The following is a 57,671-nucleotide window of genomic DNA, read 5'->3' as shown; positions in this document are numbered from 1 at the left end:
AGTATTTGGCTGTTCAACAGCTGGTCTCCAAGATGAAGGGACCTATTCTCTGTCTGGTTGGTCCTCCGGGCGTCGGCAAGACGTCACTCGCTCGTTCCATTGCCAAATCGCTTGGGCGCAATTTCGTCCGTATTTCGCTTGGCGGCGTACGTGATGAGGCAGAAATTCGCGGTCATAGACGGACCTATGTTGGCGCTATGCCAGGGCGAGTTATTCAAGGAATGAAGACGGCGGGCTCGTTCAATCCGGTATTCCTGCTTGATGAGATTGACAAGATGGCAATGGATTTCCGTGGAGATCCGGCATCAGCGCTTCTTGAGGTTCTTGATCCGGAACAAAATAATACGTTCAGTGATCATTTCATTGAGGTTCCGTTCGACTTGTCTAATGTTATGTTTATTACCACTGCGAACGCCATGCATAACATTCCTCGCCCGCTTCTGGACCGGATGGAGGTTCTCTATATACCGGGCTACACGGAGCTTGAGAAGCAGCAAATTGCCGAGCGCTACTTGTTGCCTAAGCAAAAGAAGGATCATGGGTTGACAGATGAACAGCTAATTGTAGACAATGAAGTCCTTATGCAGCTTATTCGAGAATATACCCGCGAATCCGGCGTGCGTAATCTGGAGCAGCAGATTGCGGCAATATGCAGAAAAGCAGCCAAGCATATCGTAGCTGCGGGCGTTAACCGCAAGCAGGGAGACAGCGAGGATGGCGGCGCAGTTGAGCCGCTGAAGGTAGATTCAGAGCTGTTGAAGGAATGGCTAGGACCATCCAGGTTCCGTCATGGCATGGCAGAGGTTGAAGACCAGATTGGAGCGGTCACGGGGCTTGCTTGGACAGAGGTCGGCGGTGATACACTGGTCATCGAAGTGACGATTATGCCAGGCAGCGGCAAGCTGACGCTGACAGGCAAGCTTGGCGATGTCATGAAGGAATCGGCTCAAGCTGCATTCAGCTATACGCGTTCCAAAGCGCTGGAGCTTGGCATTGATGCAAGCTTCCATGAGAAGAATGATATTCATATCCATATTCCAGAAGGCGCTATTCCTAAGGATGGGCCATCTGCAGGCATTACAATTGCAACCGCCCTTATCTCGGCGCTCACGAACCGTTACGTCTCGAAGGAAGTTGCGATGACCGGAGAGATTACCCTCCGCGGACGAGTGCTGCCTATTGGCGGATTGAAAGAGAAGTCTTTGGCTGCACATCGGGCGGGCATCAAAAAGGTGCTGCTGCCAAAAGACAATGAGCGAGATCTTCGCGATATACCGGACAGCGTGAGAAGCGAGCTTACATTCATTCCAGTTGCTCACATGGACGAGGTGCTTGAGCATGCGCTGCTTCCGGTCAACAAGGATGAGAAAGCAGGATCACCACAATTATGAAAATTATACAAGCAGACTTTATTATCAGTGCCGTACAACCTCATCAATACCCTGTTGATGCCTTGCCGGAGATTGCTCTGGCAGGGCGTTCCAATGTCGGCAAATCTTCATTGATCAACAAAATGATTATGCGTAAAAACTTGGCGAGAACGAGCGGCCAGCCTGGCAAAACCCAGCAGCTCAATTATTATCGAATTAATGATTTTGTTTATTTTGTTGATTTTCCAGGCTACGGCTATGCAAAGGTATCCAAAACCCAGCGCGAGCAGTTTGGAAAAATGATTGAGACTTATATTCGGGATCGGGAGCAGCTTAAGCTGCAGCTGATACTGGTAGATATTCGTCATGCCCCATCCAAGGATGACCAGCTCATGTATCATTGGCTGAAGCATTATAATATTCCTACTTGCATCGTTGCGACGAAGGCAGACAAGATTCCCAAAGGCAAATGGGACAAGCATGTTAAGATTATTAAGGAAACGCTGGAGGCAGACCCCCGTGATCGGGTCGTTATGTTCTCCTCCGAAACAGGGCTTGGACGGGATGAACTATGGGGAGTTATAACCGACGCGATCGGCGTATAGGGTAGAAAGTACAGCAACTTCTTGCATAATGGCGAGGATTCAGTTAAAAAGGTGGAACTCTTCGTGAAATTTTCCGATTTTTTCAGAAATATGCGTGAATTTCGAGGCTGAGAGGCAGGAATAAAAAGCTTCGATCACGTATAATATATTTAGGAATTAAGATCACAATTGTAAGTTCAAAGAATTGAGGAGATTTTTATGGCTCAGCGGCTAGCCACAGAGTATGTAAATGCCAAACTGCAATTAACGAATGATGAGATGACGCAATTTATCCGTTTCTTCGATGATCAGCAAATTCGCCTTCAGGTGATGGTGCTCGACAACGGAAATCAGGAGCTGGTTCTCGAAGACGTAGCAGGGAGGGAAGAGGTCAGGTTGACCTTCGAACGTCAACAAGACCGTTACGTATGCGAGCTTTCTTGCCGCCTCGTTCACCCTAAGCTGACCAACGCCATGCGCAAAGCTGTATCTGCTTTCCATGGGGACGCTGTCGTCAATCGCATTTATAGTCATTATACGATGACCTACCACTATACGAATGGAACTGTTCGCACAATTGTAGAGAGCAATTCATCAGGAACACGTGTTGTATTCGAATATAAGGATACAGCTGGACAGCTCGAGAGAGTATTCCGTAGTCGATTGATCGAACGCGAGATCGAGATGGTTAACAATGCCATTAACGAGCTGTTGGACCTGCGCAATCAAACGAAGGATCAGCTGCAAGTTGCTGAGATCGACGAGCGATTGACCGTTCAAACCAAGAAACTGTTTATGCTTGAAGCATAAACCACACGTCAAGAAGAAGCCGCTGAGCCGGCTTCTTCTTTTTTTATATCTGCATAGAAATTAGCTTTTCCGCAACTTATTCGGATTAAAACAGTCTATATAAGAGTAGATTCCTTTTACACAGACGGCAAACATCAGAGAAAAGGAGTGGAGTTAGGATGAAGAAGCGCCATAAACAATGGATGGTCATTGTGATGGGAGCAGCCATGCTTGCGTTATCTGCGTGCAGCGGAGGAGCGGCAGACAGTAGTCCTTCCAGCACACCAGCAGCAACCCCTCAGACGAGCCCAGAAGGAACCTCAGAGCCTGAACCAGATGTGGCCGCAAGTCCAAGTCCGCAGGCTAGCTCAAGCCCTTCTAACGAGGCAGGCGGCAACGCTGAGCAGGAGCAATCGTCGGTTACGGTGGGATCGCTTGTGGAGCTTGCTAAGGAAGGTAAAGTGCCGGGCAGTCATTATGCAGCACATACTGCACTGTACGATGAGATCGAGAAAAGCTGGGGAAAAGCGGACCATATAAATAGTGCAGGCAAAGGCATGTATGCGGAGTATAAGAAAAAAGGAATTACGTTCGGCTACAACAAAGGAATGCTTGTATTCGATGTTAGGTCCTATGCGAAGGAGCTCCAATCGCTGACGTTGGCTGATATTGAGAAGGCCCTTGGCACAGCGGATGAAAAGACAGTCAATGGCGAGGACCATATTTATACGTATGAGGTCAATGAGCAATATCAGTTGAAATTTGTTATTCCTGACAAAACAAACGCTGTCGATCACATTTCCGTATATAGCCCACAGGATGCAAAAAATTTAATGGCAGGTTAACAAAGTGCTTAGTACAAAAAAAGATGGCCTCTCATACCTTGATAAAGAGGATGGCAGTTGGACAAAATCCATCCTTAGAAAAAAAAGGGGTTGCATTTCTCAGCAATAGATGTTATTTTTAATCTCGTTGAAAACATTGTTGCAAACAAAATAGGAACCAGGATTCACTCAGGACATAGTTATGTTGCGAGAGATTATTCCCTCGGGAAGTGAATGACGTAGGTCCTAGCGGATGAAATTTTTTTAAACATTTTATTCCTAGGAAGGGGGAACCGGAAGATGGAATACTCAACTTTCGGAAGACACGTTGCTGTTGATACTTGGGGAGTAGATTTTGATCTACTGAACAACGCTGAATTTTTGCAAGCCCAAATGGTGGAGGCTGCTGAAAGCTGTGGCGCTACTGTACTATCGGTGCAATCCAAACAATTTGAGCCTCAAGGAGCAACTGTGCTCGTTATGCTGTCGGAGAGTCACCTCTCAATTCACACGTATCCTGAGAGAGGGTTTGCCGCACTTGACTGTTATACTTGTGGTGAAACCGTGGATCCACAGCTCGCGATCGATTATATGATCGCTGTACTGAAGCCGACGAAGACTCATGCGAAGAAGCTAGTACGCGGCATGGGTGAGCTGCAAGTGGAAGAACCAAAGATGAAACAAATCGAGCTTGTGTAATAGCTCTCAATTGAATCATAGCGAAATAACCATAGACTTCGGTCCATGGTTATTTCTTTGTATGAATAGGGAATAATGGATGTAGGGTTTTCAAATATTATTCATAAATGAAGCCTTTATGAATGTCGAACTATGCTATAATTACTGGTGACATCAGGTGATTGAACGTTATTTTTTTGACAGAAAGGCAGGTGAACGCGCATGCACATTATTGTGGTGGGATTGAACTATCGGACCGCTCCTGTTGAAGTTAGGGAACGATTCGCTGTTGCAGAGAAAGAGATGGCCGAAGCACTCGTACAGCTTAAGAACACCGATAGCATTATGGAATGTGTCATTGTTGCGACCTGCAACCGGACAGAAATGTACGCAGTAGTGGACAGGCATCATTTGTGCGGACACTATATTCGCAGCTTTATGGAACAATGGTTTAAGCTGCCTAGACAGCATTTTACGAATCATTTATATATGTATGAAGATGATAAGGCAATTGAGCATCTTTTCCGCGTGACTAGCGGCTTGGATTCCATGGTTATTGGCGAGACGCAAATTCTGGGACAGGTCAAGGATGCCTTCGCACTTGCACAGCAGCGCAAGACTACAGGTACGGTATTCAATATGTTGTTCAAGCAGGCTGTTACAATGGCCAAACGTGCACATTCTGAGACTTCCATCGGTGAATCTGCGGTATCGGTCAGCTATGCGGCTGTTGAGCTAGGCAAACGCATATTTGGTCAATTTAACAAGAAGACGGTTATGATTATTGGGGCAGGCGAGACGGGAGAGCTGACAGCCAAGCATCTGTATGCGAACGGAGCGGACAAGGTTATTGTTGCTAATCGGACGTATGAGCGTGCAGCTCAGCTCGCGGATAAGTTTAACGGCATTCCATGCTCGATGGAGGATGCAGCCAATCGCTTGTATGAGACAGACATCGTAATCAGCTCCACTGGAGCGGAAGGGTATGTGTTGAATCGTCAAGCCGTAGCTGCTGCAATGCAGCGCCGGAAGTCCAAGCCGTTGTTCATGATTGATATTGCTGTTCCTAGAGACTTGGAGCCTTCGATTGCTGCAGTGGATAACGTATTCTTATACGATATTGATGATTTGGAAGGCATTGTCGAAAGTAATTTGGAGCAGCGCCGTAAGGAAGCTTCCAAAATTGAAACAATGATTGCTGAGGAGATTGCTCTCTTTGCGCAATGGTACAAAACACTTGGTGTCGTACCGCTGATTCGTGCGCTTCAGACGAAAGCAGCCGATATACATGAGGAGACGTTCAACAGCTTGACGAACAAGCTTCCTAATCTGGATGATCATGAGCTCAAAGTTATTCGCAAGCTGACGAAGAGTATTGTGAATCAGATGATGCAGGACCCTATTATAAGAATTAAAGAAATGGCTGGCGAGAAGCATGCAGACGAAGCGATGGATATGTTCGTGAAGCTGTTTGCGCTTGAAGATGAGCTCGTCAAATCGAACCAAGCCGAGCAATATACGGCGGAGCCGATAGCTGCGGCAAATAACAAAAACATGCCGACACATGCCGCCGTGGCAGCGCTGGCGTCCGTCACTCGGTAGAAGCACGCTTCCGCCCTTTAAGGAAGGCGTGGCAACGTGGAGGCGCTATGGTAATGCAAAATTGGCTATATGACGCGATATTGTATATTTACGCCCTGAGCCTTCTGTTTTATTTCTCCGATTTCATGGATGCAAACCGGAGAGCAAAACGGATTGGAGCAGGGCTACTTATTTTTGTATGGAGTTTGCAGACTGTATTCCTAATTTCTCGAATCGTTAATCATTATGAGATGCCTGCGATCTCTGCGATTTCGAATTTTGAATATTGGCTAGGATTTTCCTGGCTATTGGTTACGATTTCACTTGTTATAAGTCGATTTTTCAAAATCGAGTTTATTGTTTTCTTAGTGAATGTCGTTGGATTTGCTGTTCTTGCGCTTAATTTGTACAGCAATCCCGGGGATGAGACGGGTTTTACCTTATCTGCAACTACCGAGGAGCTGCTATTTGTTCATATTAGTCTTGTTCTTTGCGCCTATGCAGCATTGACGGTTGGAACGATATTCGCTGGCATGTACATGTTTCTCCATAACCAGTTGAAAGGCAAGCGTTGGTCTAAGGCCGTCAAGCGCTTCCCTAGCCTTGATACAATCGAACGGTTCTCGGATCGTGCCATTATAATTGGTGTGCCGCTGCTGGCGATGTCGCTCTCGGTTGCAATAACGATGCTGCTTGTAGAAGGCAAGACAATGCTATTGCTGGATTGGAAGGTATTGACCTCCTTCGCGGCTTTAATTATGTATATTGTATACGTTATACAACGAGCATTGCTGAATCGACCAGGCATGCAGCTTGCACGATTGCACATTGCGTCATTCATCGTCCTTATTTTAAATTTTTTATCAAATTACTTTTCTACCTTTCATTAGAATAAGGGGGATAAGCGGATATGAATGGCTATTATCCTGTTATGCTGAAGCTTCCTGGCAAGCGGTGTGTCGTTATTGGCGGGGGGCGCATCGCAGAACGCAAGGTGATGGGTTTGCTGGAAGCTGGAGCAGATGAGGTATGGGTAATAGCGACGGTCCTGACTGAACGCCTGAGAGAGCTTGCTAAGAGCGGAAGGATTCAAGCAACAGCCCGCAGCTATAACGAGACGGATTGCCATGGTGCTCGATTGGTATTCGCCGCTACCAATGATAGAGAGCTGAATCGGAGAATTGCGCAGGATGCCGAGCGGCTGGGCATATGGGTCAACACCGTGGATGAGGGCAGCGCAGGAGCCTTTCTTAACTGTTCAGTGGTAAGACGCGGAGATTTGATTATCGGCATATCTGCTTCTGGTGCAAGTCCGGCTCTAGCCAAACGGCTGCGTCATGAGCTCGAAGAAAGATATGGCTTAGAATATGCAGAGAGCATGCCGCTGCTTAGAAAGCTGCGTATACGCCTCAAAGAGACTGCACGAGATGAGCAAGAGAGGGAGAGGCTGCTTAGCCTTGCTGCTGCGCAAGTGCCATTCCCTTTAGAGGATAATGATGATGCTGAGGCATGGATCGAGCGCCTTCGCGGGATGATGACGGGAGGATTACATAATGGGAACAGCAATTAATGGACAGCGTACAATCGTGGTAGGGACAAGGCAAAGCGCGTTAGCCCTTACACAGACTGGACAAGTGATTGACGAATTGAAGCGCATCAGTGAGAAGCATGGGTTCGATTATTTGTTTGAAATTCGCAAGATCGTGACCAAAGGCGATCGTATTCTTGATGTTACGTTATCCAAGGTCGGAGGCAAGGGCCTATTCGTGAAGGAAATCGAGCAGGCGCTGCAGGACGGCGTTATAGATATGGCTGTCCACAGTATGAAGGATATGCCTTATGAGCTGCCGGAGGGTCTCATGAATGGCGCTGTTCCGACGCGTGTTGATCCACGTGATTGCTTGATTATGAAGGAAGGCCAGTCGCTTTCTGATTTGCCGCAAGGGGCAAGAGTCGGGACAAGCAGCTTACGCCGTTCCTGCCAGCTTAAGAATGCAAGACCTGACCTTGTACTGGATTCGATCAGAGGCAATATTGATTCCCGCATTAAAAAGCTTACGACAGAAGGCTTCGATGCTGTCGTGCTTGCTGCGGCCGGCCTCAGCCGTATGGACTGGCAGGATCGCATCTCTACCTATATCCCTGTTGATATATGCGTACCAGCAGTAGGGCAAGGCGCCCTTGGGATCGAATGCCGTGACAATGATGCAGAGGTAAGGGAGCTGCTCGCTCTCTATAATGATGAGGAGACTTCACTTGCAGTGCGGGCTGAGCGCAGCTTCCTTGGCGCTTTGAACGGAGGCTGCCAAATTCCAATTGGCGCTTATGCAACAGTTGAGAAGCGAGCTGACGGCAGCTTGGACAACGCAGTGCTGGAGCTGACGGGAATCGTAGGCTCACCAGATGGCGCTGTGCTGTTGAAGGAAATAGCAAAGGGAACGGATCCTGAGCTGCTCGGCCGTGAGGTTGCGGAGGCATTAATTGCAAGAGGCGCTGACCGCATACTTGCGGAAATTGGGGGATAATCAATGGATAAGGGTATCGTCTATTTAGTCGGAGCCGGTCCCGGCGATCCGAAGCTCATTACGGTACGAGGCTTAGAATGTTTGCAGAAAAGCGACGTGGTCGTCTATGACCGCTTAGCCAGCCCCAGGCTGCTTCGTTATTTGAAGGATGGCGCTGAGAAGATCTATGTCGGCAAGCTGCCTGATCGACACACGATGAAGCAGGAGGAGATCAATCAGCTCCTCGTGGATCTAGCTTTGCAAGGCAAATCAGTGACGCGCTTAAAGGGCGGCGATCCGACCATATTTGGACGTGTGGGCGAGGAAGCTGGCCTGCTGCAAGACAATGGCATTGAATTTGAGATTATTCCAGGCATTACCTCAGCGATTTCGGTTCCAGCCTATGCGGGCATTCCCGTTACTCATCGTGATTTGGCCTCTTCTCTTTCTATTATTACAGGGCACGAGAGTCCGGATAAGCTGGATCGGTCCATTCATTGGGATAAGGTGACGAATGCTACAGGAACCTTGATTTTCTTGATGGGGGTAGCCAAGATTGGATATATTGCAGAACAGTTGATTCGTCATGGCAAGTCCGCTGATACACCAGTTGCCCTTATACGCTGGGGAACCCGTGTGGAGCAAGAGACGATTGTCGGTACTCTCGAATCTATTGAACGGATTGTAAAAGAAGCGAATTTCCAGCCTCCTGCGGTCATAGTGGTCGGTGATGTAGTTACGCAGCGAGATAAGCTCAAGTGGTATGAGAAAAAGCCATTGTTCGGCGTTCGCGTTCTCGTTACACGTGCCAGATCGCAGGCTAGCGAGCTGGCAGACAGGATAGAGGAGCTTGGCGGTGAGCCCTGTGAGTTCCCTGTCATTGAGATACGAGAGCCTAAGGAAGCCTCTATGGTCGCCAAGATTCAGGCTGCCTTGGAGCAAGCGGAGCGGTATGACTGGATCATGTTCACTAGTGTGAACGGAGTCGATTATTTTTTTGGCTGGCTGCGCAAGTTCGGTATCGACATTCGGCGTTTTCATGCTGCTCGAATTGCTGCTGTCGGCCCCAAAACAGCCGAAGCGCTTGAGAAACGCGGGCTGACAGTTGTGGAGCTGCCAGCACAGTTTCATGCGGAAGGATTGCTGGAGCAGCTTGCTGGCGATTTGAAGACTGGCGAGCATGTACTGCTCCCGCGCGGCGATCTTGCACGAGAGGTGCTGCCAAGAGAGCTTGAGGCACAAGGGCTTGTACCGTTAGAAATTGACGTCTATGAGACTGTTATGGCTGACACACAGGACGAGCAGGCAATGGAGTGGTTAAGGGAAGGACGGATTCATGCCGTTACGTTCACCAGCTCCTCTACCGTTACGAATTTGCTGGAACTGCTGAAGCGCGAGGGTATTGACGATCCGGCCGAAGCTCTCTCAGGTGCGGTTATGGCGAGCATCGGCCCATTAACGACCAAGACGGCAAGGGAAGCTGGGCTTAACATTGCGATTGAGCCCAAGGAAGCGACAATTGAGGCGTTGGTCGAGGCCCTTGTCCAGCATCAAGCGGTTAAGCGCGGATTAGCGTAGACAGTATAACCAAGCAGTATTAGGACAATGGTTATGTGCAATTTCAAGTTGATTTGACGTACCAGTAAAGCAGCTATCGGATACAGCGAAAATTTGCTAATGCATAATTTTTTAGGAGGAATTGTTAATGACCTTTCCAATAGTGAGACATCGCCGACTTCGTCATACAGCGGGCATTCGCAGCTTAGTGCGTGAAACCGTATTGACGGTTAATGATTTCATCTACCCGATCTTTGTCACGCATGGTGTGAACGTGAAGGAAGAGATCAGCTCTATGCCAGGGGTATACCATTTCTCATTGGATGTGCTCGAGGCGGAAATCCGTGAAATAACGGCGCTTGGCATTCAGTCGATCATGCTGTTTGGTGTACCTGAGCATAAGGATGCGATAGGGACTTCTGCCTATGATTCCAATGGAATTGTGCAGCAAGCGACTCGTGCGATTAAGCAATGGGTGCCAGAGCTTATCGTTATGGCTGATACCTGCCTATGCCAATTCACCGATCATGGCCATTGCGGCATTATTCATCAGCATGAAGCAACAGGGAGAGCGGAAGTGGATAATGATGCCTCCTTGGAAGCATTGGTACGTACTGCGGTATCGCAAGCGGAGGCAGGCGCAGATGTGATTGCTCCGTCGAATATGATGGATGGCTTCGTAGCTGCGATTCGTGAGGGATTAGATGAAGCAGGCTTTACGCATATTCCGATTTTGTCCTACTCTGTCAAATATGCTTCGGCTTTCTATGGACCTTTCCGCGAGGCTGCTCATTCGGCGCCGCAATTCGGCGACCGCAAAACGTATCAGATGGATCCGGCCAATGTACGCGAAGCGCTTCGTGAAGCAGATTCTGATGTGCTTGAAGGTGCAGACATGCTGATGGTGAAGCCTGCTCTTGCTTATCTTGACGTTGTGCGTCAGTTGAAGGAGCATTTTGATCTGCCAGTGGTAGCGTATAATGTGAGCGGAGAATATTCGATGGTCAAAGCAGCAGCAGGTAACGGCTGGATTGATGAGCGCGGAGTTGTGCTGGAGACTCTTACAGGCATGAAGCGAGCGGGTGCTGATCTGATCATTACTTATCATGCGAAGGATGCTTCGCGTTGGCTGAAAGGGGAGCATTAAGATCATGAGTGAGCAACCACGTCAAAGACAGGACGAGAAGTCCAGGGCAGCTTTTGCAAGAGCGAAGCAGGTTCTTCCGGGCGGCGTTAACAGCCCTGTTCGTGCTTTCAAATCAGTAGGGTTAAATCCTGTGTATATGGAACGCGGCCAAGGCAGCCGAGTATATGATATTGATGGGAACAGCTACATTGATTATGTTGCTTCCTGGGGACCGCTCATTATGGGGCATGCACATCCGGAAGTGGTTGAAGCGATTATACGAACTGCTGAGAAAGGCACCAGCTTTGGTGCCCCTACGGAATTAGAGACGTTAATGGCAGAGCTTGTCGTTGAACGCGTTCCTTCTGTAGATGTTGTGCGGATGGTTAATTCAGGAACAGAGGCAACGATGAGCGCTCTGCGTCTTGCGCGCGGCTATACGAAGCGGAGCAAGATTTTGAAGTTCGAAGGCTCCTATCATGGTCATGCGGATAGCCTGCTGATCAAAGCCGGTTCAGGCGTAGCTACGTTAGGCTTGCCAGACAGTCCGGGCGTGCCGGAAGGCGTTGCTTCTCAGACAATTACAGTTCCATATAACGATATAGAATCTGTGAAGCTGGCTTTTGAGAAATTCGGTGAGGAAATTGCTTGTGTAATCGTCGAGCCAATTGCTGGAAATATGGGCGTTGTTCCGCCGCTGCCGGGCTTTCTTGAAGGGCTTCGTCAAGTAACGGAGGCTTACGGTAGCATCCTTATTTTTGATGAGGTAATGACGGGCTTCCGGGTTAACTATCATTGTGCCCAAGGCTTGTACGGCGTAACACCTGACCTAACCTGCTTCGGAAAAGTAATCGGAGGCGGTCTGCCAGTCGGTGCGTATGGGGGCAAGCGTGAGCTTATGGAAATGATTGCGCCGAGCGGGCCGATCTACCAAGCTGGTACTTTGTCGGGTAATCCGCTGGCGATGGCAGCAGGCTACACCACTTTGAAATTGCTGACGCCAGAAACCTACGAGCTTCTGGAGCGCCAAGCGGTTCGATTGCAGCGTGGATTTGAGGCGAATGCCCAAAAACATGGGATTGCAAGCACGATTAATCGTGTCGGCTCCATGGTATGTCCATTCTTTACGGATACTTTTGTTATCAACTTCGAAACGGCGAAGACAGCAGATTTGGAGCGTTTCAAAGCTTACTTCTCCAACATGCTCGACCTTGGCATCAGCGTGGCACCGTCCCAATTCGAGGGCATGTTCGTGTCCGCGGTTCATACGAACGAGGACATTGATGCGACGATAGCTGCTCACGACACGGCATTAAGCCGATTGTAATTCGCAGCCTATAGTTATGATTACAGCAGGCGCTGCAAGGTAACGATTCCGATTACTGCAGCTCCTGCTCTTTTTTTGGAACGTATGCAAGCATTCAAGGAGGTGTTGTTACATGCCAATGTATCAGTATATACGTTCAGGCGAGTGGCTGGAGCTGGAAGTATCTCAAGTTCCTCTTGCCTCGACCGCAGCAACAAGCTCTGAACAGCAATTGGATTTCCCTCCGGCCGGCAGTCATCCGCATCTTGTGCGGCAATGGCTGCTGGCTCATTCTTTATTTCCTGCAAAATGGATTAATCGGTTGTTTTCTATAGGCGGTATTCAATGGGAAGGGGGGAAATTGCGGTTTTTGGCATTTCCCAAGGCTGATCCAGCAATAGATTCTCTTTATCAAAAAGCGAAGTCTTCAACACTGGCAGTTCTTCCGGCGGTTCTATATGAGGATGACTTTTGCATGATCCTTAATAAGCCGGCGGGAATGGCTGTACATGAATCCCACCCTGGACATAGAGGCACACTTGATGAAGCAGCAGCCTGCCATCTTCTGCAGCATGGCGATCCCCTCCCGGTTAGACATATTCATCGGCTTGACGACGATACGTCAGGTCCCGTGTTATTTGCGAAGAATGACTTGGCCCAGTGGAGACTAGATGAAGCGATGCGCAGCAAAGAGATCGAACGTTATTATGTTGCTGTTGTAGAAGGGCGTCTGTCGCAGCGGAAGGGTACAATTAATGCGCCCATTAGCAAGGATAGGCATCATTCCTCCCGCCGTAGGGCAGGAGGGAGCGGCGAGACGGCTATTACACATTACGAGACAGTAGAGACCTATCAGAATGCCTCTCTCGTACGCTTGCAGCTAGAGACAGGCAGAACGCATCAAATCAGAGTTCATATGAGCTACTTGGGCTACCCGCTCATCGGAGATCAGCTCTATGGCGGCAATGCTCGCCTGCTGTCTCATCAAGCGCTGCATGGTGAAAAATTAACTTTTGTCCATCCTTGGACGCAGGAGCTTACGGAAGTAATCGCTCCTCCGCCATTATGGCTGCCGGTTTTGCTGGACAAGCTTCGTTGCCGTACAAAATGATAGGCATGCTCCTCCCTGACTCGCCATATAGTTAATAGTGAATGTAACTTTAGACCAAGCATTCACAATTGGAAGGGAGGACAAAGCGTGACGGATCAAACGAAGGGCTTGCGCTTTGACGTGTATGAGCGCGTACATTTGCCAGATGAAGTTACCGCTATTGATGAGCTGGAAGAAATAGAGCTTGTTCCCCGCATTCAAGTCATCGAGCAGGGGGATCATGCTGTACTTAGAGGTCAATTGCTGTTAAGCGGGGTCTATAGGGGACAGAACAATGCAGCAGAGCTGCAGACGCTGGAGCATTGGATACCCGTGGAAATTACGCTACCGCTCAATCGGATTTCACGTCTGGACGATATTTCGGTGGAGATTGATAACTTTGACGTGGATCTGCTCTCATCGCGAACGCTCAACATTACGGGGGTATTATCTCTGCGTGGAATTCTGGTAGAGCCGTTGCCGGATACGGAAGAGGCATGGAGGGAAGAGCCAATTACTGTCGTGCATCAGCGGGAAAGCCTTGGCGATGAGGAAGGCGAGTCTAGTGCAGAGAACCAGTCTTTTAATACACATGAGAGTGAGTTTTATGCTGAACGGTTGGATGAAGAGGAGTTCTCGCTGATTGAGGAGGAACCGACTGAGGAAGAGGAAGCTGCGGTCACCATTTCTGCCTCACCTCGGGATGGAGGCTGGTCAGCCTCACAATGGTTCAATACGAATCAAGCAGAACAGGCACAGCCTGTCATTCAAGAAGGGCAAGCCCAAGAGAGCAACCTGCAAGCAGAGCGGGAAGTTACTTATGCCTCGCAGCAGGAAAGCGAAGATGGCTGGCTAACCTCGGTACAGAATTATGAAGAGCAGAATTCATCAGAAGCAGGAGCGCTTGCTTTGCAGGAAGCAGAGAATGACCGCGAGGAGAACTGGCAGTTTCATTCTTCTGAAGCGCAGCCTGCTCCGGAAGCTGAGAAGCCGGAATTGCGTATTGGCCTAGGCTCTAAGCAGCCCGAGGCAGATGCGGCGCAAGCACCTAATGTGGGACTGGTCACGTTGCTCCAGACGAGTAAGCGTGAGCAGGCAGCTAGGCATGCGGCCGAGCAAATAGCGGCAGAGCAAGCCGAACAATTGACGAAGGCATCATCCGGTGATGAGATCGAATGGAAGAATTTGTTCTTGGGCAAACGATCAGAGGATAATGAATTCCGCAAAATTCGTGTCTGTATCGTGCAAAAGGACGAGACGCTTGATGCCATAGCCGTTCGCTACAGCCTGAATCCACGTGAAATCCTGTTGTACAACAGTCTTAATGAAGCGACCGTTGAAGAAGGCCAATTGTTGTATATCCCATAATAAAAAACGATGGGCTGCCCAAAAGTAGAGAAATCTACTTAGGGGCAGTCCTGTTTTTATAGGCAGCAATGAGGCAAACTCACAAATGTATGAGACAAGGTATTCATCATCGCAGTGGGATGCTGGGGGAAGCGGCGGTGTATGAGGTGAACCTCACTCCTCAGGAGGCTAGGCTCATGAGGGATGAAGTTAGCCTCATAGAATGGTTATCATGCAGATGAGCCGGCAGTATAGATGAGGATAGCCGTACAGAAGAATGAGGTTATCGGTGCTTCGCAGTTGAATACGGTCACTAGTATCCTCCCGACCTGCAGTGTTGGCTTATTTCGACAGTAAAAGTTGACTTTCACTAGCTGGTTGGATAAGATATTGTATATCTGTGTTAATATCGACGTTGAAGGGGAAGGGTTCGCAGCCAAGCCGTCAGAGAGTGGAGCTGTTACGCTGAGAGGTTCCGCGGGAAGTTACTGCGATCGGTCACCCTGGAGTTGCTAGGATGAAGCGGGATGAGTCTCGTTATTTCTAGCCGGCCACAGCCGTTATCTGTTTGAGTGCCGTGCTTAAATTTTGCACGGAACAAAGGTGGTACCACGGAAGCTAACCTTTCGTCCTTTGCTATAAGGGCGATAGGTTTTTTTTTGTATTTAACAAGATGTTTTCGTACTAATTTTAGGAGGATGTAACCTATGTCTGAGAACCAATCGACACCCGTAATGCCAACGACTTATGATCCAAAGGCTGCCGAGCAAAAGTGGTATGACTTTTGGACGAAGGGACAATTTTTCAAGGCGGGCAATCGCCCTGATGCCCCCACTTATACGATCGTTATTCCTCCTCCTAACGTAACGGGAATGCTACATATCGGGCATGCGCTTGATTTTACGCTGCAGGATATTCTCGTTCGTGCCAAGCGGATGCAAGGCTTTGATACGCTTTGGCTGCCGGGAACGGACCATGCAGGAATCGCTACACAGACCAAGGTTGAGCAGAAGCTGCGCGAGCAGGGAGTTTCTCGATATGATCTGGGCAGAGAAGCATTCCTCGAGAAGGTATGGGAATGGAAGGATCAATATGCAGATACAATTCGTGACCAATGGGCCAAAATGGGCTTGTCGCTCGATTACTCTCGCGAGCGCTTTACACTAGATGAAGGATTGTCTCAATCCGTACGTGAAGTATTCGTACGTTTATATGAGAAGGGGCTAATCTATCGCGGTAAAAAAATCATTAACTGGGACCCGGTTGCCCGTACTGCGTTATCTGATATTGAAGTAGAACATAAAGAAATAAACGGTCATTTGTACCATTTGCAATATACATTGAAGGACGGCAGCGGTTCTATAACGGTAGCTACTACTCGTCCAGAGACGATGCTGGGCGATTCAGCTGTAGCCGTGCATCCCGAGGATGAGAGATACAAGCACCTTATTGGGCAAATGATCGTTCTGCCGGTTGTAGGTCGCGAAATCCCTATTATAGCGGATGATTATGTAGATAAGGAATTCGGTTCGGGAGCGGTGAAAATTACGCCTGCACATGATCCGAATGACTTTGAGATGGGACTTCGTCACGATTTGCCGCAAATCATCGTTATGGATGAGACGGGAACGATGAATGACCAAGCGGGGCCTTATGAAGGTCTTGATCGTGCAGAGTGCCGGAAGCGTCTTGTGAAGGATCTCCAAGAGCAAGGCGTATGCATTCGGATTGAAGATCATGTTCATCAGGTAGGGCACAGCGAGCGCAGTGGAGCGGTTGTTGAGCCTTACTTGTCGACGCAATGGTTCGTAGCGATGAAGCCATTGGCGGAGAGAGCTATCGAAGCGCAGAAATCAGGCAATGGCGTTCAATTCGTGCCGGACCGTTTCGAGAAAATTTATTTGCATTGGATTGAGAATGTCCGCGATTGGTGTATTTCTCGTCAGCTCTGGTGGGGCCATCGCATTCCAGCTTGGTACTGCGAAGCTTGCGGAGAGATGCATGTAGCACGTGAAGATATTCAGGCATGTCCAGCTTGCGGAAGCACTTCCTTGTCTCAAGATAATGATGTGCTTGATACTTGGTTCAGCTCGGCACTATGGCCATTCTCTACGCTCGGTTGGCCGGAGGAGACAGAAGACTTCAAACGCTTCTATCCCACTGCGGTACTCGTAACGGGCTACGATATCATTTATTTCTGGGTAGCTCGCATGATCTTTACGGCACTGGAATTTACAGATCAAAAGCCATTCAAGGATGTATTGATCCATGGTCTCGTGCGTGATTCTGAGGGCCGCAAAATGTCCAAATCCCTTGGCAATGGCGTTGACCCGCTTGAAGTGATTGAAAAGTATGGCGCAGATGCAATGCGCTATATGATCTCGACAGGCAGTACGCCAGGTCAGGATCTTCGTTTCCGTTGGGAAAAGGTCGAGCAGGCACGCAACTTTGCGAATAAGATTTGGAATGCATCCCGCTTTGCCCTGATGAACCTAGAGGGCTTTGAGGCATCTGATATCGACATCAAAGGGGATCTGGGCACAGCAGATCGCTGGATTCTCCATCGCCTGAACGAAACGGTTCGCGATGTGACTCGTTTAATTGACGGCTATGAATTCGGAGAAACAGGCCGAGTGCTCTACAATTTCATATGGGATGATCTCTGTGACTGGTATATTGAATTTGCGAAGCTGAATTTGTACGGCAGCGACGAGCAGGCCAAACGCGCAACGCAATCCGTGCTTGCCTATGTGCTGGATCGTACGCAGCGCCTAATTCATCCGTTCATGCCATATATCAGTGAAGAAATATGGCAGCATCTTCCGCATGAGGGTGATACGATTACTTTGGCTGCATGGCCAGTATACGACGAGTCGCTTGAAGCACAAGATGCGGTGAAGGAAATGGAACTGCTGATGGAGATCATTCGTTCGGTTCGTAATGTACGAGCGGAAGTGAATGTGCCGATGAGCAAAAAAATCGAGCTGTTGGTTAAGCCGTCCGGCGAATGGGAAGCGATGATTCTTACTCGTAATGAAGAGTTTATTAGACGCTTCTGTGGTACATCCAAGCTTGAGACAGGCGTTCAGCTTAGTGCGCCGGACAAGGCAATGACAGCGATCGTTACTGGAGCGGAGCTTTATTTGCCGCTTGCAGGACTGCTGGATATTACACAAGAAATCGCTCGTCTGGAAAAAGAGCTTGCTACTCTGAATGCTGAAGTAGAGCGGGTAGAGAAGAAGCTGGGCAATGAAGGCTTCGTCGCGAAGGCTCCTGCTAAGGTTATTGAAGAAGAGCGGGCTAAGATGAATGATTATGCAGATAAACGTGACAAGGTATTAGCTAGAATCGCGGAATTGCGCGGATAACGTTCACATGGAAGAAGGACTAGGGAAATGAATGCTAACGGAATTGAGCAGGAACGAAGCAATGAGCTTCGTTCCTACACTGAGGCAGTTGATTGGATCAATGGGCTGATTCCATTCGGTATCCGTCCAGGCTTGGAACGTATTGAGAAGCTGCTTGATCTGCTAAAAAACCCGCACAGAAGACTGAAATTTATTCATGTAGCCGGAACGAATGGCAAAGGCTCTACCTGTGCTTATTTAACCCAGGTATTGAATAAAGCAGGCTATGATGTAGGTACGTTTACTTCACCTTATATTACGAAGTTCACGAACCGATTCCAATATAATGGCGAGGATATAGAAGAAGAAACCCTGCTTCGACTCGCCAATGTGCTGAAGCCGGAGGTGGAGGCTATTGCCTCTACTGAACTTGGTTCACCGACTATGTTCGAAGTATCTACTGCATTGGCTATACTATACTATGCTACTGTTACGTATCCCGATTATGTAGTCTGGGAGACAGGGCTTGGCGGTCGTCTGGATGTTACGAATGTCGTAACACCTGTCATCTCTGTTATAACGAATGTAGGGCATGACCATATGGATCGTCTTGGTGATACATTAGCTGCTGTAGCTGCTGAGAAGGCTGGGATTATTAAGTCAGGCGTTCCTGTCGTAAGCGCAGTGACGCAGCCTGAGGTAATCGAAGTCATCAAGCAGACGGCAGCGGCTAAGAAAAGCACGCTCTATTTGCTGGGCGAGCAATTCTCGATCACGGAGCTGTCTACGCAGGAGGACGAACAGACTTTCCGCTTCGATGGTCTATTCCGTTCGATAGATCCGTTGTCGATTACGCTTAATGGCGCACATCAACGAATGAATGCAGCAGTCGCTGTCATGACGCTAGAAGTATTGCGTCAATATTATGCTCTTATCGTGGAGGATGATGTGCTGGTCGAGGGCCTTCGACAGGCAGCATGGCCTGGCAGGCTTGAAATGGTAGCCCGTTCCCCTCGTCTTCTGCTGGATGGAGCACATAACCCGGAGGGTGCAGAGACATTGGCAGCTGCACTTAAAACAACGTATAAGTACGATCGGTTGCATCTTATGATGGGGATGCTGGAGAATAAGAATCATCGGGATGTCCTCAAGCATATACTACCAATAGTGGATACACTTATTGTGACCGAGCCTGACTTCCGCAATAAATTGAAGGCTGAAGCATTTGCTGCTCTTATTCAGGATGAGACGCCAGAGGGGGCATCCTTCGAGCTCATTGTTGAACCAGATTGGCAAGCAGCTCTTCATAAATTACAGCAAATTACCGGGGAAACAGACCTTGGGGTTGTGACTGGAACGCTTTATTTAATAGCTGACGTTCGCTCCCGCATATTGTACAACTCGGATTCTGAAAAAGGTTGGTGAGCCGTCTTTGAACACAGCAGAGCACGTTCATTTTATTGGAATTGGCGGTTACGGGATGAGTGCCATAGCCCGCGTCATGCTGGAAATGGGATATAGAGTAACCGGCTCGGATGTAGCGCGCCAGGAACTAACAGAGAAGCTCGCAGCTAATGGAGCTGAGATTTTTATCGGGCATGAAGCAGACCATGTGAAGGGTGCCGATCTTGTTGTTTATTCGACAGCTCTGTCACAGGACAATGTGGAGCGCAAGGCGGCTGAAGCCCTTAATATTCCTGTGCTTCATCGTGCCCAAATGCTGGCCAGATTAATGAATGCCGGCAAAGGCGTCGCAGTAGCGGGAGCGCATGGCAAAACGACGACCTCTTCGATGATCGCTCTAGTCATGGAAAATTGCGATGCAGATCCAACCTATATTATTGGTGGAGAAATCGTTAATGTCGGGACGAATGCGAAGGCGGGTAAAGGGGAGTATGTCGTAGCAGAAGCTGATGAGAGCGACGGTTCTTTCTTGCAATATCATCCGAGTATTGCGATTGTTACGAATATCGAGCCGGATCATCTGGAGAACTATGATGGAGATTTCGGCAAGCTGAAGGCGGCTTACGTTACCTTCTTGTCACAGGTGAAGCAGGATGGCAAAGCGATCGTATGTATCGATGACGAGACGATTGCCGAGCTTGTGCCGCAGATGGATAGTGATACGATCGCGAAGCTCATTACTTATGGTATCGATCAAGACGCTGAGTACCAGGCTGATGAAATTACACTCGGTGATCGCAAGGTATCCTTCGTTATGAAGCATAACGGTGTGCCGCTAGGTACAGTGCGACTGTCCGTTCCCGGCAAGCATAATGTATATAACGCGATGGCGACTATTATTACTTGTCTGGAAGCGGGCTTGTCCTTCGAGCAAGTCTCTGAGGCGATTCATGGGTTCATCGGGGCGAAGCGCAGATTCCAAGTGCTTGGCGAGGTGAATGATATTCTTGTTATTGATGACTACGCTCATCATCCGACGGAGATTCAAGCTACGATTAGTGCAGCTAAGGCCACAGGCAAACGTATTATAGCCGTGTTCCAGCCGCAGCGCTATACGCGTACCTTTTTCCTGCTCGAGCAATTCAGCCGTGCTTTTTCAGAAGCGGATGAGGTTATTATAACAGACATCTATTCACCAGCAGGCGAGCAGCAGATCGAGGGAGTGCATTCACGCAGGCTAGTAGAGATGATTCAGACCAATAGTAATTCGAATACCTTCTATATCCCGAACAAAGAAGAGGTGCTGGAGCATCTGAAAGCTAAGGTTGTTCCTGGTGATCTCGTTATTACGATGGGAGCAGGGGATATTTGGAAAGTGGCCGATGGGCTCGCTAAAACGTTAAAAGCACAAAACTAATAGCGACGGTACAGCCGCTATCAGTTAAATTAAAAACGAGAAGGAGCAGATATTAGTTCTGTTCCTTTTCGTTTTTTTTAATTCGCATACTGTTTTTCTCAACGAATAATGGGGGAAAAAACAGCATGCGAATTGTTACTGTTGCTAACTAATGCTAAGCCGCGAGGTAAGGAGCGTTCTAGGAATCCTTACTTGGAGTCGCGTAACTGGTTTTCTGCAGTCTTTTTTTGTTTTGCAGATTTGAAAATGTGGAATCGGGCATGTGAAAAAAGGGGGGAGCTACAAAGCCTCATAATTCAGTGAGCCCAGCCTCATTCCTACGACTATCTTAGATAGCATTCCAAGCATTCTATGAGTCCAGCCTCATAGCTCGAGAACCTAGCCTCCTGAGGAATGAGGTTAGCCTCATACATTCCAACTTCGCGAGCCAATCTCCATAATTATAGGTGTGTAGCCTCACATATATGTGATCTTGCTTCATAGCAGCGAACCATTCTCTTAGCTTGAACTCCTCTTAGCCCGATGCTCATTCCTCACTGTAAGCAGCAGCGACAAACTTCCTAATTGCTGATCAACTAGGATTGGCGACAATTCACATAAGAGAAAAAAGCTCTTTTCAATTCCTTTAGAAAATTTAATGAAGAGCTAGCAGGAACCCGATAATTTGAGATCAACTATTCTGCAGTCCCTTTCGTTTGCAGTTACTTCAAATGTTTCCTGTCTATCGGGCTCATAAATCTCTTAATTGTCTCATAGAGTAGTAGTAGATGAATGGGACAAGGAGAGAAGGCTATGAATTCAAAAAACAGGATTACGTATCGTTTTGACCGCAATGGACAGACCGTTCAGGAGCACAATTCTGCGGATGAAAAGCTTCAAATATCAGAGAGGCAGCCTAAGCAGCCTAATCCATCCCGCAAATCTAGTGAAACTGCTGATCAGCTTCCCCAGTCTAATGTGGTGCCGTTATATCCTGGGCATAAGAATCAATATACAGTAAGTGAATTCAGTCCATGGAACAGTCCGTTCCAGGAGGATGTAGGGGCGCTAGAGCAGCTTATACGTGACACCGAGGAGAAGCCGGAGAGAATGGAAACGGCATTTGCCGAAAAAAAGTCATCCTTTATTCCGCCGAAGCAGATTGCTCCTGTTATAGAAGATCAGCCTGGGCCGTTGTACGAGCAGCCTGAGGATGACATTATTTCACCTACTATGGCCCAGCATCGGATTATACCAGTCAAACCATACACTGTTCCTCCTTCATGGTTAAAAGTATTTCTGTCGGTGGCCGGTGCGCTTGCTACGGGGGCTGTATTCGGCTATGTATTGCTTACTTTATTCACAGGATCAACGATGAAGCTGGATAATAGGACGATAGAAGTTGGGGCAACGGCTCAAACGGGTAATAATAAGGATGAGGGTGCGATAGCTGAGAAGCCAGGAGCAGCAGCGGGAGAGGCGGCTGGCAAAGATCCTGACCAGCTGGCAACAGCGGGGCCCGTAGTAAGCCTCTCCGTACAGAGTCAAACTTACCATATGCTTCAATATGGCGTATTTAGCAATGCAGAAGGAAGAGATGCGGCGATTGCTGAGCTTAATGATAAAGGGCTGGCTGCTGCCGGCCTGACGATGGCGGAGGATTATCGCGTATATGCGGGGATGGCCGGAGATCGCAGCCGGGCGGTTGCCCTTAGCAAGATGCTGCCAGATGTATTGCTGTATGTGAAGCAAATTAATGTAGAGGCTCCTAAGAAGATACCGTTTGGAGGAAAGGCTTCTGTAGCTGAGAGCTTCTTCAACCAGACGAATGAGCTGATTGACATGCTTGATGAATTAACACTGACACAGCTGGAGCAGCCTAGCTTATCTCCTCTAGGTGGCGCAGCTGCGGGTAGCTGGAAGCAAAAGCATCAAAAATGGACAGTTAATGTAAAAAGTATGCAGGATGGCATGGAGAATGAAGCCGGAAAAGCCTTTCTCATAAAATTAATCCAGTCGATGAATACGGCTGCGAAATCGTTAACAGAATACGATAAAAAGCCGTCAGAATCTCATTTGTGGGCTGTTCAGAGCGCATTGATGGAATCTATCCTGACGCAAAAAGAATGGTTTGAGTCGATCAGCACGTTGTAAACGAAAACGATCCTAAGTATAATAGATACAGGTGTCAATAAATGGCGAGAGGCGTTGAATAATGAAGAAAAACGGCTGGATTTTATTGCTTTTTCTCGTATTGGGCTTATTGGCTGGTGCACTTGTTGCACGGTGGCTAGAGCCGATTACCGGAATCTCCTTCCTGACCAAAACGATTCAAGCGTCCTGGTCTCCCGCCATTGATCTTTATGCACTCTCTTTCGATATGACAGTGAACGTTAATATCAGCTTATTCAGCATTATTGGAGCAGTACTTGCAATCTGGTTATATCGTAAAGTATAGGTCGCGCGTCATAGCGGGCGAGGAAACGAAGGAGACGAAACGTCCGTTGGGAAACTATGATTCTATAACCACTAATACACAACCGATTAGCCAGCTGGTGCTGGCATCATCGTCACCGCGCCGGAAGGAACTGGTTGCATCGCTCGGCCTCTCCTTGCCGGTTTATATTTTGTCCTCCGATGTGGATGAGACGGTTCCAGATAACTGGTCCCCGTCTCATATTGTTGAGCAGCTGAGCTTGCGCAAAGCGAATGCTACTATCGCTATGCTGAAGGAGCAGGAGGCACAAGCTTCTCTTGTGATTGCTGCAGATACAATCGTTGTCGTCGACGGACAAGTATTAGGCAAGCCTATGGATCGAGCCGATGCATTCAAGATGGTAAGGAGCTTGCAGGGGAGAGCACATGAGGTTTATACAGGTGTTGCTTGCGTGCAGGCTGAGAACGGCAAGGCTGTTGTTGCACATCGGAAAACAATCGTCCATATGAAGCCTCTTACGGATGAGCAGATCGAGCGTTATATTGCAACTGGTGAGTCGGACGACAAAGCAGGGGCGTATGGCATTCAAGGCTATGGTGCTATTCTTGTTGAACGCATTGAAGGCTGTTATTTCAATGTCGTTGGACTGCCGCTGTCTTTATTAGCTGATATGTTGGCAGACTATCATATTCATGTTTTTTGATCCCTATGGATGAAATAGCGTCATGAAATACACAATAGTTGGAAATAACACATACAGCTGTATCTAATAAGAATGTAAAAGGCAGGGATAGACATGGAGACGCAAGGCAACGCATTGCGTAATGTCCCCCAAGAAGAACGACCAAGAGAACGCATGCTGCAATATGGGGCCGAAGCGCTTAGCCACACGGAACTGCTTGCTATTCTGCTGCGTACGGGTACGAAGCAGGAATCCGCAGTGCATTTAGCTGGTAAAATTTTGAAGAAGTGCGGCAGCCTTCGCAATCTATTAGATATGAGCATGGACGAGTTAACCTCGATCAGAGGGATAGGCGAGGCCAAAGCGATTCAGCTGCGTGCTGGGATTGAGCTTGGACGAAGAATTACACGTAGTAGATTAGGCGATATTGTAACCGTCAGAAGACCTCAAGATGCCGCTGATTATGTAATGGATGAGCTTCAGCACTTGAAAAAGGAACATTTTGTCTGCCTGTTTCTGAATACGAAGAACCATATTATTGCCCGGGAAACATTGTCTGTGGGAACGCTGAGCGCTTCCCTTGTTCATCCGCGTGAAGTTTTTCGTGCCGCAATGAAATGCAGCAGTGCTTCTCTGATTTGCGCACATAATCATCCTAGTGGAGATCCGACCCCAAGCCCAGAAGATATTTCCTTAACGAAGCGTTTAGTCGAAGCGGGAGAGCTAATAGGCATCGAGGTGCTCGATCATGTCATTATCGGGGATGGAAGGTTTATCAGTTTGAAGGAACATGGCTACATGTAATATAATAAAAGGGATTGTCGCATTTAGAAGGGAGCATTAACATGTTTGGTAGTTTCTCGAAAGATTTAGGAATTGATTTGGGCACTGCGAATACGCTTGTATTCGTCAAAGGAAAAGGAATTGTAGTGAGGGAACCATCGGTGGTAGCCCTTCGTACGGATACAAAAACAATTGAAGCAGTCGGCGAGCAAGCCAAAAAAATGATCGGCAGAACACCAGGCAATATTCGTGCTATCCGTCCAATGAAGGATGGGGTTATTGCTGATTTCGAAACGACTGCTACGATGATTAAATATTTCATACGCTCTGCACAAAAGCAAAAATCGTTATTCCCACGCCATCCAAATGTGATGATTTGCGTTCCTTCTGGTATTACGGCAGTTGAAAAGCGTGCTGTTGAGGATGCGGCGAAGCAAGCAGGCGCACGCGAAGCTTATACGATAGAGGAGCCTTTTGCAGCTGCAATCGGAGCGGATCTGCCTGTATGGGAGCCAACAGGCAGCATGGTTGTTGATATTGGCGGCGGTACGACAGAGGTAGCCGTTATTTCGCTTGGAGGAATCGTAACCAGTCGTTCGATTCGCGTAGCTGGAGACGAGATGGATGAAGCGATTATTCAATATATCAAACGCTTCTATAACTTAATGATTGGTGAAAGAACCTCTGAGCAGCTTAAGATGGAGATCGGTACTGCACTTCCACTCGATGTTTCTGAATCGATTGAGATTCGAGGTCGTGATCTGGTAACCGGCTTACCCAAAACATTGCCGATTACTTCAGAAGAAATTACAGAAGCTTTGACGGATACGGTTAATTCCATTGTCGAGGCTGTCAAAGTAACATTGGAGAAATGTCCGCCAGAGCTGTCTGCAGACATCATGGACCGCGGCATTGTATTGACAGGGGGCGGAGCTCTGCTTCGTAATCTGGACAAGCTGCTCGCTCGTGAGACAGGTATGCCTGTTATCGTGGCGGATAATCCGCTTGATTGCGTAGCAATTGGCACTGGACGTTCCCTCGATAATATTCATCTATTCAAAAGCAGAGGCGGCTCACGCTCAAAACGATAATTTATTCCGGGGCGCATATGGAATTGAAACAGGTAGGTGATTGAACTGTTTAAGCTGTTCAGAAACAAACGAATGTTTACTCTTATGATTGCGTTTATACTGTTCATTGCGGTCATTGGCTTCTCGCTTAGCGACCGCAAGGAATTATCATGGCCCGAGAAATTTCTAGGCGATACTGTCGGATACGTGCAGCAATGGTTTTACAAGCCCGCTGGCTTAATAGCGGGCTTCTTTGAGGATATTGGAAACATGCGTACACTTCATGAAGAGAATGAGCAACTGCGTCTGACAGCTGCAGCTTACGCGCGTGACAAGATCAACTATAACTACTTGCAGGCAGAGAACAAACAGCTGAAAGAGTTTTTGCATTTCACAGAGAGCCAAATGAAGCTCAATGACTATAAGTATATTGTTGCCCAGGTGGTAGCGGTGAACAATGATGCTTACAGCCGTACGATGGTCATCAATCTGGGCTCCAAGAATGGGATCAAGCCCAAAATGGCCGTCATTACGCCAGATGGTCTCGTGGGCATAGTTAGCGAAGTTAGGCCGTTAACATCTACAGTTATACCGCTGACTGCTCTTGATGAGAATACGTCTAATTCTATTGCAGCGACCGTTGTGGGAAGAGAGAATGAATCCTTCGGCATTATAAGCAGTTATAACCAAGAGACGGACAGGCTTATTATGACTAGAATAGACGAGAATGATAAAATGACAAATTATGATACTGTCATTACATCCGGTCGAGGCAATGTCTATCCACGCGGGCTCGTCATTGGTACAATTGATAGCAGGCAGGTTGGTGATTATGGTCTGACTCATACCGCTTCGATTCAGCTTGCAGCGAAGTTTAATCATCTGACGGAGGTTATGGTCGTTCAGGTGCCGGAAACGGAGGGCGAGGAGCAATGAATGGAGTAGGCATGAACCGCATCGTTCTGATCATGCTGCTTCTGTTTCTAGTAGAAGGAACGATTGTTCCCTGGTTAATTCCAGCTTCTTTAGGCGGGCGAATCATTCCTCACTTCACCTTCGTGTTTATTATTTATGCGGCGCTTTACAGCGGGCGGCATAAAGCGATGATTCTTGGCGTTTGCTTCGGCTTTTTGCAAGACGTCATTTTTTTCGGACATCTATTAGGTGTAAATGCCTTTATTATGGGACTTATCGGATATTTTGCGGGGCTATTGCTGGAGCGTCGACGGAGCACGCTGCTAACAGCGTTGTCTGTTATCGGACTAGGCTGTCTTGTCTATGACTCAACGGTTTATTTTATTTATATGGTATTTCGTATTACGAATGAATCGTATGCTTGGGCTCTGCTGGATCACATATTACCGAGCCTGTTTCTGCAATTGGCATTCGCGCTTGCGATCTATATCCCGGCAAGGCGTCTCTATGAGAATCAAGCGAAGCTGAGTCCGGAGCAGGAAGAGCAATAATTTGGCGGAGAAAGCAGGAATTCAGACGTGATGAAAAGAATGCATTACGTTGGGGAGGAACTGACGTGACCGAAAAACAGCATATTATGATTAAAGGCGTTAAGGAAGGTCTCGTGTTCCTTCTCGATGATCAGTGCGAGTTCGCTTTACTAATGGATGAACTGCAATATAAGCTTGAGAAGACACATCAGCAGCTTTTGACGGGACCTCTTGTTCACGTGCATGTGAAGCTAGGAGAGCGTCAGCTTGATGATGATGATAAAGAGCGGATTCGAGCGCTTATCCGCTCGCAAGGCAATCTTATGGTACAGTCGGTTGAATCGGAGCCGCTGTTAAGGGAACAATCGAGTCCATTGCCTTCGGGGCCTTTAGTTATAACGGGAATCATTCGTTCAGGTCAAACAGTGGAGCATGAAGGTGATCTGCTGCTGGCAGGCGATGTGAATCCTGGCGGTACCATTAGGTGCAGCGGTGATATTTATGTGATGGGCGCCCTTCGTGGTGTTGCTCATGCAGGCGTGAATGGAAGAACGGACGTTATTATTGCAGCGTCTCTTATGCGTCCTACGCAGCTTCGAATTGCGGAAGTGATCAGTCGTCCTCCTGAGGAATGGATGTCGGGCGATGCCGCAATGGAATTCGCATTTTTGAATGAGGGAAGCATGCAGATTGATAAGATGACACAATTATACCGTTTGCGTAATAATCCGATAAAGTGAAAGAGGTGTGACTTATGGGAGAAGCGATCGTTGTGACATCAGGCAAAGGCGGGGTCGGTAAAACGACTTCGTCAGCCAATGTGGGTACGGCACTTGCTTTGTTAGGGAAAAAGGTATGCATGGTAGACACCGATATCGGACTTCGTAATTTGGATGTTGTCATGGGGCTTGAGAATCGAATCATCTATGATTTGGTTGATGTGGCAGAAGGACGCTGCCGCTTGAATCAAGCATTGATCAAGGATAAGCGCTTTGATGAGCTGTATATGCTTCCAGCAGCGCAAACGAAGGATAAGAATGACGTATCCCCTGAGCAGATTCGTGACATGGTGCTGGAGCTGAAGAAGGATTTTGACTATGTAATTATTGACTGCCCTGCCGGAATTGAGCAAGGGTTCCGCAATGCCATTGCAGGTGCAGATCGTGCAATTGTTGTGACGACACCTGAGAATGCCGCTGTGCGCGATGCAGATCGTGTCATTGGCCTTCTTGAAAAGGAAGGCATCGCAGCCAAAATTATTATTAATCGGATTCGCCAGAATATGGTCAAAACAGGAGAAATGCTTGATATTGATGAGATTTGTCAAGTTTTGGCGGTCGACTTGCTCGGAATTGTGCCGGATGATGAGAAGGTGATCAAAGCAGCCAATGCCGGAGAACCGACCGTAATGGACCCGTCTTCAAGAGCTGCTATCGCCTATCGCAATATCGCTCGCCGTATTCTAGGCGATATGGTTCCACTGATGCTATTGGATGAGAAGGCAGGCGCCTTCAAACGGTTCCGCAAGTTCCTCGGAATAGGATGATTGCCTCGTGCTTAACAAACTGAAAAAAATCGACTGGGGCATTCTTGCCATTCTAGTCTGTATGATGTTCATTAGTATTATTCTGATCAAAAGCGCTACGCATGGCAACAGCCTCTATGATAAGTATGATATCAAAACATTAGTGTTCTATCTTGCCGGATTCGCAGTTGCCATTACGATTACGGTATTCGATTACCGTATTCTGCTCAAGTTCTGGTATGTGTTGTATGGGATAGGGGTCGCCCTCTTGATTGCTGTCTATTTTTTTGGTGTCGAGATCAACGGCGCACAGGGCTGGTTCAAGATTGGCGGTCTATTGTTTCAACCAGCCGAGATGGCTAAGATTACAATTATTATAGGGATTGCTTATATGATGGGCAGAAGACAAGGGGACAAGCTCACCTTCACGCAGGATCTTCTTCCGATAGCTGCCTTCGCGGCGCTTCCATTCGCGCTCGTATTCTTCCAGCCTGACCTTGGCAATGCGATCATTTATTTGGTCATTGTGCTTGGCATGCTGTGGATCGGCAATGTTAAGTATATACATGTAGCGATAGGTCTGGCAGTAGTTATTGCAAGTATCCTGTTGTTCTTCTCGTTATTTAATACCTTTAATACGGAGATTAAAGATTATTTGAAAGAAAAGAACAAGATTCACTGGTACAGCCGGATTAATACGTTCGTTAATCCAGAGCAAGCATCAGCTAATGACAAGCATCAATCGGAGAATGCAAAGATTGCTATCGGTTCAGGCGGCTTAAATGGTGACGGGTATATGCAAGGCGATATGCTCAAAGGTAAATTCATCCCTTATCCGTATTCGGACTCTATCTTTGTCGTTGTAGGAGAGGAATTTGGGTTCCAGGGAGCAGCAGTTCTGCTATTGCTGTATTTCTTGCTCATTTATAGGATGATTATAATCGCCTTCAAGTGCTATGACATGCGTGCCTCATTTATCGTCGTAGGCATCGCATCGATGTATGTCTTTCAAATTTTCCAGAACATAGGGATGATGATCGGGCTTATGCCGATAACAGGCATAACGCTGCCCTTCATAAGCTATGGAGGTACATCATTATTGCTGAATATGGTATGTATCGGTATTTTGTTCAGTATTAAGGCCCACCAAGAGAAATACGAATTAGCCGATTAATCGGATAAACGTAGTAGAGAAGCGTCTGTTCCTCTTAAGAAGAGGACGGACGCTTCTTTGCTGTGCTTGTATTCTCTTTCGCATACTTATCTTCGTTGTTTCATAGTTATGTAGTACAAGTATTGCGAGAAATTGGAACAAGCGGAGGGATTGTGATGAACGTACGAGATGGGGTCCGCCAGCGGCGGCAGGAAAAGATAAAGAAGTTAATGGAGCAACCGGCTGCCCTTCATTCAAGTGCCATAAGAAAAGGGGAGCAAAGGCTGGTGCCTGCGAAGCCCATATTGGCAGATTTGGAATCGGACGAGCCTGATCCAGAGAAGCAATGGAAAACCAGTGCGAATCCGTGGGCAGGTTGGGATGCGATGGAGGAGCCCCGCAGCAATTGGCCATATAAAGAGGGGACAGGCCCTTCTTTCAGGAATGGCAATGGTGGACAGGGTGGGTTGTTCCAAAGGGAGCTGCTATGGAAAACAGCTGCTGCTGCGATTGTTTTTGCGCTGGTGTGGGGAATGTTCCAATATGAAACGGATTGGTCGCTGAAAGGGAGAGCAGTTGTGAAGAATGCATTGACCGACGAGATTGATTTTGCCGCTGCGGCAGCGTGGTACAAGCAGACGTTCGCAGGTGCTCCAAGCTTCATTCCGATATTCGGCAAAGAGGCCCAAGAAGCCGAATCTGTTAATGGCACAGTTCGCCTCCCTCTCGTAGCTCCGATAGCTGGAGGGCAGCTCGTCCGTACATTCGCAGAGCTGCTGGACGGAATCGAGCTGGCTGGCCCGTCTTCGGCAGCTGTATCAGCAGTAGAAACAGGCCGTGTACTATTGGTGACGGAGCCGACCGAGAAAGGAATAACGGTTGTCATTGAGCATGCCAACCAACGGTCAACCATCTATGGCTACCTCGGGAAAGCAGATGTAAAAGTGAATGAATGGGTTGAAGCGGGAGATTCGATAGGGAGACTTGAATCGGCCAACGGGAACGAGACGAGTATGTTTTATTTTGCTATGAAGCAAAATGACCGCTATGTTGATCCTGTAGGTGTGATACCGATTGATTAAATGGATGGGCATTCGGTGGTCTGTTCACCCGTTATTCGTGCTTGTTATGATCGGATCGGTGATTACGGGCTATTTCACCGAGCTTTTTATTTTATTTATTCTCGTCTTCGTTCATGAGATGGGCCATCTGCTGGTAGCTCGAAGCTTCGGCTGGCGAGTTCGTGAAGTAAGGCTGCTTCCTTTTGGAGGTGTGGTTGAGGTAGAAGAGGCCGGGAGTGTTCCCGCTGGAGAGGAAGCTCTGGTGGCAATTGCCGGACCTTTGCAGAATGTATGGATGGGCCTTGCTGCATGGGGCTGCGGCCAGCTTGGCTGGTGGAGCACGGAATGGGCGGAATACGTATGGCGAGCTAATATGATGATTGGCTTATTCAACCTGCTGCCTATCTATCCTCTGGATGGAGGGAAGCTGCTGCAGGCTATTTTCAGCTATCGGTTCAATTATTTCATGATGATAAAATGGACGGCCCGCATCAGTATAGCATTAAGTGTTTTGATGATTGCTTTCTCGTTATTTACAGCGTTGCGGGCGAACTCGGGAGTGCAATTAAATCTACTGCTGGTAGGAAGCTTTTTGCTGTTGACGAATTGTACCTTTTATAAAAATATACCTTATTTATTCGTGCGTTTTCTCATGCATCGGGATCGTGTCGCTGTAAGGCGAATTTCTCGTGGAGAGCTGGCGAGTCCTATTCTTGTTCATTACAAACAACCGATTAACAGTGTGGTAAGGCTGTTGTGGCGAGAACAATATCATCTCATCTACTTAATGGCGGAGAATGGATCGGTTGTGAAGATTGTGCCTGAGCAGCAGGTAGTAGACAAATATATAGCGGAGCGCAATCCCGGCAGAGCGATCATCGAGCTGTTTTATTAATTGGCGATTGCAAATGTGATTTCTTACGTGCTTTTTAATATGATAAAATAGATGAAAAGGGTATAGGCAGGTGATGTTCGAGGGTGAAGCAGATGGTGATGCATGGACATGGGGAAATGCTGCAAACAGCCGTGATGTTAAATGGCAGACTCATTGATTTTTTTGTGGAACGGTCGGAAAACAGCGGATTGGTCGGCAATGTGTATAAGGGTCGCATCGTGAATGTTCTGCCAGGCATGCAAGCCGCCTTTGTTGATATTGGTTTAAGCAAGAATGCTTTTTTATATATTGATGATCTGCTGCCTCCTCATTTGGACAAGCAGCCTGAGCATAAGCCCGTAATTGCCGAGCTCGTTAAGCCGGGACAAGAGCTGATCGTTCAGATCATGAAGGAGCCGTTCGGCGGTAAAGGCGCTCGAGTAACGACTCATTATACGCTCCCTGGGCGCTTCCTCGTCTATATGCCTGAAGCGGGATACGTGGGCGTATCTAAGAAAGTGGAGAGCGAGAGTGAAAGAACGAGGCTTCGAACCTGCGGTGAACAGCTGCGTATTGGTGAAGAAGGTGTTATCATGCGGACGGTAGCGGCAGGGGAAAGCTTGAATTCGCTTGAAGGAGATGTGAAGCAGCTTCGAGAGCAGTGGGACAAAGTTCGCAGGCAAGCAGAACGGGCAGAAGTGCCGTCAGAGCTGTATCGTGAGGCTGGTCTGCTGCGAAGAGTGATCAGAGATACATTGACTGCAGATATGGATGAAATATGGATTGATGATAAGGCCCGGTATGCGGAAGCCCATTCCCTCATTCTGGAGATGGCTCCTCAGCTTGCGGAACGCTTGAAGCTGTACAAAGGCTCCCTGTTTGATTCCTTTGGCTTGACGGAGCAAGTGAATGCTGCTCTCCAATCACGCATTCGATTGCCGAGCGGGGGAACACTGGTATGGGATGAGACCGAGGCATTGACCGTAATTGATGTAAATACGGGCAAATATACAGGTGGTACAGATCTGGAGGACACGGTGTTCAGGACGAATATGGAGGCGGCTGAGGAGATTGCCCATCTTCTAAAGATACGAGACGCCGGCGGCATCATCATTATTGATTTTATTGATATGGAGAATGAATCGAATCGCGATCAAGTGATGGCGAGGCTGGTTGAATCGGGTAAGCGTGATCGGACGAAGTGCACTATACTGGGTTGGACAAGATTAGGGCTTTTAGAGTTGACCCGTAAAAAGGCCAGAGGAAATGCTATTCAGCAATTGGCCGAGAGCTGCCCTTGTTGTAATGGAACGGGGAAAAAGCTTGCACTTCCTATCCATTCAAGTAAATCTTAGGTAGTGGTTGATCAATTGCTAGGTTTGTGATAGAATGTTCTAGTGTGTTCTGGGCCTACTCGTAGGATAGGACATGCAGATACCGCTCCAATCGGGTATAAGTGTAGAGCTTTTGAAGCAATACCACCTGGATTAGGCGAGTCTTCGACAATAAGGAGGTGCACCAACTATGTTCGCAATTATTGAAACTGGCGGAAAGCAATACAAAGTTCAGGAAGGCGATGTAATCTACATCGAGAAACTGGACGTTAACGCAGGCGAGAACGTGACGTTTGATCGTGTCTTGGCCGTAACTAAAGGTGACGGTCTTGTAACTGGAGCTCCAGTTGTATCCGGCGCTACTGTTTCTGGCAAAGTCGAGAAACAAGGCAAAGGCCAAAAGATCATCGTTTACAAATACAAAGCCAAAAAGAACTACCGTCGCAAGCAAGGTCATCGTCAACCGTACACGAAAGTAACGATTGAGAAGATCCAAGCGTAAGAGGAATTCTTATGATATCGGTAACATTCGTACGGAGAGCCGCTGACCGGCGTATTGTATCGTTCAAGGTCTCTGGACATGCGAACTATGCAAAGGCTGGCAAGGACATTGTCTGCGCTGGCGTATCGGCTATTACAGTCGGTACCGTCAATGCTGTTGAAGCACTAGCAAGCCTGAAGCTTCCGTATACGATGAAGGACGGCTGGTTATCTTCGGAAATTCCAGTGCAGCCCGATCAGGAGACGGATGATAAGGTGCAGCTTTTGCTGGAGTCGATGGCTGTTATGCTCGGCACTATTGCAACATCCTATCGTAAATATGTAACCATTCACGAACAACTTCTTTAATGAAGGAGGGAATCACCATGTTGAAACTGAATCTTCAGCTTTTCGCTTCCAAGAAAGGTGTAGGTTCCACAAAGAACGGACGGGACAGCCAATCGAAGCGCCTAGGCGCTAAACGTGCGGACGGTCAAGTCGTTTCTGCTGGTAGCATCTTGTTCCGCCAACGCGGCACGAAGATCCACCCAGGCACCAATGTGGGCATCGGTAAAGACGATACGCTCTTCGCTTTAGTTGAAGGCGTCGTTAAATTTGAACGTTGGGGACGCGATCGTAAGAAAGTCAGCGTCTACCCCGTTGATCTGGCTCCGGTAGCCGCAGCAGTAGAAGCCTAATAGCAACAAGTGCCCCGGCCCGATTGTGTGGCCGGGGCATTTTGTTTCTATTGGACCTTTCAGCTGACCGTGCATGCATGCTATACTAAGGCAAGTTAGGAAACGGAAACAAGTGGAAAGTGGGATCGGTCGAAATGGATCGCATTAGAACAGTGAAGCAGTCCGCAGCATTATCGGTGCTGTTGCCGTGTATTGCTATCCTCATCTGGCCTTCTTCCTTGTGGTTACTAGCGCTTTTTGTCGGTTGGTTGATGGGTGCTGCAGCAATATGGATTCGAGCAGAGCGCAGAGAGCATGAGCTGCGATTGGCTCGTATGATCCATAATTTGCAAGCGGCGGGAATAAAGACGATGAATCATCATCGCCATGATTGGATGAATGATCTCCAAGTTTTATACGGCTATATTCAGATGAAGAAGCCGGATAGAACGGTGGAATATGTGGAGAGAATAATTGAACGGATGACAGCGGAGAGCCAGATATCGAAGCTGGGAGTCCCGTCTCTTGTCAGCTATATTCAATCCTTTCGAACACTAACGAATTCTATGCTGCTGGATGTAAGGATGAAAGAGGATATTCATCTGAACGAGCTGCCGAATGAGGGCTCGGATGCAGCGGAGAACATAATAGGCCTAATTAATGCTTATCGCTTTGCGGTCAAGGCAGGCCATGGCGATCCATCCAAGCTTACGTTGGAGCTGTGGAAGGATGGCAGCATGCTTTTTCTGGCTATGTATTATGAAGGTGAGTTAAATGATGAACAGCAATTCGCAGGGAAAATAAAACAGCAGTTAGAAGGCGCGTCTTTGCAACCAGTCGATCTGGATCGTCCAGAGCAGAAAATTGTGCTAAAGGCGGAAATGCGCGCTTGAACGGGGGCACAACATGTTTGTCGATAAGGCGAAAATATTTGTAAAAGGCGGCAATGGCGGTAACGGGATCGTATCCTACCGTCGTGAGAAATATGTGCCGGAAGGCGGTCCAGCTGGCGGCGATGGCGGCAGAGGCGGAGATATTATTTTCCGTGTCGATGAAGGCTTGCGTACGTTGATGGATTTCCGCTATCAGAAGCATTTCAAAGGGCCTGCTGGTGAACGCGGCAAGGTAAAGAGCATGCACGGCGCAGGGGCGGATGATATGATCGTCCGTATTCCGCCAGGCACGGTCATTATTGATGATGATTCGCAGGAAATCATTGCTGACATGACTCGTCATGGTCAAGAAGTAGTTGTAGCACGCGGTGGGCGCGGTGGACGCGGCAACACTCGCTTCGCGACATTGAACAACCCGGCTCCGGATATTGCGGAGAATGGGGAAGAAGGCCAAGAGCGCTGGGTTATTCTTGAGCTGAAGGTGATGGCAGATGTAGGGCTCGTCGGCTTCCCTAGTGTGGGCAAGTCAACGCTGCTATCCGTTGTCTCAGGCGCGAAGCCGAAGATTGGTGCCTATCATTTTACAACGATAACTCCTAATCTTGGCGTTGTCGATGTAGGCGATGGAAGAAGCTTCGTTATGGCTGACTTGCCGGGATTGATTGAGGGAGCGCATGAGGGTGTTGGCCTTGGGCATGAATTCCTGCGCCACGTAGAGCGGACAAGGGTTATTGTCCATGTAATCGACATGGCAGGCTCAGAAGGACGGGATCCATTCGACGATTGGACGAAGATCAATGAAGAGCTCGTACTCTACAATGAGAAGCTGGTCACTCGTCCCCAAATTATTGCAGCCAATAAGATGGATATGCCGGAGGCGGCAGATAATCTGGAACGTTTCAAAGAGGATCTGAGACAAGCTCGCGGTGACCATGATTATTTGATTATGCCGATTTCTTCCTTAACGAAGCAAGGTATTCAGGAGCTGTTGTACAAAGCGGCAGATACGCTGGATTCCGTTCCAGAGGAGCTGGATATTGAGGATGTGAAGGACGTAGCGGAACGCAAAGTTTACACGTTCGAGAAGCGTCAGGATACAAGCTTCACTATTCGCAGAGAAGATGAGATCTATGTCGTTGAAGGAGCAAGCATTGAGAATTACCTCAAACGGATGAATATGAACTCGTATGACGCCATTATGCGCTTCGCACAAATTATGCGTAAGATGGGCGTCGATGATGCTCTCCGTAAAAAAGGGGCAAAGGATGGGGATACGGTGCAAATTGCCGACTTCACATTCGAATTTTTCGAGGGCAACGATTATATGAGATAAGGGCTGCAGCTTAACAGCCGAATAAGCTTGCGTTGAACGTAAGGGCGGAAGTATCTACGAAAGACGGCCATTGCCGTCTTTTTTGTTTTTCCATTTTACCTATTGCCGGGACTTCCATATTCACGTATAATGTCCATTATAGATGAACAATTGTCTTTCTAGGGAGGACGAATGGTGACGCAGCGTTATTATGTCGTTCGAGAGGATATGCTGCCGGAAGCAATTATTAAGACGATTCAAGTGAAAGAGATGCTTGGACGCGGTGAAGCAGCAACCGTACATGAGGCAGTAGAACGGGCTGGCTTGAGCCGAAGCGCTTTCTATAAGTACAAAGATGGTGTGTATGCGCTGCATGAGCTTGAACGGGAACGAATTGTGACGATATCCATGGATTTGGAGCATCGTTCCGGAGTTTTGTCTAAAGTGCTTAGTTTAGTAGCAGGATTAGAAGGAAATGTACTAACGATGAATCAGACGATACCACTTCAAGGCTTTGCCAACGTGGTTATCTCTGTAGACATATCGCAGCTGAATGAAGAGTTGTCTTCACTTATTGATTTGATACGCAGCCAAGTAGGCGTACGCAAAGCTTCAGTTATTGGACAAGGTTGAATAATGTTAATGGAGGGTACGAAAGATGAAGCCAATTAAGGTAGGTTTGCTCGGACTTGGTACAGTTGGTACTGGAGTCGTTCGCATTGTGGAAGGCCATCAAGAGGATTTGCAGAGTCAGGTAGGCTCACCGATCGTCATTGAGAAAATTCTTGTACAAAATAAAAGCAAGTCTCGCAGCATCTCAATTGATTCGTCTAAGCTAACAGAAGATCCTTGGGAAATTATTCATCACCCGGACATTGATGTTGTAGTCGAAGTTATGGGCGGCATTACACAGACCAAGGAGTATATTCTTGAGGCACTGTCTCGGGGCAAGCATGTCGTTACAGCCAACAAAGACTTAATGGCACTGCATGGTCAGGAAATTCTGGCTAAGGCACATGAGAATAGCTGTGATGTCTTGTACGAAGCAAGCGTTGCAGGCGGGATACCGATTATTCGTACATTAGTAGAAGGATTTTCTTCGGACCGTATTACGAAAATTATGGGGATCGTCAATGGGACGACGAACTATATATTGAGCAAGATGAGCCAAGAAGGCGCTTCTTATGATGATGTGCTTAAGGAAGCACAGGAGCTTGGCTATGCGGAATCAGATCCGACTTCTGATGTTGAGGGGCTTGATGCCGCTCGTAAAATGACTATTTTGGCTACGCTTGGCTTCCGTGCGAAGGTTGCACTTGAGGATGTATCTGTTCAGGGGATGTCCAAAGTAAGCCGCGAGGATATCTTGTATGCAAAACGTCTCGGCTATGAAGTGAAGCTGCTCGGAATTGCAGAGCGTCAAGACGATCAGTTCAGCATAAGCGTACAACCGACATTGGTGAAGCAATCACATCCAATCGCTTCTGTAAATGGCGTATATAATGCAGTATATGTATATGGCGAGGCTGTAGGGGAGACGATGTTCTATGGTCCAGGTGCAGGAGAATTGCCTACAGCAACTTCTATCGTAGCCGATCTTGTAGCCGTAGTGAAGAACCTCAAGCTTGGCGTCAATGGCAAGCAGGGCATTGTCACATACAAGGAGAAGAAGCTGAAGACAGATGAGCAAATTTCGTCCAAATACTTCCTTCTGCTTCATGTGGATGACCGTGCGGGTGTTCTTGCACAGATTACGCAAGTATTTGCTAACTTCGAAGTGAGCTTGGAATCCGTCTTGCAGCAGCCTAGCCCAAGCAACCCGGAAGCTGAGATCATCGTTATTACTCACGACGCTAACAAAGCAGCTATGAACAAAGTATTGGAGTCATTCGAATCATTGGATGTCGTTCGCAAGGTGAAGAGTGTTTATCGTGTTGAGGGGTAACGAAACCACAGATTATTTCGCATAATGAATAGACAATAGTGGCAGAAGAAGGAGCTCTACCAGCATGAACAATCTCCGTGTAATTGCAAAAGTGCCGGCTAGTACCGCGAATTTGGGTCCCGGCTTTGATACGCTTGGCATGGCGCTGTCTCTCTATGCTTGGATTGAGATGTCGGCGTCTGAAGAAACGTCATTCCACTTATACGGGGAGCAAATGCAAGATATTCCTACGGATAAGTCTAATCTGATCTATAAAGTGGCCCAAATGGTGTTCAAGGAAGCGGGAGTATCGCTTCCTGAACTCCAGATTTCGATGTACAGCGAGATTCCGCTAACACGCGGTCTTGGAAGCAGCGCATCGGCGATTGTCGGCGCATTGTTGGCTGCCAATGCATTGATCGGCAGTCCATTGACGGATAATAAGCTCTTTCAAATGGCGACTGCACTTGAGGGGCATCCCGACAATGTTGGGGCTTCTTTGTTCGGCGGTATAATTGTCTCTTCATGGGATGGCCAATATGCAGAGCATGTGCGTCTAGAGCCTCATAACCGATTAGAAACTTTGGTTGCTATCCCAGCCTTTCAGCTGTCTACAGAGAAGGCGCGTCATGCATTGCCTGCTCAAATCAGCATGGCAGATGCTGTATTTAATGTTGGATGCAGCTCGTTGCTTGTTGCGGCACTTGCTACCGGTCAGCTTGGAACGATCCGCAATGCTATGCGTGATCGGCTTCATCAGCCCTATCGCGCGCCACTGATTCCAGGCATGACGACAATTCTGGAGCAAGCCCCAGATTATGGGGCGCTCGGTGCCGCTCTTAGCGGCGCTGGCCCAACGCTGATCGCGTTTGTTGATTCGGAAAGTAAGAGCAAGCCGGAGCTTGAGCAGTTTCTTCTTGCTACGCTTGCGCAAGAAGGCATTGAAGCAGAGACGCTATGGCTCAAGCCTAGCTCTGCAGGTCCGCAGATTAAGGTGGAGAATGCAGCTAGTTCCGCGCTATCTTTTATGGAGCGCATTAAAGGAGAAGTTTAACGATGAATACTACCGTAGCCTTGTTGCCTGCTGGTTCGGTGTCCGATGAAGCAGCAAAGCAATTATTCGGCGGTCAACCGATGAATTGGGATCATCATCGCCTTATTGCTGATGTGTTCCTGTCTACAGTGAATGGTGTTGCCAACTATAGTGTTATCCCTATTGAGAATACGATTGAAGGCTCCGTAAGCCTTCATGTGGACTGGCTTGTACATGAGGTGAATTTGCCGATTCAGGCAGAATGGGTCTACCCCTCTATTCAGAACTTAATCGGCAAGCAAGCTGATTTGGTCGGAGAGAATGGGGAGATTGATTACAGTCGCATCAAGAAGGTCATCAGTCATCCAGTCGCAATAGCACAGTGTTTGCAGTTCTTGCGCACACATTTGCCGCATGCGGAAAGAGAGACGGTGGGCAGTACGTCTGAAGGGGTTCGTATCGTACGTGATAATCCAGGAGCAGGCTGGGTAGCTATCGGAACAACGACAGCTGCAAGCAATAACCAACTGGATATTATTAACCGTGGCATAACCGATCATGACAATAACTATACGCGTTTTTTACTCGTTGGCGACGAGCCATTTACTGCACGTCACTCCGATACGAGGAAGACGAGCATATTAATTACGCTGCCTGAGGATTATCCGGGTGCGCTTCATCAAGTACTCTCGGCGTTTGCATGGCGCAAAATCAACTTGTCCAAGATCGAATCGCGACCAACGAAGAAGAAGCTGGGCAATTATTATTTCTATATCGACATTGAGATGGCACTCGATACGGTACTGCTTCCGGCAGCTATCGCAGAAATTGAAGCTATAGGATGCCAAGTGCGGATTCTTGGAACTTATCCAAGCTTTACATTCGAGCAGCTCCAGAAATAAGCCTTAAATAGGGTAAAGCGGGATCAGCAACGTAAAAAGTTGCTGATCCCGCTATTTTTTTTATTCGAAAAAGGAGACACATGCCCATGTTCTGCATAGGATGTAATGATTGATAGCAGGCATATGTTGTGCCGCTATACTAAGCAGTGACAGGAGGTTTTCCGTAAGTGAAAATTCATGTAGTGAAGAAAGGCGATACATTGTATCATCTTGGTCAAAAACATAATGTATCGATTGAAGAAATTTTAAAGCTGAATCCGAATATTACCAACCCAGATGCTCTTACTGTCGGAATGAAGATTAAGGTGCCTTCCAGCTCGGGGGGCAGCGGAGGATCGGACATTATGCATCAACATCTAGTTAAACAAGGTGATACATTGTGGAAGCTGTCGAAGGCATGGGGCGTTCCTCTGGCCGATATGATTAAAGCGAATCCCCATCTTAAAAATCCCAATGTACTGCTTACAGGAGAAGTTGTTAATATTCCGAAGATGGGTCACTCTCACACAGAAATGCAAAGCGGGCATGGAGGCGGCAGTGGTACTGGTATTCATCCGCTGCATCCAATGTCGCTGATGCAAGGTGTGCAGGGCTTAGTCGGAAAAAAACCAACTGGACCGATTCAACAGGCGGTGCCACCTACTGGCAAGACTCCGACGGGACCTATCGTAGCCCCAACGGCTCCCGCAGTAAACAAGACGCCAACAGCGCCAATTGTGACGCCTAATCTGCCTGAGCCTGCTCCTAAGGCAGCGGCAGTTAAGCCACCGGCCAAAACGCTGCCAATTCAAAAGCCAGTAGAGAAAAAGATTGCCCCCAATCAAGCTGAATATAAGCCTAATGCTAATTTAAAGCCTAGTGCAAAGGCCAATGAGAAGAATGCTGTGAATTCAAATTTGCAGGCCAATATTCAGCCTAATATACAACCAAACCTCCAGCCTAATATTCAGCCTAACCAGAATGCCAATATTCAACCGCAGGCGAATATTCAGCCGCTTGCTAATGCCCAACCGAATATCCAGCCGCAGTTCATGCCAAGCACGGAGCTATTTAAGCAATACCCTATCCCAGCGATCCAAGCAGCTCAACAGCCTTCATATGGAGGCTATGGGCAAGGCTATGGCTATGGTTCGCCAGTTGTGTCCCCAATCAGCCAAGGCTATGGGGGATGGCAGCCAACGCCGTTCGGATCCAATGTCAGTCCATTGAGTGAAAACCATCATGAGCACATAATATGCCCTCCAGGGACGATGCCAATTTCTGAGGGATTGGGCTATGGTTATGGCTATGCGCCAAATAATCTGGCACCAACTTCGATTGCTCCTGAAATGCACGGTCACGGATACGGCTATGGTCATGAAGGCATTATGCCTCTTGAAATCGGTCCGAATGCGGTACTGCCAAGTTCATTTGGCCCGAATGCAGTATTTCCTGGCTCATTTGGTCCAAATAGCGTATCGCCTAGCTCGTTTGGCCCGAATGCAGAACTATCGAACTCATTTGGCCCGAATGCTGTGCAGCCTAACTCATTTGGTCCGAATGCAGTAATGCCAAACTCATTTGGTCCAAATGCCACCCTCCCTGAGGATATTGGTCCAAACGCCAATGCGTCCTTATTCGGCAACGCTAGCCCTAATACGATGTGGCCGCTTGGAACGGGAAATGAAATGTATAGTTATGGCTATGGTCCAAATCAGGTATCACCAGCGGGAGTTGGCCCTCAGGGCGGCTATGGATATAGCCACGAGGCATCTCCAGCATGGGGCTTCCCTCCATTTCCACCATATCCGGCATGGCCAGTTCAAGCGGCAGGTGCAGGAGCTGAGAAGCCTTGCGGCTGTGGGTGTAAGGGGAAGCGGCCCGAGGAAGAGGGGCAAGAGGAAGCTTTTACGGAGAATAGCAAGAGCAGCAAAGCAAATACACCGCGCAAAGGGGCAAAGAAAGCCGTTATTCGCAAGGTACCGGAGAGCATCAGCAAGCCTAAAAGAAAAAGCGGGCCGTGGATTAATCGTTAAGTCATGCTTGAATGCAGATAGGAAGGAAATGGTGGCGCAGGTGAATCCTGCCCACCATTTCTTGTGTTCGCAGAATAGGAGGGTGGTCATGAATAGGAATGGAAGATTATTGTTATACTAGCGACATTATGAAATGAAGGGGTCTCTACTATGATGGAGTTCAATCTATGGAAGCAGTTGAAAAAACGTCTTCGCCGCAGCCGTCGTCCATTATGGATGCTCGGGTCGTTTCTGTTAGGCATAACTGTACTTTTGACGATAGCAACAGCCCCGGTGAATGCGGCTAAACAAGATGGAGAGATGGATACAGAAGAGCGCAGTGTCATTCGGGTATTGGAAGAAAGAGAAGAGCCTCTAGCCGTTATGCTTCATCGTCAATATATATGTGGGGAAGATAAGGAGCTGCTGGGGGAAATGACCACTAGCAACATCATTCAAATGCTGGCTAATCATCCGGAATGGACGGCCATGCTGGCACCTGATGGGGAGACGGTTATGCTGCAGCAAAATATTGAGGATTTCTCGGATAATTGCCAGGGCAGCGCTTATATTGGCGTAGACAAAAACGGCAACTTGTCTTTATTTGATGGAGAGCCCAAAAAAGAAAAAGTAGTGCGGACTTTTTTTCAACTGGATGTGGAATATATGGAGAGCAGCTTGCCTCAGAATAAAGTGGACGAGCTGGCACATGGCATACCAATATCCGATATCGACGAATATAACAGCGTGTTGTCTACTTATAGTGATTATGCCATGCCGGATAACGAGAAAGTAATGAAGCCAACTTATTAGCGCAGCAATGAAGGACTGCCTCTTATCAGCACAATGATGAGGGCAGTTTTTTGCTGTACAAATCTTCGATTATTCGTTCACAATCCTCAAACGCGTGTTCTCATGGGGGCTATCTTTTGCTATAATGGACGGAGCGCTTTACGTATGGCTAGGCGCAGAGGAGTTGGCGAGTTGCGTATTCTAGGAATTGACCCGGGCATTGCGATCGCGGGTTTTGGATTTATTGATAAGAACGGACATAAGCTTACTCCCGTACAATACGGCTGCATACAGACGGCCGCGCATACCCCGCAGGAGGAGCGGTTAGTACAAATTTATGATTCTGCTGTTGCACTGATAGATAAGTACAAGCCAGATACGGTTGCGGTGGAGAAGCTGTTCTTTAATCGTAATGTAACGACAGCCTTTGCTGTTGGACAGGCTAGAGGCGTTATTATACTGGCTGCAGCACAGCGGGGCTTGCCTGTAGCTGAATATACGCCTCTCCAAGTGAAGCAAGCGGTAGTTGGCTACGGAAAAGCGGAGAAGCGGCAAGTACAGGAAATGGTGAGGATGTTCCTCAAGCTGTCGGTGGTGCCGAAGCCGGATGACGTTGCGGATGCATTAGCAGTAGCCATCTGTCATGCTCATTCTGCTGTATTAACGCAAAAGATAAATGAGGTGCTTCGATGATTGATTTTTTGCGGGGGCTCGTTTCCCAAGTCGAATCCGAATATGTCGTGTTAGACGTAAGGGATGTTGGCTACCGTGTATTTACACCGAATCCGTACGCATTCGCGAATAAAGAAGATGCCGTAATGGTCTACATACATTATCATGTACGCGAGGACGCTATTCTGCTCTATGGATTTGAATCTCGTGAAGAGCAGACGCTGTTCCGCAAGCTGCTTGAGGTGTCCGGCATTGGACCTAGAGTCGCGCTCGGCATATTAGCTGGGGGACGCCCGGATGCTGTCATCGCCGCGATTCAGCAGGAGAATCTGGTGTTTCTCACCAAGCTGCCCGGCATTGGCAAGAAGACCGCTCAACGGATGGTGCTGGACTTGAAGGACAAGCTTGCTGGTTTTTTCACGGAAGAGGGCTTATTCGCAGTTCAAGGATTAGCAGGAGATCAAGATGCAGGAAGCGCGGGCTCGCAGACCGCCGCCGAAACGGCATGGGAGGAAGCGCGCGAGGCACTTGCAGGCCTTGGATATACAGCAGCGGAGCTTGATAAGGCGTGGATTAGCTTGCAGCAGACCGTTAAGCCTGAAGAGACAGTTGATTCTTTAGTGAAGAAGGCGTTGCAGCAGCTGTTCAAAGGTTAATGGAAGGGACTGAGAGCCGATGGATGACCGAATAATATCCGCAAATTTGATGATGGAAGAGCAGGCTATGGAACTGAGCCTCCGTCCTCGTTATTTGGCTGAGTATATTGGACAGTCCAAAGCAAAAGAAAATTTACAGATATATATTGATGCGGCGAAGATGCGCAAGGAAGCACTCGATCATGTTCTTCTCTACGGTCCTCCAGGACTAGGGAAGACAACACTCTCCAATATTATCGCTAATGAGCTTGGAGTCAATCTTCGCACCACATCTGGACCAGCTATCGAAAGGCCTGGAGATCTTGCTGCTTTGCTGACAAATCTGCAAGAAGGCGATGTGCTGTTCATTGACGAGATACATAGACTTCAACGGACGGTAGAGGAAGTATTGTATCCAGCGCTCGAAGACTTTGCGCTCGATATTATGATCGGCAAAGGGCCAAGCGCTCGCTCGGTCAGGCTGGACCTTCCGCCATTCACATTGATTGGCGCGACTACAAGAGCAGGCCTGCTGTCGGCGCCGCTGCGTGATCGGTTCGGTGTCATCAGCCGCCTTGAGTTTTATACAGTCGATGAGCTTGCTTATATCGTTTCACGTTCATCCGAAATATTTAATATATCAATCATCGGTGAAGCAGCTGAGGAAATTGCAATGCGTTCCAGAGGCACACCGCGTATTGCGAACCGACTGCTCAAGCGTGTTCGGGATTATGCACAGGTACGGGGCGATGGCATCATAACGCATGAAATCGCGAAGTCTGCACTTGAGATGCAGCAGGTTGACCCGATGGGACTAGATAGTATAGACCATAAGATGCTGCTCGCGATGATGACTACCTTTGCAGGCAGACCTGTCGGACTAGATACGATTGCCGCTTCGATAGGCGAGGAAAGCCAGACGATTGAGGATGTTTATGAGCCTTATTTAATGCAGATCGGCTTCCTGCAGCGGACTCCTCGCGGTCGGATTGCAACGGATCAAGCCTATCGGCATTTGGGAATGCCAATACCTGAACGATGAAGCGCCCAATTGGCGCTAGAGAAAAGCTGTTGATCGTGTATGATGGGCAATGCAAGCTATGCTTGGCAACGGTGACAAAGCTTCGAGACCTTCCTTCCTATGCAGATCTGCAATTCATTACGGTGCAGTCCCTGCAAAGCGTGGAGCCGTCATTTGGCATGCAGGCGATTGCCGAGGTGACGGAATCGGCTTTGATGGAAAGAATACATGTGGTTGATGATCAGGAGCAGCTCTATGCAGGTGCGGATGCGATAGTAAGGATCATGAAGACGCTCAAGGGATTGGGCCCGCTGACTATTCTTTATCGCATACCCGGCATGAGAAGAATTGGAGACTATCTCTATCGTTATATTGCTAAGCGAAGATATGATTGGTTCGGCAAGGTCGAGCAAAGCTGCTCTACGGATAACTGTCGATTGCCATATGATAAGAGAGAGGAGAATGTAGAATGAAATGGTCGATTAAACGAATGTCGCTTCTTACCATTGTCGGTTTACTGCTTATCTCGATGTGGACGGTTAACCCGTCTCAAGGTGCAGTTCCCCAGTTGGATTCGATTCGAGTCGCTATCTTCTTACAATTTCCGGGGAAATATCAAGTGAATACGCCAGCAGCAACGCTAGCTTCTGCTGGGGGTCTAAAGATCGGTATGCGCCAGCCTTCCGGCACAGAGGAATGGATTAAGGTAGGAGCGAATACGCAGGCACGATTCACTAAGGATGATTATAAGGTTAAGGTACTGGAGACTGGAAACTTCGATACGGCATTAGCCGTATATAAAAGATTGCAGGCTGCGTCAGGCAGTGGGTTTATTACTTCCCTGACCAAGGGTGGGAAGACTGTATATCAAGTAAGCGAAGGTACTTATAGCAAGGCTTCTGAAGCGTCAACCGCTCTTAAGAAATGGAGTGCGGACAGTGCATTGAAGAAGCTGACTGGCGGAGTGAGTGCCGAGCTTCAAGGCCCGTTCCATCTGGAGAGCGGCGCCTATGCCACACAAGCTGAAGCAGAAAAGGCAGCGGCATCCTTCGGACAGGCCGATCTGGATGCTTATGTTGCCATTCGTAAGCCGGCAGGCTCGAAAGTCAGTTATTCGGTTATGGTTGGAGCAGCAGCCACAGAGGCTGAGCTTAGCGTGATTAAGATAGCAGCAGGCGCTGCTGGAACTAGTCTTAAGCCGCTAAACGGAGATTCTTATTTGCTCCTTCGCAAGGACCATACGCTGACTGCCAAAGCATCAAGCTCGACAACGATGTACACCTTTCCTGTTAACGGGTCGAAGGTATGGATAACGCCGGGGGCGAAGGATACGATTAAGCTGACGGAGAGATACAGCCGGACTTATCGCGGCCAGTTCGAAATTAGCGAATTTAATGGTAAGCTTGCTGTTGTCAATGAATTGCCCTTCGAGCATTATCTCTATTCGGTGGTTGGCGGAGAGATGATCGCTTCCTGGCCGATCGAGGCATTGAAGGCACAAGCCGTCTCAGCTCGTACATATGCCTTGTATCAAGGCTTTGGCTATCAAATTGCTCATGTCGTTGATAGTGTCAACAGCCAAGTATATGGCGGAACAGGTGCTGAGAAGCCAAGTACGATTCAAGCAGTCGACGCGACAGCAGGCGAGGTTATGCTGTATAATGGTAAGCTTATTGAAGCTCTCTTTTCCTCCAGTGCTGGAGGAGCTACAGCAGACGCCAAAGAAATTTGGGGAAATTCGGTAGGCTATTTGCAAAGTGTATCGAGTCCGGACACCTCATCAGAGAAAGGTCTGCATTCCTGGTACCGTGTTGTTCTGCCGAATGGACTTACAGGCTATATTAGGGAGGATCTGCTCGATGACTCCGGGCAGACGAATGCTGCTGGCGTGAAGCTGCTCCGAGTAAATACAGATGCTGTTAAAGTGCGGAAAATGCCGATTGTGGAGGACAATGTTCCATTGATCGGACAAGTCGATAAAGGAACACAGGTAGCAGTCTTGGAAAAGGTTGTACAAAACAATCAAATGTCTTGGGTAAGAGGTCCTTATACATCGACCGAGCTGCTGGCCTCGATGAAGGGGCAGACGAAGACACCTGTAGCAGGACCTATATCAACGCTGGAAATTACGCGTACTGGGCCTTCCGGAAGAGCAATTGAAATGTTGGTTAACGGCAAGGTGCTGGATGTGAAAAACCCAGTTACGCTACGTCCTGCTTTAGGCGGACTGCCAAGTACACGCTTCGTGGTAGATGAGACAGCCAAGCTCGTGATGCTCGGTAAAGATAAAGCAATAAGAACCAAAACAAGCGCTTCACAGCCCGTCTATGTCATTAGGGCTGGCGGTGCTGTTGAACAAGCAGATTCAGAGCTGCTTGTATTAAATAAAGAAGGTAAGGTACGCGCAACAACGAAGGACGCTACCTTCCGTTTTATTGGCTCAGGCAATGGTCATGGCGTTGGTCTGTCCCAATATGGCGCGCTGTCTCTTGCCCAATCAGGGTATGACTATTCTTATATCTTGCAATACTACTATAAAGATGTAACCATCGCTAAGGAATGATTGAATCAGATGAATGTAGAATGGTTTGACTTTGAATTACCAGAGGAACTAATTGCCCAAACGCCTCTTTTGCAGCGTACAGGCTCTAGACTTCTGGCATTGGATCGACGTACTGGACAAATAGATCATCGCACGTTCACTGATATCGCTGATTACATGCAAGCGGGAGATGTTCTCGTACTGAATGACACAAGGGTTATCCCTGCCCGTTTAATTGGGATGAAGTCAGATACGGGCGCCAAGGTTGAGCTTCTGCTGCTTAAGCAGCTAGAGGGTGATAGCTGGGAGGCTCTTGCGAAGCCGGGCAAACGAGTAAAGATTGGCACCGAGCTTTCCTTTGGCGACAATGGAAACGGTGAGCCTTTGCTGCGTGCGGTAGTAGAGGGCGAGGGTGATATGGGCGCGCGGACTATCCGTTTCTCTTACACAGGGATTTTTCAGCAACTGCTGGATCGACTAGGCGAGATGCCTTTGCCTCCTTATATTAAAGAAAGACTGGAAGAGCGCGAGCGTTATCAAACGGTATATGCTCGTCATGAGGGTTCGGCAGCTGCGCCTACAGCAGGTCTTCATTTCACGCAAGCCTTTCTGCAACAATTAACGGACAAAGGAATTAAGCTCGCTTATGTTACGCTTCACGTTGGATTAGGGACGTTTCGTCCTATGTCGGTAGACAAAGTAGAGGAGCATGCAATGCATGCGGAATACTACGAGCTGACCGAAGAGAATGCCCGAATTATTAATGAAGCGAAGGCAAGCGGTTCGAAAGTTATTGCGGTTGGTACAACTTCTGCGCGCACTCTAGAGACCGTGGCAGGCAAGTTCGCTGGAGAGCCTATTCAGGCGACCAGTGGATGGACGGATATATTTATATTCCCGGGCTATGAATTTAAGCTTGTTGATGCTTTACTTACCAACTTTCATCTGCCCAAATCAACATTGGTTATGCTGGTAAGCGCACTGGCAGGCCGCGATTCTGTTATGAAGGCTTATGAAGAGGCCGTTTCAGAGCGCTATCGTTTTTTCAGCTTCGGCGACGCAATGTTTATCTACTAGAAAGAATTCCATAAGACAGGAAGAGTGAAATCGTGGCAGTAAAATATGAATTGATTAAAGTTTGCAAGCAGTCGGGTGCACGTCTTGGCCGTGTACATACACCTCATGGCATTATCGAGACACCGACATTTATGCCAGTGGGCACACAAGCGACTGTCAAAACGATGAGCCCAGAAGAGCTTAAGACGATGGATGCTCAAATTATTCTCAGTAATACGTACCATCTTTTCCTGCGCCCGGGACATGATATTGTGAAGCGTGCAGGCGGGTTGCATAAGTTCATGAATTGGGATCGTCCTATCTTGACAGATAGCGGCGGTTTCCAAGTGTTCAGCTTAAGTGAAATGCGTAAAATCACCGAGGAAGGCGTTCAGTTCCGTTCTCACTTGAATGGGGACAAGCTGTTCCTGTCACCTGAGAAGGCAATGGAAATTCAAAATGCGTTGGGCTCTGATATTATGATGGCATTCGATGAATGCCCGCCATATCCAGCGGAGTACGACTATGTGAAGCAGTCATTGGAGCGTACTACTCGCTGGGCAGAGCGCTGCCTCAATTCACATGCAAGACCGCATGATCAAGGCTTGTTCGCTATCGTGCAAGGCGGCATGTATAAGGATTTGCGGATCCAAAGCGCCAAGGATTTGACTTCCATGGATTTCCCGGGGTATGCTATTGGAGGATTAAGTGTAGGAGAGCCGAAGCATTTGATGTATGATGTGCTCGACTATACTGTGCCTGAGTTACCAGCAGCCAAGCCAAGATACTTGATGGGTGTCGGCTCGCCTGATGCACTAATCGAAGGCTCTATTCGCGGTATTGATATGTTTGATTGCGTTCTTCCAACGCGGATTGCACGTAATGGGACAACGATGACAAGCCAAGGTCGATTGGTTATTCGCAATGCGAAGTTCACAGATGATTTTGGCCCGCTTGATCCGGAATGCTCCTGTTATACTTGCACTAATTATTCGCGAGCATACATCCGTCATTTAATGAAAGCGGATGAAACATTCGGAATGAGATTGACAACGTACCATAATTTGCACTTTTTACTCCAACTCATGCGAGATGTACGTCAAGCGATTATGGAAGACCGGCTGCTAGACTTCCGGGATGCTTTCTTCACTTCGTACGGATTGCATGATAATGATAAGGGGTTTTAGAAAGGGGGGAATACAATGTCGATATGGTTAGCAGATGCTGCACCAGCAGGTGGAGGAAGTATTTGGAGTATGATTTGGCCGTTTATTATCATGTTTGCGGTATTTTACTTCTTGCTGATTCGTCCACAACAGAAGAAGCAAAAGCAACGTAACGCGTTGCTGAACCAGCTTAAAAAGGGTGACAAGATTTCCACAATCGGTGGTCTTCATGGTACTATCGTTGAGCTTACAGATGATACAGTTGTACTTCGTGTTAATGATACTGTGAAGCTGACTTTTGAACGCAGTGCAATTAGCACCGTTCTCAATAGCGCTCCAGCAGCCGTATTAGAGAAAGAATAGCATTTTAGAAAGCCTGCAATCCGAAGGACATTCCTTCAGATCGCAGGCTTTCTTTTTGCATATAGCGTGAATTCGCTCAATCTGAGCGCGGTCACACTGGCTAGAAGACCTAACATAATACCGCCAATCATATCACTTATCCAATGAATGCCGAGATAGAAGATCGAGAATAAAATGACGGTTGAGCAGCCGCAAACGATGTAGGCCCAGCGTCGATTCGAGGAGTAGCAGGCAAGAATAGCGAGCGTGACCGACATCGAAGTATGCAGGCTGGGGAAGCAATTATCCAAACCTGATAACAAACGATATTCCGTCTCAAAGGCAGGAAAGACATCGAGCATAAGAAAGCGTACGCCGCTATCTTGGTAAGACCATACTTCATGAACAGGAAAGAACAGGAAGAATGGTATGGCTATACAATAGTTGAGCATAATGGCGTAGCAGGTGGCGTAGAAGAGTCGATTGCGCCTGCTGTAAAGAAGGTATACAACAAGTGAAGAGAGCATGAGCGCTTGGAATACGACAACATACATAAAGGCTAGCAATGGAGTCAGCCATCTGTGCTGGAACAACTGTTGGATACTATGTACGATATTGCCTTCAAAGGAATGGAATAAGGCTGTGAAGTCCGTTGTGGTCAGAAGCTGCTCCTCGATATGAAGCTCCATCTTATTAAATAAGAGAATGGTGATGACTGCTCCAACATGTAGAAAATGGCGTTTGGAGCTCATCAGCTGCTTCATGAATTGGGCAATGGCGGCAAATGGATTACAGCTGGTACCGAATCCAATTAATATAAAAGCGGCTAATACCGTATAGATGGCAACTGACCACATGGAATGAAATAAGATCAATGATGCACCTCCCAGGGACGGATTAATAAGGAAAGTATGCCCTGAAGGAGAGATTATCATCAATTACTTTTTCATATTGACGCCTACCATGCCTCCAAGCCCACCGGACAAAAGAGCCGCACCTAATACCCCAATGCTGCCCAGATCAATGCCGGCATTGGTGGAGAGGAAGGAAATGATAAGAATGACGAGACCATAAATAAGGCCAAGCAAGCCGCCTTGATACCAGCCCTTTGTGCCGGAACGCTTGCCAGCGACGAACCCTCCTGCAAGTGCTGATACTCCGTGTACGATCATCGAGTAGAATGGCAGACGGCTTTCGGACATGTTGCCAAAGTGAAGCAGCAGCGACAGAAGAAGAGCACCTATCGCGAGCCAGAGAATGGCGTATAGAACGCCCGCCAATATTGGAGATACGATAAGCGGCGGTTTTGCATTGTTCTTGGCTGTATTCATCTCAATCCCTCCTAGTATGAGCTATTACTACACCATATGGTCAAGCTGGCAGGAATAGTACAGGTTATATCCTTGAGCTTTATTTCCCATATATTCGTACCCAATCCGTTCGTATGATGCATCATCTGCAAGGTCAGAATAGCTGTACTGGCTGCTCCGTACTCAACCGAATCGGTCAGGACAAAGTCAAGGAGGCGGTTTCTGTTGGAATTTTGGGGCCTGTTGGTCCGAACCGTAATCATTTACTTCGTCGTATTTCTAACCATGCGCCTAATGGGAAAACGTGAAATCGGAAAATTATCCGTTTTTGATCTCGTGATCTCTGTCATGGTTGCAGAAATTGCCGTCATCGTTATAGAGGATTTGGATCGCTCCATGTGGGAGGGCATCCTGCCGATGGTGTATTTAATGCTTATACAAGTAGGCATAGCATGGCTAGCGCTCAAAAACCGCAAGCTGAGACTGTTATTCGATGGAAAACCGAGTGTTATTATGGCTAGAGGAAAACTAAACCGCGATGTAATGCGCAAGCAGCGATATAATCTCGATGATCTTATGCTGCAGTTAAGGGAGAATCGAATCAGCAAGCTCTCCGATGTAGAATTCGCCATTCTGGAGACGACTGGCAAGCTATCGGTTTTTCCGAAGAGTGATGCTGATTCAGAGAATACGGAAAATCAGCAGGAGGGCTCTGAGAACAATGAATCCCGTCAATCTTCCAAGCAGGAGGGCGAGGTAAAGGAGGAGCCTAAGGTAATTCCACCGCAGTTCCGCTTCGAGATTCTGCCGATCCCACTTATTATGGATGGAAAAGTGCAGGATTCCAACTTGGAAAAACTGGGGAAAACCAGGTTTTGGCTAAAAAATATGCTGCAGGAAAAGAACGTCTATGACTCCAAGGATGTTTTCCTTTGTACAATCGACCACAAAGGCCGATTATTCGTTGATACAGATCGAAAGCCGCGTTCGTAAATGGGACTTCCGAAGAAGTCTCTTTTACGATAGCGGCTTTTATTGTTATTTGAACCATTGACCAAACAGTGGGATTCTGACCATATCGTATCGGTCGATAATTTTCATCCATACCATGAGGAGTAAATATACTATGACGCTTGCTGCGCAAGCGAGGATCAGATTGACCCATTCGGCAGACAAAGGCTGTTGGTTCATTGTCCATCTTGCGGCGGCGCCCATTATGACCATAGCTGCGATAACCTTAACGAAATCAAGAACTTGCATTCGGAATCCGATGAAACGGAGAACACTTATGCCATGGAGAATGGTGACAAGAACGATATTAACATTGATTGCGATAAGCGCACCGTAAATGCCGAAGTCTGGATTGGATGCGAGTTGAACGATTAGAATTAGCTTCACGCCAGCACCAATTAAAGTATTAATTAGAGCGGTTCCTGGTTTGTCTAAAGCTTGGAGAGCTGCTTGAAGCGGAGCTTGCAAATAAATGAATAGTCCAATTGGAGCCATTAATTGAAGCATCGGTGCGATCTCGGCATGATTGTACAGAATCCGGCAGAGCGGCTCAGCGAACAAGGCCATCACGACAACGAAAGGAGCACCAGCAACTAGTGCGAGCCGCATGGATTGATGCATTCTTTTATGAATCGTGGCATGATCCCCTTTGGCAGCAGCCTCGGATAATGAAGGAACTAACGATGCTGCTAATGAAAAGGTCAATGCGGTCGGCAGAAGAAGCAGCGGAATGATCATGCCCTGAAGAGCGCCATATTGAGCGGTTGCGATTCCTGTGGCAAGACCGGCTGCAGCCAAGCTTCTTGCAGTTAGAATCGTTTCCAGCAGATAAGAGAAGGAACCGACCATTCGGCTGGCTGTAACCGGAATGGATAGACTGAGCAGCCGTCTAAGGACAGGCGTGCGCTTTGCGGGCTGCTCCAGCTTGATGGGCAGCTTGTTTTTGTTCTTCTCTCCTGCATACTTCCATAGCAGCACAGCGAAGCCGCCCATTTCGCCGATTACAACGCCAAGCATCGCTCCGGCCGCCGCCCATTCCAGACCTTTGGGCAACAGGAGCGAAGCGAACATAAGGGAGCAAATAATCCGAATAATTGTCTCCGTTATTTGGGAGGCGGCAGATGGGATCATATTTTGCTTGCCTTGGAAATATCCGCGATAGACAGAGGATAACCCAATAATGAGCAGCAGCGGCGTCATCATGACAAAGGTGCGATAGACCCGCGCATCAGGCAATACATGCTTAGTAATCCAGGGGGCAAACAGCAGCAGTGCGGCTGTCATTAATACAGCTAGGAACGCAGTCAGCCCCATTGCAGCCCGAAAGATATGCTTTACACGAGCATGATCGCCCTTGGATTCTGCTTCTGCGATCCATTTGGCAACGGCAAGGGGAATACCGCCAGTAATAATGGTAAGCATAACGGTTAGGAATGGATAGCTTAGCTGGTAAAGCCCAACTCCTTCGGCACCTATAATGCGCGGGAGCATAATTCTCGGAACGAAACCAAGCAGGCGGTTAATAATACCAGCAGTGAGTAAAATCATAGCTCCTTTTATGAACGTTTGCTTCGTCATTGTCGGGCCCTCATCTCTTCGGTAATAGCGTCTCCAGCTTCTCCCTCGTATGGCAGAAAGACAGGCTTGCACTACATCTTTATGCGCGGCATGTCCGATTCATGAGTATTCCAAATTTATCAATTATGTCGAAAGGGGCAGGAGAATAGGAAAGTAGCGGCGAATACATATTCTGGTGAGGGAAGCAGCGGAGGGGGAAGGGCATGAGAGATGAGGATCTTAACGATGTTTTCGCGGAGCTATGCAATAGCAAAGCAGAGGAATTTCATCTCATTGGATATGAACATGTAACAGGGAAAGAGATTTGGGAATGTGTAAGCGATAAATATAATAAAACCGGACAGCCAGAGCTTCATCAGATCGTCAACGATATTTTGTCTCTGAAAGTGACGAAATTTATGAATTTCATGACGTTAAGCGCGTATCGGGGAAACCATTTCTAATTCCGAAAGGTTTCTTTTTTTTGACTCGTATTTTACCCGCAAGTATAATAGGAATATTGAAATCATAAGGGGGACTATCGACGTATGAACGGGAAGAGAATTATAGCCTTCCTTGCGATCATTGTCATCATGTTTGGCGTAATCGCATGGAGCAGCCCAACACTTGTAAACAATATGAAGCTGGGGCTTGATCTGAAAGGCGGATTCGAGGTGTTGTTCGAGGCTGAGCCACTAGAGGGTGGACAGGCGGTAACAACGGAATCGATGAAGGAAACGGCTAAAAGCCTGCAAGAACGAATTGATAAGCTTGGTATTGAAGAACCAGAGATTACTCGTGAGGGCGCTAACCGCATTCGTGTGAAAATTGCCGGTGTGTCGAACGAGGAAGAAATTATGGCTGTTATTAAGAAGCCGGTTAACTTAACGTTCCGTGGACCTGACGGCAAGATTGAGCTGAAGGGTGATGACTTCGTGCAAAATGGGGCTAAAGTTACAACAGGCTCTTTAGGCGAGCCTGTCGTATCCATTGAGCTTAAAAGCGCGAAGAAATTTGAAGAAATAACGACTAGACTGACAGGACAAAGATTATCTATTTTCCTGGATGAAGAGGAACTTTCAAGCCCATTGGTTAACTATCCGATTGCCTCTTCATCAGCTACTATCAGCGGTGACTATACGCTTGATGAAGCAAATGAATTAAGAGACACCATTAATCTTGGCTCATTACCTCTGAAGCTGGTTGATAAATATACGCAAAGCGTAGGCGCAAGCTTGGGTCAACAGGCGCTTGACGAGACGGTGCGCGCTGGCTTGATCGGTACGGCGATCATCTTCGTATTTCTAGTTGCCTTGTTCCGTATTCCGGGCGTAATTGCCGCTATTACAATTATTACGTATACGTGGCTGCTCATTCTTGTATTCGTACTGATGAATGCAACACTGACCTTGCCGGGTATAGCCGCCTTCGTGCTCGGTATCGGAATGGCCGTCGATGCGAATATCATTATGTACGAACGGGTGAAGGAAGAGATACGCAGCGGCAAGAGCTTGCTGTCGTCGCTTAAAGCGGGTTCCAAAAACTCGATTCGTACGATTATGGATGCGAACGTAACGAACATTATTGCGAGCGTAGTCCTTTATGTTATCGGCAACGGAGCGATTCGCGGGTTCGCGCTTACGATGATCTTCAGTATTTTAGTTAGTATTGTGACGAATATTTTCCTGTCGCGCTTCCTAATTTCCTTGCTGATCCGCAGCAATTTATTTACGAAACCTAAATACTTCGGCGTGAAGGAGGCAGAAATCCGTGAACTATAAAACGACTGTACATTTTGACTTTGTCAAACACCGGAACAAGTTTTTTCTAGCCTCCGGGATATTAGTTCTAATAGGCATATTGTCGATTCTATTCTTTAACTTGAACTATGGGGTCGACTTCAAGGCTGGTACCAACATGGATATTTCCGTTGGAGAGACCATTACAAAGGAACAGGCCCAAGAAGTATTGGATGCTACAATTACTAAGGAAGCTATAGTAACTGTGGGCGGGACAAGCAATAGCCATGCTTCCTTCCGCTTTGATGAAGTGCTTGATCAAGCAGATACGAAAAAGCTAGAGGCTGCATTCGCAGCGAAATTCGGTGATCAGGTGTCAGCTGAGGTGAACGTCGTATCTCCAGATATGGCGCAAGAGCTTGGCATTAAGACGATCTATGCCGTTATAATTGCCAGCTTGGCAATTATGCTGTATGTGATGATTCGCTTCGAATGGCGCTTCGCGCTAGCTGCGAATATTGCGATTTTGTATGATGCTTTTGTCGTTGTTGCCATATTCTCGATCTTCCGGCTTGAAGTTGATCTTCCGTTCATTGCGGCAGTACTGACGACGATCGGTTACTCCATTAATGATAAGATCGTTATCTTCGACCGTATTCGTGAGAATCAGCGGTTCAGCAAAAATAAAACCTTCGATCAGCTGAGTGAAATGGTTAACCAAAGCTTATGGCAGACGATGGCACGTAACGTCTATACGGTACTCGCGGTATTAATTATTGCTACTTGCCTCTTCTTATTCGGTAACGAATCGATCAAGCTGTTTGCACTTGCCAAGATGATTGGTCTTGCAAGCGGTGCGTATTCCTCGGTATGTATTGCTAGCCCATTGTGGATGCTGCTCAAAAGCAAAGAAAAGGTAAAAGCGAAGCCTGCAAAAACAGCAGTCTAGCACTGCCTAAGAAGCTATAACTAAACTACTTTTATTGAACTCGTGGAATGGTAGCGACCATCATCAGTGAAGCATTCCACGCTGGAGGCAATTATGTCAACTAAACAACGAGATGCAAAAGCAGAGCCTGCTTATTCGGCAGGCTTGTGGGGAAATGCGGTGCTGGCGTTGTTTAAAGGCATAGTGGGACTGCTGTCGGGGAGTAAAACGCTGCTTGCCGACGGCTTCCGCTCGGCGGCTGAATGTGCCGCCGCTTTTGTTGCGCCTACCGGAATGAATGCCGGAGACCGCCAGCAGAGTGCAAGCGAAGTTCCAGCCATTGATCGTAAGCGAGCAGAGATGTTTACGACAATCATCATTTCGGTGGTGTTTCTAGTTCTAGGGCTGGAGATCGGTA

The 57,671-nt window shown here is 47.8% G+C and carries 57 protein-coding genes and 2 other annotated features (2 of these 59 cut by a window edge); of the genes, 54 read left to right on the top strand and 3 right to left on the bottom strand.

Translation table 11 applies throughout. The features are described 5' to 3' along the window. The 49 genes from lon to yajC form a co-directional block, all read left to right on the top strand. Positions 1-1,391 carry the 3' portion of an endopeptidase La gene (lon, locus tag AC50YO_RS20885; RefSeq protein WP_494850110.1) on the top strand. It extends 1,006 nt beyond the left edge of the window, so only the last 1,391 of its 2,397 coding nucleotides appear in the window; its start codon lies beyond the left edge, outside the window; its stop codon occupies positions 1,389-1,391. Further along, a complete protein-coding gene (gene yihA / locus AC50YO_RS20880; RefSeq protein ID WP_494850109.1) occupies positions 1,388-1,975 on the top strand; it encodes a ribosome biogenesis GTP-binding protein YihA/YsxC in 588 nt (195 codons plus the stop codon). The genes lon and yihA overlap by 4 nt, the downstream gene beginning before the upstream one ends. Before the next feature lie 198 nt (positions 1,976-2,173). Continuing rightward, positions 2,174-2,764, top strand: a complete 591-nt coding sequence (locus AC50YO_RS20875) for a non-ribosomal peptide synthetase module (protein WP_494850108.1) — start codon at positions 2,174-2,176, stop codon at positions 2,762-2,764. 158 nt (positions 2,765-2,922) lie between these two features. Continuing rightward, positions 2,923-3,588 carry a YjgB family protein gene (locus AC50YO_RS20870; protein WP_494850107.1) on the top strand — a complete coding sequence of 222 codons (666 nt, stop codon included), beginning with the start codon at positions 2,923-2,925 and terminating at the stop codon, positions 3,586-3,588. 279 nt (positions 3,589-3,867) lie between these two features. After that, positions 3,868-4,266: an adenosylmethionine decarboxylase gene (gene speD / locus AC50YO_RS20865; protein WP_494850106.1), complete on the top strand. Its 399-nt coding sequence runs from the start codon at positions 3,868-3,870 to the stop codon at positions 4,264-4,266. 201 nt (positions 4,267-4,467) lie between these two features. After that, positions 4,468-5,847, top strand: a complete 1,380-nt coding sequence (hemA, locus tag AC50YO_RS20860) for a glutamyl-tRNA reductase (RefSeq protein ID WP_494850105.1) — start codon at positions 4,468-4,470, stop codon at positions 5,845-5,847. 53 nt (positions 5,848-5,900) lie between these two features. Next, positions 5,901-6,716 (top strand): cytochrome C assembly family protein, encoded by an 816-nt coding sequence (locus AC50YO_RS20855; RefSeq protein WP_494850104.1) that lies wholly within the window; start codon positions 5,901-5,903, stop codon positions 6,714-6,716. A 20-nt stretch (positions 6,717-6,736) separates the two neighbouring features. Beyond that, positions 6,737-7,396 (top strand): precorrin-2 dehydrogenase/sirohydrochlorin ferrochelatase family protein, encoded by a 660-nt coding sequence (locus AC50YO_RS20850; RefSeq protein WP_494850103.1) that lies wholly within the window; start codon positions 6,737-6,739, stop codon positions 7,394-7,396. After that, positions 7,380-8,351 (top strand): hydroxymethylbilane synthase, encoded by a 972-nt coding sequence (gene hemC / locus AC50YO_RS20845; protein WP_494850102.1) that lies wholly within the window; start codon positions 7,380-7,382, stop codon positions 8,349-8,351. The genes AC50YO_RS20850 and hemC overlap by 17 nt, the downstream gene beginning before the upstream one ends. 3 nt (positions 8,352-8,354) lie before the next feature. After that, positions 8,355-9,908: a uroporphyrinogen-III C-methyltransferase gene (cobA, locus tag AC50YO_RS20840; RefSeq protein ID WP_494850101.1), complete on the top strand. Its 1,554-nt coding sequence runs from the start codon at positions 8,355-8,357 to the stop codon at positions 9,906-9,908. 127 nt (positions 9,909-10,035) lie between these two features. After that, the gene (hemB, locus tag AC50YO_RS20835; RefSeq protein ID WP_494850100.1) at positions 10,036-11,034 is read left to right on the top strand and encodes a porphobilinogen synthase; all 999 of its coding nucleotides are present in this window, start codon (positions 10,036-10,038) and stop codon (positions 11,032-11,034) included. A 4-nt stretch (positions 11,035-11,038) separates the two neighbouring features. Further along, positions 11,039-12,340 carry a glutamate-1-semialdehyde 2,1-aminomutase gene (hemL, locus tag AC50YO_RS20830; protein WP_494850099.1) on the top strand — a complete coding sequence of 434 codons (1,302 nt, stop codon included), beginning with the start codon at positions 11,039-11,041 and terminating at the stop codon, positions 12,338-12,340. A gap of 112 nt (positions 12,341-12,452) precedes the next feature. After that, positions 12,453-13,430 (top strand): RluA family pseudouridine synthase, encoded by a 978-nt coding sequence (locus AC50YO_RS20825; protein WP_494850098.1) that lies wholly within the window; start codon positions 12,453-12,455, stop codon positions 13,428-13,430. An 87-nt stretch (positions 13,431-13,517) separates the two neighbouring features. Beyond that, complete coding sequence (locus AC50YO_RS20820; RefSeq protein ID WP_494850097.1) at positions 13,518-14,777, top strand: LysM peptidoglycan-binding domain-containing protein; 1,260 nt, start codon at positions 13,518-13,520, stop codon at positions 14,775-14,777. Positions 14,778-15,162: 385 nt separating this feature from the next. Next, positions 15,163-15,393 (top strand) — a binding site (T-box leader). A 70-nt stretch (positions 15,394-15,463) separates the two neighbouring features. Beyond that, positions 15,464-18,124: a valine--tRNA ligase gene (locus AC50YO_RS20815; protein WP_494850096.1), complete on the top strand. Its 2,661-nt coding sequence runs from the start codon at positions 15,464-15,466 to the stop codon at positions 18,122-18,124. Positions 18,125-18,151: 27 nt separating this feature from the next. Then, positions 18,152-19,528, top strand: a complete 1,377-nt coding sequence (locus AC50YO_RS20810; protein WP_494850095.1) for a bifunctional folylpolyglutamate synthase/dihydrofolate synthase — start codon at positions 18,152-18,154, stop codon at positions 19,526-19,528. Between the two features lie 7 nt (positions 19,529-19,535). Then, a complete protein-coding gene (murC, locus tag AC50YO_RS20805) occupies positions 19,536-20,924 on the top strand; it encodes a UDP-N-acetylmuramate--L-alanine ligase (RefSeq protein ID WP_494850094.1) in 1,389 nt (462 codons plus the stop codon). Positions 20,925-21,716: 792 nt separating this feature from the next. Next, positions 21,717-23,057 (top strand): SPOR domain-containing protein, encoded by a 1,341-nt coding sequence (locus tag AC50YO_RS20800; protein ID WP_494850093.1) that lies wholly within the window; start codon positions 21,717-21,719, stop codon positions 23,055-23,057. A 61-nt stretch (positions 23,058-23,118) separates the two neighbouring features. After that, positions 23,119-23,361: a DUF4321 domain-containing protein gene (locus AC50YO_RS20795; protein WP_494850092.1), complete on the top strand. Its 243-nt coding sequence runs from the start codon at positions 23,119-23,121 to the stop codon at positions 23,359-23,361. Positions 23,362-23,407: 46 nt separating this feature from the next. Next, positions 23,408-24,043, top strand: a complete 636-nt coding sequence (locus AC50YO_RS20790) for a Maf family protein (protein WP_494850091.1) — start codon at positions 23,408-23,410, stop codon at positions 24,041-24,043. A gap of 93 nt (positions 24,044-24,136) precedes the next feature. After that, positions 24,137-24,826, top strand: a complete 690-nt coding sequence (gene radC / locus AC50YO_RS20785; protein WP_494850090.1) for a RadC family protein — start codon at positions 24,137-24,139, stop codon at positions 24,824-24,826. Positions 24,827-24,867: 41 nt separating this feature from the next. After that, positions 24,868-25,896 carry a rod shape-determining protein gene (locus AC50YO_RS20780; RefSeq protein WP_494850089.1) on the top strand — a complete coding sequence of 343 codons (1,029 nt, stop codon included), beginning with the start codon at positions 24,868-24,870 and terminating at the stop codon, positions 25,894-25,896. Positions 25,897-25,932: 36 nt separating this feature from the next. Continuing rightward, positions 25,933-26,811, top strand: a complete 879-nt coding sequence (mreC, locus tag AC50YO_RS20775; RefSeq protein WP_494850088.1) for a rod shape-determining protein MreC — start codon at positions 25,933-25,935, stop codon at positions 26,809-26,811. After that, positions 26,808-27,341 carry a rod shape-determining protein MreD gene (gene mreD, locus AC50YO_RS20770; RefSeq protein WP_494850087.1) on the top strand — a complete coding sequence of 178 codons (534 nt, stop codon included), beginning with the start codon at positions 26,808-26,810 and terminating at the stop codon, positions 27,339-27,341. Before mreC ends, mreD begins: the two co-directional genes overlap by 4 nt. 65 nt (positions 27,342-27,406) lie before the next feature. Then, entirely contained in the window at positions 27,407-28,060 is a 654-nt protein-coding gene (locus AC50YO_RS20765; protein WP_494850086.1) for a septum site-determining protein MinC, read from the top strand. A 14-nt stretch (positions 28,061-28,074) separates the two neighbouring features. Beyond that, positions 28,075-28,866, top strand: a complete 792-nt coding sequence (gene minD, locus AC50YO_RS20760; protein ID WP_494850085.1) for a septum site-determining protein MinD — start codon at positions 28,075-28,077, stop codon at positions 28,864-28,866. A 7-nt stretch (positions 28,867-28,873) separates the two neighbouring features. After that, the gene (locus AC50YO_RS20755; protein WP_494850084.1) at positions 28,874-30,019 is read left to right on the top strand and encodes an FtsW/RodA/SpoVE family cell cycle protein; all 1,146 of its coding nucleotides are present in this window, start codon (positions 28,874-28,876) and stop codon (positions 30,017-30,019) included. 155 nt (positions 30,020-30,174) lie between these two features. After that, positions 30,175-31,080, top strand: a complete 906-nt coding sequence (locus tag AC50YO_RS20750) for a peptidoglycan DD-metalloendopeptidase family protein (protein WP_494850083.1) — start codon at positions 30,175-30,177, stop codon at positions 31,078-31,080. Further along, positions 31,073-31,954 carry a M50 family metallopeptidase gene (locus tag AC50YO_RS20745; RefSeq protein ID WP_494850082.1) on the top strand — a complete coding sequence of 294 codons (882 nt, stop codon included), beginning with the start codon at positions 31,073-31,075 and terminating at the stop codon, positions 31,952-31,954. Before AC50YO_RS20750 ends, AC50YO_RS20745 begins: the two co-directional genes overlap by 8 nt. 92 nt (positions 31,955-32,046) lie before the next feature. After that, entirely contained in the window at positions 32,047-33,288 is a 1,242-nt protein-coding gene (locus AC50YO_RS20740) for an Rne/Rng family ribonuclease (protein ID WP_494850140.1), read from the top strand. Positions 33,289-33,361: 73 nt separating this feature from the next. Next, positions 33,362-33,442, top strand: a sequence feature (ribosomal protein L21 leader region). Positions 33,443-33,457: 15 nt separating this feature from the next. Next, complete coding sequence (gene rplU / locus AC50YO_RS20735; RefSeq protein ID WP_494850081.1) at positions 33,458-33,769, top strand: 50S ribosomal protein L21; 312 nt, start codon at positions 33,458-33,460, stop codon at positions 33,767-33,769. An 11-nt stretch (positions 33,770-33,780) separates the two neighbouring features. Further along, positions 33,781-34,116, top strand: a complete 336-nt coding sequence (locus AC50YO_RS20730; protein ID WP_494850080.1) for a ribosomal-processing cysteine protease Prp — start codon at positions 33,781-33,783, stop codon at positions 34,114-34,116. 17 nt (positions 34,117-34,133) lie between these two features. Beyond that, on the top strand, positions 34,134-34,445 hold the full coding sequence (gene rpmA, locus AC50YO_RS20725) for a 50S ribosomal protein L27 (RefSeq protein ID WP_494850079.1): 312 nt from the start codon (positions 34,134-34,136) through the stop codon (positions 34,443-34,445). Between the two features lie 134 nt (positions 34,446-34,579). Continuing rightward, positions 34,580-35,317, top strand: a complete 738-nt coding sequence (locus AC50YO_RS20720) for a Spo0B domain-containing protein (protein WP_494850078.1) — start codon at positions 34,580-34,582, stop codon at positions 35,315-35,317. 13 nt (positions 35,318-35,330) lie between these two features. Then, positions 35,331-36,650 carry a GTPase ObgE gene (gene obgE, locus AC50YO_RS20715; protein WP_494850077.1) on the top strand — a complete coding sequence of 440 codons (1,320 nt, stop codon included), beginning with the start codon at positions 35,331-35,333 and terminating at the stop codon, positions 36,648-36,650. 174 nt (positions 36,651-36,824) lie between these two features. Beyond that, complete coding sequence (locus AC50YO_RS20710; protein WP_494850076.1) at positions 36,825-37,262, top strand: ACT domain-containing protein; 438 nt, start codon at positions 36,825-36,827, stop codon at positions 37,260-37,262. A 25-nt stretch (positions 37,263-37,287) separates the two neighbouring features. Further along, on the top strand, positions 37,288-38,574 hold the full coding sequence (locus AC50YO_RS20705; RefSeq protein WP_494850075.1) for a homoserine dehydrogenase: 1,287 nt from the start codon (positions 37,288-37,290) through the stop codon (positions 38,572-38,574). Between the two features lie 64 nt (positions 38,575-38,638). Next, on the top strand, positions 38,639-39,607 hold the full coding sequence (thrB, locus tag AC50YO_RS20700) for a homoserine kinase (protein ID WP_494850074.1): 969 nt from the start codon (positions 38,639-38,641) through the stop codon (positions 39,605-39,607). Positions 39,608-39,609: 2 nt separating this feature from the next. Beyond that, positions 39,610-40,488 (top strand): prephenate dehydratase, encoded by an 879-nt coding sequence (gene pheA / locus AC50YO_RS20695; RefSeq protein ID WP_494850073.1) that lies wholly within the window; start codon positions 39,610-39,612, stop codon positions 40,486-40,488. A gap of 167 nt (positions 40,489-40,655) precedes the next feature. Next, complete coding sequence (locus AC50YO_RS20690) at positions 40,656-42,503, top strand: LysM peptidoglycan-binding domain-containing protein (RefSeq protein ID WP_494850072.1); 1,848 nt, start codon at positions 40,656-40,658, stop codon at positions 42,501-42,503. A gap of 150 nt (positions 42,504-42,653) precedes the next feature. Further along, positions 42,654-43,295 (top strand): BofC C-terminal domain-containing protein, encoded by a 642-nt coding sequence (locus AC50YO_RS20685; RefSeq protein WP_494850071.1) that lies wholly within the window; start codon positions 42,654-42,656, stop codon positions 43,293-43,295. Positions 43,296-43,466: 171 nt separating this feature from the next. Then, positions 43,467-43,967, top strand: a complete 501-nt coding sequence (gene ruvC / locus AC50YO_RS20680) for a crossover junction endodeoxyribonuclease RuvC (RefSeq protein WP_494850139.1) — start codon at positions 43,467-43,469, stop codon at positions 43,965-43,967. After that, positions 43,964-44,602: a Holliday junction branch migration protein RuvA gene (ruvA, locus tag AC50YO_RS20675; protein ID WP_494850070.1), complete on the top strand. Its 639-nt coding sequence runs from the start codon at positions 43,964-43,966 to the stop codon at positions 44,600-44,602. Before ruvC ends, ruvA begins: the two co-directional genes overlap by 4 nt. A gap of 19 nt (positions 44,603-44,621) precedes the next feature. After that, positions 44,622-45,623, top strand: a complete 1,002-nt coding sequence (ruvB, locus tag AC50YO_RS20670) for a Holliday junction branch migration DNA helicase RuvB (protein ID WP_494850069.1) — start codon at positions 44,622-44,624, stop codon at positions 45,621-45,623. Next, entirely contained in the window at positions 45,620-46,075 is a 456-nt protein-coding gene (locus AC50YO_RS20665) for a thiol-disulfide oxidoreductase DCC family protein (RefSeq protein WP_494850068.1), read from the top strand. The genes ruvB and AC50YO_RS20665 overlap by 4 nt, the downstream gene beginning before the upstream one ends. Next, positions 46,072-48,165, top strand: a complete 2,094-nt coding sequence (locus tag AC50YO_RS20660) for a SpoIID/LytB domain-containing protein (RefSeq protein WP_494850067.1) — start codon at positions 46,072-46,074, stop codon at positions 48,163-48,165. The genes AC50YO_RS20665 and AC50YO_RS20660 overlap by 4 nt, the downstream gene beginning before the upstream one ends. 9 nt (positions 48,166-48,174) lie before the next feature. After that, the gene (queA, locus tag AC50YO_RS20655; RefSeq protein WP_494850066.1) at positions 48,175-49,221 is read left to right on the top strand and encodes a tRNA preQ1(34) S-adenosylmethionine ribosyltransferase-isomerase QueA; all 1,047 of its coding nucleotides are present in this window, start codon (positions 48,175-48,177) and stop codon (positions 49,219-49,221) included. A 29-nt stretch (positions 49,222-49,250) separates the two neighbouring features. Continuing rightward, complete coding sequence (tgt, locus tag AC50YO_RS20650) at positions 49,251-50,387, top strand: tRNA guanosine(34) transglycosylase Tgt (protein ID WP_494850138.1); 1,137 nt, start codon at positions 49,251-49,253, stop codon at positions 50,385-50,387. 15 nt (positions 50,388-50,402) lie between these two features. After that, positions 50,403-50,729, top strand: coding sequence for a preprotein translocase subunit YajC (gene yajC / locus AC50YO_RS20645; protein WP_494850065.1), 327 nt, complete (start codon positions 50,403-50,405; stop codon positions 50,727-50,729). A gap of 35 nt (positions 50,730-50,764) precedes the next feature. On the opposite strand, the gene AC50YO_RS20640 is transcribed toward yajC, so the two are convergent. Both AC50YO_RS20640 and AC50YO_RS20635 read right to left on the bottom strand, forming a co-directional pair. Beyond that, complete coding sequence (locus AC50YO_RS20640; protein ID WP_494850064.1) at positions 50,765-51,583, bottom strand: phosphatase PAP2 family protein; 819 nt, start codon at positions 51,581-51,583, stop codon at positions 50,765-50,767. 63 nt (positions 51,584-51,646) lie between these two features. Continuing rightward, the gene (locus AC50YO_RS20635) at positions 51,647-52,039 is read right to left on the bottom strand and encodes a TIGR04086 family membrane protein (RefSeq protein WP_494850063.1); all 393 of its coding nucleotides are present in this window, start codon (positions 52,037-52,039) and stop codon (positions 51,647-51,649) included. 264 nt (positions 52,040-52,303) lie between these two features. Between AC50YO_RS20635 and AC50YO_RS20630 the strand changes: the two genes are divergently transcribed. Beyond that, complete coding sequence (locus AC50YO_RS20630; RefSeq protein WP_494850137.1) at positions 52,304-53,011, top strand: YetF domain-containing protein; 708 nt, start codon at positions 52,304-52,306, stop codon at positions 53,009-53,011. Positions 53,012-53,056: 45 nt separating this feature from the next. Here the strand turns inward: AC50YO_RS20630 and spoVB are convergent, their stop codons facing one another. Continuing rightward, the gene (gene spoVB / locus AC50YO_RS20625; protein WP_494850062.1) at positions 53,057-54,607 is read right to left on the bottom strand and encodes a stage V sporulation protein B; all 1,551 of its coding nucleotides are present in this window, start codon (positions 54,605-54,607) and stop codon (positions 53,057-53,059) included. Positions 54,608-54,810: 203 nt separating this feature from the next. Between spoVB and AC50YO_RS20620 the strand changes: the two genes are divergently transcribed. From AC50YO_RS20620 to AC50YO_RS20605, 4 genes are all read left to right on the top strand, one after another. Beyond that, positions 54,811-55,050 (top strand): post-transcriptional regulator, encoded by a 240-nt coding sequence (locus tag AC50YO_RS20620; RefSeq protein ID WP_494850061.1) that lies wholly within the window; start codon positions 54,811-54,813, stop codon positions 55,048-55,050. An 84-nt stretch (positions 55,051-55,134) separates the two neighbouring features. Continuing rightward, entirely contained in the window at positions 55,135-56,367 is a 1,233-nt protein-coding gene (gene secD / locus AC50YO_RS20615) for a protein translocase subunit SecD (RefSeq protein ID WP_494850060.1), read from the top strand. Next, positions 56,357-57,274 (top strand): protein translocase subunit SecF, encoded by a 918-nt coding sequence (gene secF / locus AC50YO_RS20610; protein WP_494850059.1) that lies wholly within the window; start codon positions 56,357-56,359, stop codon positions 57,272-57,274. The genes secD and secF overlap by 11 nt, the downstream gene beginning before the upstream one ends. Before the next feature lie 93 nt (positions 57,275-57,367). Continuing rightward, a protein-coding gene (locus AC50YO_RS20605) for a cation diffusion facilitator family transporter (RefSeq protein WP_494850058.1) crosses the window boundary here: on the top strand, positions 57,368-57,671 show its 5' end (the start). 608 nt of this gene lie beyond the right edge of the window; only the first 304 of its 912 coding nucleotides appear in the window; it begins with the start codon at positions 57,368-57,370; its stop codon lies off the right edge, out of view.

This window comes from Paenibacillus sp. J22P59 (assembly GCF_059383895.1).
The sequence above is the reverse complement of the archived record's forward strand: the minus strand, read 5'-3'. Positions and strand labels throughout refer to the sequence as shown.

What these genes read in the sequence shown, in the direction of transcription:
- mreD (WP_494850087.1), top strand. Translation starts at nt 26,808, where the DNA reads ATGAATGGAGTAGGCATGAACCGCATCGTTCTGATCATGCTGCTTCTG.
- minD (WP_494850085.1), top strand. Translation starts at nt 28,075, where the DNA reads ATGGGAGAAGCGATCGTTGTGACATCAGGCAAAGGCGGGGTCGGTAAA.
- hemA (WP_494850105.1), top strand. Translation starts at nt 4,468, where the DNA reads ATGCACATTATTGTGGTGGGATTGAACTATCGGACCGCTCCTGTTGAA.
- AC50YO_RS20875 (WP_494850108.1), top strand. Translation starts at nt 2,174, where the DNA reads ATGGCTCAGCGGCTAGCCACAGAGTATGTAAATGCCAAACTGCAATTA.
- pheA (WP_494850073.1), top strand. Translation starts at nt 39,610, where the DNA reads ATGAATACTACCGTAGCCTTGTTGCCTGCTGGTTCGGTGTCCGATGAA.
- AC50YO_RS20665 (WP_494850068.1), top strand. Translation starts at nt 45,620, where the DNA reads ATGAAGCGCCCAATTGGCGCTAGAGAAAAGCTGTTGATCGTGTATGAT.
- rplU (WP_494850081.1), top strand. Translation starts at nt 33,458, where the DNA reads ATGTTCGCAATTATTGAAACTGGCGGAAAGCAATACAAAGTTCAGGAA.
- speD (WP_494850106.1), top strand. Translation starts at nt 3,868, where the DNA reads ATGGAATACTCAACTTTCGGAAGACACGTTGCTGTTGATACTTGGGGA.
- AC50YO_RS20850 (WP_494850103.1), top strand. Translation starts at nt 6,737, where the DNA reads ATGAATGGCTATTATCCTGTTATGCTGAAGCTTCCTGGCAAGCGGTGT.
- rpmA (WP_494850079.1), top strand. Translation starts at nt 34,134, where the DNA reads ATGTTGAAACTGAATCTTCAGCTTTTCGCTTCCAAGAAAGGTGTAGGT.
- hemB (WP_494850100.1), top strand. Translation starts at nt 10,036, where the DNA reads ATGACCTTTCCAATAGTGAGACATCGCCGACTTCGTCATACAGCGGGC.
- AC50YO_RS20620 (WP_494850061.1), top strand. Translation starts at nt 54,811, where the DNA reads ATGAGAGATGAGGATCTTAACGATGTTTTCGCGGAGCTATGCAATAGC.
- AC50YO_RS20720 (WP_494850078.1), top strand. Translation starts at nt 34,580, where the DNA reads ATGGATCGCATTAGAACAGTGAAGCAGTCCGCAGCATTATCGGTGCTG.
- yajC (WP_494850065.1), top strand. Translation starts at nt 50,403, where the DNA reads ATGTCGATATGGTTAGCAGATGCTGCACCAGCAGGTGGAGGAAGTATT.
- thrB (WP_494850074.1), top strand. Translation starts at nt 38,639, where the DNA reads ATGAACAATCTCCGTGTAATTGCAAAAGTGCCGGCTAGTACCGCGAAT.
- AC50YO_RS20630 (WP_494850137.1), top strand. Translation starts at nt 52,304, where the DNA reads ATGCGCCTAATGGGAAAACGTGAAATCGGAAAATTATCCGTTTTTGAT.
- AC50YO_RS20750 (WP_494850083.1), top strand. Translation starts at nt 30,175, where the DNA reads ATGAACGTACGAGATGGGGTCCGCCAGCGGCGGCAGGAAAAGATAAAG.
- queA (WP_494850066.1), top strand. Translation starts at nt 48,175, where the DNA reads ATGAATGTAGAATGGTTTGACTTTGAATTACCAGAGGAACTAATTGCC.
- AC50YO_RS20825 (WP_494850098.1), top strand. Translation starts at nt 12,453, where the DNA reads ATGCCAATGTATCAGTATATACGTTCAGGCGAGTGGCTGGAGCTGGAA.
- secD (WP_494850060.1), top strand. Translation starts at nt 55,135, where the DNA reads ATGAACGGGAAGAGAATTATAGCCTTCCTTGCGATCATTGTCATCATG.
- spoVB (WP_494850062.1), bottom strand. Translation starts at nt 54,607, where the DNA reads ATGACGAAGCAAACGTTCATAAAAGGAGCTATGATTTTACTCACTGCT.
- AC50YO_RS20705 (WP_494850075.1), top strand. Translation starts at nt 37,288, where the DNA reads ATGAAGCCAATTAAGGTAGGTTTGCTCGGACTTGGTACAGTTGGTACT.
- ruvB (WP_494850069.1), top strand. Translation starts at nt 44,622, where the DNA reads ATGGATGACCGAATAATATCCGCAAATTTGATGATGGAAGAGCAGGCT.
- cobA (WP_494850101.1), top strand. Translation starts at nt 8,355, where the DNA reads ATGGATAAGGGTATCGTCTATTTAGTCGGAGCCGGTCCCGGCGATCCG.
- AC50YO_RS20730 (WP_494850080.1), top strand. Translation starts at nt 33,781, where the DNA reads ATGATATCGGTAACATTCGTACGGAGAGCCGCTGACCGGCGTATTGTA.
- AC50YO_RS20800 (WP_494850093.1), top strand. Translation starts at nt 21,717, where the DNA reads ATGAATTCAAAAAACAGGATTACGTATCGTTTTGACCGCAATGGACAG.
- AC50YO_RS20685 (WP_494850071.1), top strand. Translation starts at nt 42,654, where the DNA reads ATGATGGAGTTCAATCTATGGAAGCAGTTGAAAAAACGTCTTCGCCGC.
- AC50YO_RS20855 (WP_494850104.1), top strand. Translation starts at nt 5,901, where the DNA reads ATGCAAAATTGGCTATATGACGCGATATTGTATATTTACGCCCTGAGC.
- AC50YO_RS20795 (WP_494850092.1), top strand. Translation starts at nt 23,119, where the DNA reads ATGAAGAAAAACGGCTGGATTTTATTGCTTTTTCTCGTATTGGGCTTA.
- AC50YO_RS20660 (WP_494850067.1), top strand. Translation starts at nt 46,072, where the DNA reads ATGAAATGGTCGATTAAACGAATGTCGCTTCTTACCATTGTCGGTTTA.
- AC50YO_RS20740 (WP_494850140.1), top strand. Translation starts at nt 32,047, where the DNA reads ATGGTGATGCATGGACATGGGGAAATGCTGCAAACAGCCGTGATGTTA.
- ruvA (WP_494850070.1), top strand. Translation starts at nt 43,964, where the DNA reads ATGATTGATTTTTTGCGGGGGCTCGTTTCCCAAGTCGAATCCGAATAT.
- hemL (WP_494850099.1), top strand. Translation starts at nt 11,039, where the DNA reads ATGAGTGAGCAACCACGTCAAAGACAGGACGAGAAGTCCAGGGCAGCT.
- AC50YO_RS20635 (WP_494850063.1), bottom strand. Translation starts at nt 52,039, where the DNA reads ATGAATACAGCCAAGAACAATGCAAAACCGCCGCTTATCGTATCTCCA.
- AC50YO_RS20780 (WP_494850089.1), top strand. Translation starts at nt 24,868, where the DNA reads ATGTTTGGTAGTTTCTCGAAAGATTTAGGAATTGATTTGGGCACTGCG.
- AC50YO_RS20815 (WP_494850096.1), top strand. Translation starts at nt 15,464, where the DNA reads ATGTCTGAGAACCAATCGACACCCGTAATGCCAACGACTTATGATCCA.
- radC (WP_494850090.1), top strand. Translation starts at nt 24,137, where the DNA reads ATGGAGACGCAAGGCAACGCATTGCGTAATGTCCCCCAAGAAGAACGA.
- AC50YO_RS20810 (WP_494850095.1), top strand. Translation starts at nt 18,152, where the DNA reads ATGAATGCTAACGGAATTGAGCAGGAACGAAGCAATGAGCTTCGTTCC.
- yihA (WP_494850109.1), top strand. Translation starts at nt 1,388, where the DNA reads ATGAAAATTATACAAGCAGACTTTATTATCAGTGCCGTACAACCTCAT.
- AC50YO_RS20870 (WP_494850107.1), top strand. Translation starts at nt 2,923, where the DNA reads ATGAAGAAGCGCCATAAACAATGGATGGTCATTGTGATGGGAGCAGCC.
- hemC (WP_494850102.1), top strand. Translation starts at nt 7,380, where the DNA reads ATGGGAACAGCAATTAATGGACAGCGTACAATCGTGGTAGGGACAAGG.
- obgE (WP_494850077.1), top strand. Translation starts at nt 35,331, where the DNA reads ATGTTTGTCGATAAGGCGAAAATATTTGTAAAAGGCGGCAATGGCGGT.